This is a genomic window from Rhodococcus globerulus NBRC 14531 (assembly GCF_001894805.1).
Taxonomy (GTDB): Bacteria; Actinomycetota; Actinomycetes; order Mycobacteriales; family Mycobacteriaceae; genus Rhodococcus_F; species Rhodococcus_F globerula.
On the sequence record NZ_BCWX01000001.1, the window covers coordinates 1,545,001 to 1,602,671 of the forward strand.

General features: G+C 63.0%; 53 protein-coding genes and 1 riboswitch (2 of these 54 only partly in view). Of the genes, 38 read left to right on the forward strand and 15 right to left on the reverse strand.

What is annotated here, in order from left to right; genetic code table 11:
* A protein-coding gene (locus tag RG2_RS06965) for a carbohydrate kinase family protein (RefSeq protein WP_033231035.1) crosses the window boundary here: on the forward strand, positions 1-168 show its final stretch. 807 nt of this gene lie to the left of the window's left edge; the window shows 168 of its 975 coding nt (coding positions 808-975); its start codon lies off the left edge, out of view; the stop codon is at positions 166-168.
* Between the two features lie 68 nt (positions 169-236).
* On the opposite strand, the gene asnB is transcribed toward RG2_RS06965, so the two are convergent.
* Positions 237-2,162, reverse strand: coding sequence for an asparagine synthase (glutamine-hydrolyzing) (asnB, locus tag RG2_RS06970; RefSeq protein ID WP_033231034.1), 1,926 nt, complete (start codon positions 2,160-2,162; stop codon positions 237-239).
* Between the two features lie 321 nt (positions 2,163-2,483).
* Between asnB and ctaC the strand changes: the two genes are divergently transcribed.
* The 4 genes from ctaC (at position 2,484) to RG2_RS06990 (ending at position 5,393) form a co-directional block, all read left to right on the forward strand.
* Positions 2,484-3,548, forward strand: a complete 1,065-nt coding sequence (ctaC, locus tag RG2_RS06975; protein ID WP_033231033.1) for an aa3-type cytochrome oxidase subunit II — start codon at positions 2,484-2,486, stop codon at positions 3,546-3,548.
* Positions 3,549-3,587: 39 nt separating this feature from the next.
* Positions 3,588-4,004, forward strand: coding sequence for a cytochrome c oxidase subunit 4 (locus RG2_RS06980; RefSeq protein ID WP_033231032.1), 417 nt, complete (start codon positions 3,588-3,590; stop codon positions 4,002-4,004).
* Positions 4,005-4,113: 109 nt separating this feature from the next.
* A complete protein-coding gene (locus RG2_RS06985; RefSeq protein ID WP_033231031.1) occupies positions 4,114-4,422 on the forward strand; it encodes an antibiotic biosynthesis monooxygenase family protein in 309 nt (102 codons plus the stop codon).
* Entirely contained in the window at positions 4,419-5,393 is a 975-nt protein-coding gene (locus RG2_RS06990; RefSeq protein WP_033231030.1) for a helix-turn-helix transcriptional regulator, read from the forward strand. The genes RG2_RS06985 and RG2_RS06990 overlap by 4 nt, the downstream gene beginning before the upstream one ends.
* Before the next feature lie 83 nt (positions 5,394-5,476).
* Here the strand turns inward: RG2_RS06990 and qcrB are convergent, their stop codons facing one another.
* The 4 genes from qcrB to ctaE all read right to left on the reverse strand — a co-directional run bounded on the left by qcrB (position 5,477) and on the right by ctaE (position 9,827).
* On the reverse strand, positions 5,477-7,099 hold the full coding sequence (qcrB, locus tag RG2_RS06995) for a cytochrome bc1 complex cytochrome b subunit (RefSeq protein WP_204369004.1): 1,623 nt from the start codon (positions 7,097-7,099) through the stop codon (positions 5,477-5,479).
* 59 nt (positions 7,100-7,158) lie between these two features.
* Positions 7,159-8,301, reverse strand: a complete 1,143-nt coding sequence (qcrA, locus tag RG2_RS07000) for a cytochrome bc1 complex Rieske iron-sulfur subunit (RefSeq protein WP_033231028.1) — start codon at positions 8,299-8,301, stop codon at positions 7,159-7,161.
* Positions 8,298-9,149, reverse strand: a complete 852-nt coding sequence (gene qcrC / locus RG2_RS07005; RefSeq protein WP_080711563.1) for a cytochrome bc1 complex diheme cytochrome c subunit — start codon at positions 9,147-9,149, stop codon at positions 8,298-8,300. Before qcrC ends, qcrA begins: the two co-directional genes overlap by 4 nt.
* 63 nt (positions 9,150-9,212) lie before the next feature.
* Positions 9,213-9,827 carry an aa3-type cytochrome oxidase subunit III gene (gene ctaE, locus RG2_RS07010; protein WP_033231027.1) on the reverse strand — a complete coding sequence of 205 codons (615 nt, stop codon included), beginning with the start codon at positions 9,825-9,827 and terminating at the stop codon, positions 9,213-9,215.
* Between the two features lie 128 nt (positions 9,828-9,955).
* Here ctaE and RG2_RS07015 point away from each other — a divergent pair, with 128 nt between their 5' ends.
* Together RG2_RS07015 and trpD are read left to right on the forward strand one after the other, a co-directional pair.
* Positions 9,956-10,444 carry a hypothetical protein gene (locus tag RG2_RS07015; RefSeq protein WP_033231026.1) on the forward strand — a complete coding sequence of 163 codons (489 nt, stop codon included), beginning with the start codon at positions 9,956-9,958 and terminating at the stop codon, positions 10,442-10,444.
* A gap of 109 nt (positions 10,445-10,553) precedes the next feature.
* Complete coding sequence (trpD, locus tag RG2_RS07020; RefSeq protein WP_033231025.1) at positions 10,554-11,645, forward strand: anthranilate phosphoribosyltransferase; 1,092 nt, start codon at positions 10,554-10,556, stop codon at positions 11,643-11,645.
* A 3-nt stretch (positions 11,646-11,648) separates the two neighbouring features.
* Here trpD and RG2_RS07025 read toward each other — a convergent pair whose 3' ends face one another.
* On the reverse strand, positions 11,649-11,924 hold the full coding sequence (locus tag RG2_RS07025; RefSeq protein WP_033231456.1) for an Lrp/AsnC family transcriptional regulator: 276 nt from the start codon (positions 11,922-11,924) through the stop codon (positions 11,649-11,651).
* A 40-nt stretch (positions 11,925-11,964) separates the two neighbouring features.
* The gene (locus tag RG2_RS07030; protein ID WP_072782343.1) at positions 11,965-13,746 is read right to left on the reverse strand and encodes a DEDD exonuclease domain-containing protein; all 1,782 of its coding nucleotides are present in this window, start codon (positions 13,744-13,746) and stop codon (positions 11,965-11,967) included.
* Positions 13,747-14,270: 524 nt separating this feature from the next.
* A riboswitch (cyclic di-AMP (ydaO/yuaA leader) is annotated at positions 14,271-14,448 on the forward strand.
* 14 nt (positions 14,449-14,462) lie between these two features.
* Here RG2_RS07030 and RG2_RS07035 point away from each other — a divergent pair.
* From RG2_RS07035 to RG2_RS07050, 4 genes are all read left to right on the forward strand, one after another.
* Positions 14,463-15,038, forward strand: a complete 576-nt coding sequence (locus RG2_RS07035; RefSeq protein WP_033231024.1) for a C40 family peptidase — start codon at positions 14,463-14,465, stop codon at positions 15,036-15,038.
* A gap of 425 nt (positions 15,039-15,463) precedes the next feature.
* A complete protein-coding gene (locus tag RG2_RS07040; RefSeq protein WP_092800740.1) occupies positions 15,464-16,432 on the forward strand; it encodes a C40 family peptidase in 969 nt (322 codons plus the stop codon).
* A gap of 69 nt (positions 16,433-16,501) precedes the next feature.
* Positions 16,502-17,872 carry a hypothetical protein gene (locus RG2_RS07045; RefSeq protein ID WP_230589956.1) on the forward strand — a complete coding sequence of 457 codons (1,371 nt, stop codon included), beginning with the start codon at positions 16,502-16,504 and terminating at the stop codon, positions 17,870-17,872.
* A 75-nt stretch (positions 17,873-17,947) separates the two neighbouring features.
* Positions 17,948-19,075 (forward strand): glycosyltransferase family 4 protein, encoded by a 1,128-nt coding sequence (locus RG2_RS07050; RefSeq protein WP_033231021.1) that lies wholly within the window; start codon positions 17,948-17,950, stop codon positions 19,073-19,075.
* Between the two features lie 69 nt (positions 19,076-19,144).
* On the opposite strand, the gene RG2_RS07055 is transcribed toward RG2_RS07050, so the two are convergent.
* On the reverse strand, positions 19,145-20,956 hold the full coding sequence (locus RG2_RS07055; protein WP_033231020.1) for an AMP-dependent synthetase/ligase: 1,812 nt from the start codon (positions 20,954-20,956) through the stop codon (positions 19,145-19,147).
* A gap of 161 nt (positions 20,957-21,117) precedes the next feature.
* On the opposite strand from RG2_RS07055, the gene RG2_RS07060 reads away from it, so the two are divergent.
* The 8 genes from RG2_RS07060 to RG2_RS07095 all read left to right on the forward strand — a co-directional run bounded on the left by RG2_RS07060 (position 21,118) and on the right by RG2_RS07095 (position 27,682).
* On the forward strand, positions 21,118-21,510 hold the full coding sequence (locus RG2_RS07060; RefSeq protein ID WP_033231019.1) for a polyketide cyclase / dehydrase and lipid transport: 393 nt from the start codon (positions 21,118-21,120) through the stop codon (positions 21,508-21,510).
* A 79-nt stretch (positions 21,511-21,589) separates the two neighbouring features.
* Entirely contained in the window at positions 21,590-22,027 is a 438-nt protein-coding gene (locus RG2_RS07065; RefSeq protein ID WP_033231018.1) for an SRPBCC family protein, read from the forward strand.
* Positions 22,028-22,056: 29 nt separating this feature from the next.
* Positions 22,057-23,241 carry an ArsA family ATPase gene (locus tag RG2_RS07070; protein ID WP_080711591.1) on the forward strand — a complete coding sequence of 395 codons (1,185 nt, stop codon included), beginning with the start codon at positions 22,057-22,059 and terminating at the stop codon, positions 23,239-23,241.
* Positions 23,238-23,654 (forward strand): hypothetical protein, encoded by a 417-nt coding sequence (locus RG2_RS07075; RefSeq protein ID WP_033231017.1) that lies wholly within the window; start codon positions 23,238-23,240, stop codon positions 23,652-23,654. Before RG2_RS07070 ends, RG2_RS07075 begins: the two co-directional genes overlap by 4 nt.
* Positions 23,655-23,725: 71 nt before the next feature.
* Positions 23,726-24,724 (forward strand): ROK family glucokinase, encoded by a 999-nt coding sequence (locus RG2_RS07080; protein ID WP_033231453.1) that lies wholly within the window; start codon positions 23,726-23,728, stop codon positions 24,722-24,724.
* Positions 24,725-24,832: 108 nt separating this feature from the next.
* Entirely contained in the window at positions 24,833-25,648 is an 816-nt protein-coding gene (locus RG2_RS07085) for a lysophospholipid acyltransferase family protein (protein ID WP_033231016.1), read from the forward strand.
* Positions 25,649-25,714: 66 nt separating this feature from the next.
* Positions 25,715-26,206, forward strand: a complete 492-nt coding sequence (locus RG2_RS07090; protein WP_033231015.1) for a polyadenylate-specific 3'-exoribonuclease AS — start codon at positions 25,715-25,717, stop codon at positions 26,204-26,206.
* Positions 26,207-26,296: 90 nt separating this feature from the next.
* Entirely contained in the window at positions 26,297-27,682 is a 1,386-nt protein-coding gene (locus RG2_RS07095) for a class II 3-deoxy-7-phosphoheptulonate synthase (RefSeq protein WP_033231014.1), read from the forward strand.
* Between the two features lie 94 nt (positions 27,683-27,776).
* Here RG2_RS07095 and pknB read toward each other — a convergent pair whose 3' ends face one another.
* Positions 27,777-29,828 carry a Stk1 family PASTA domain-containing Ser/Thr kinase gene (gene pknB, locus RG2_RS07100; protein WP_080711590.1) on the reverse strand — a complete coding sequence of 684 codons (2,052 nt, stop codon included), beginning with the start codon at positions 29,826-29,828 and terminating at the stop codon, positions 27,777-27,779.
* A 137-nt stretch (positions 29,829-29,965) separates the two neighbouring features.
* On the opposite strand from pknB, the gene RG2_RS07105 reads away from it, so the two are divergent.
* The gene (locus RG2_RS07105; protein WP_033231451.1) at positions 29,966-30,334 is read left to right on the forward strand and encodes an Rv2175c family DNA-binding protein; all 369 of its coding nucleotides are present in this window, start codon (positions 29,966-29,968) and stop codon (positions 30,332-30,334) included.
* A gap of 158 nt (positions 30,335-30,492) precedes the next feature.
* Here RG2_RS07105 and RG2_RS07110 read toward each other — a convergent pair whose 3' ends face one another.
* Both RG2_RS07110 and RG2_RS07115 read right to left on the reverse strand, forming a co-directional pair.
* Positions 30,493-32,049, reverse strand: coding sequence for an alpha-(1->6)-mannopyranosyltransferase A (locus RG2_RS07110; RefSeq protein WP_033231013.1), 1,557 nt, complete (start codon positions 32,047-32,049; stop codon positions 30,493-30,495).
* Positions 32,050-32,237: 188 nt separating this feature from the next.
* Complete coding sequence (locus tag RG2_RS07115; RefSeq protein WP_080711561.1) at positions 32,238-33,350, reverse strand: polyprenyl synthetase family protein; 1,113 nt, start codon at positions 33,348-33,350, stop codon at positions 32,238-32,240.
* 172 nt (positions 33,351-33,522) lie between these two features.
* On the opposite strand from RG2_RS07115, the gene RG2_RS07120 reads away from it, so the two are divergent.
* Positions 33,523-34,512 carry a methylenetetrahydrofolate reductase gene (locus RG2_RS07120; protein ID WP_033231012.1) on the forward strand — a complete coding sequence of 330 codons (990 nt, stop codon included), beginning with the start codon at positions 33,523-33,525 and terminating at the stop codon, positions 34,510-34,512.
* A 9-nt stretch (positions 34,513-34,521) separates the two neighbouring features.
* On the opposite strand, the gene RG2_RS07125 is transcribed toward RG2_RS07120, so the two are convergent.
* Genes RG2_RS07125 through RG2_RS07140 form a run of 4 tightly spaced genes read right to left on the reverse strand, consistent with a single transcriptional unit; the run spans position 34,522 to position 38,331 of the window.
* Positions 34,522-35,259, reverse strand: coding sequence for an LppM family (lipo)protein (locus RG2_RS07125; RefSeq protein WP_033231011.1), 738 nt, complete (start codon positions 35,257-35,259; stop codon positions 34,522-34,524).
* A gap of 23 nt (positions 35,260-35,282) precedes the next feature.
* Positions 35,283-36,104, reverse strand: coding sequence for a carotenoid biosynthesis protein (locus RG2_RS07130; RefSeq protein ID WP_033231449.1), 822 nt, complete (start codon positions 36,102-36,104; stop codon positions 35,283-35,285).
* The gene (locus tag RG2_RS07135) at positions 36,104-37,684 is read right to left on the reverse strand and encodes a phytoene desaturase family protein (protein WP_051730233.1); all 1,581 of its coding nucleotides are present in this window, start codon (positions 37,682-37,684) and stop codon (positions 36,104-36,106) included. The genes RG2_RS07130 and RG2_RS07135 overlap by 1 nt, the downstream gene beginning before the upstream one ends.
* Before the next feature lie 5 nt (positions 37,685-37,689).
* A complete protein-coding gene (locus RG2_RS07140) occupies positions 37,690-38,331 on the reverse strand; it encodes a GNAT family N-acetyltransferase (protein WP_033231009.1) in 642 nt (213 codons plus the stop codon).
* Positions 38,332-38,512: 181 nt separating this feature from the next.
* On the opposite strand from RG2_RS07140, the gene RG2_RS31240 reads away from it, so the two are divergent.
* From RG2_RS31240 to RG2_RS07225, 17 genes are all read left to right on the forward strand, one after another.
* Entirely contained in the window at positions 38,513-39,070 is a 558-nt protein-coding gene (locus RG2_RS31240) for an SAV_6107 family HEPN domain-containing protein (RefSeq protein ID WP_230589955.1), read from the forward strand.
* Between the two features lie 238 nt (positions 39,071-39,308).
* Positions 39,309-39,755 (forward strand): SCO2097 family morphological protein, encoded by a 447-nt coding sequence (locus tag RG2_RS07150; RefSeq protein ID WP_033231008.1) that lies wholly within the window; start codon positions 39,309-39,311, stop codon positions 39,753-39,755.
* Positions 39,756-40,287: 532 nt separating this feature from the next.
* On the forward strand, positions 40,288-40,719 hold the full coding sequence (mraZ, locus tag RG2_RS07155; protein ID WP_033231007.1) for a division/cell wall cluster transcriptional repressor MraZ: 432 nt from the start codon (positions 40,288-40,290) through the stop codon (positions 40,717-40,719).
* Positions 40,720-40,877: 158 nt separating this feature from the next.
* Complete coding sequence (gene rsmH, locus RG2_RS07160; protein WP_033231447.1) at positions 40,878-41,891, forward strand: 16S rRNA (cytosine(1402)-N(4))-methyltransferase RsmH; 1,014 nt, start codon at positions 40,878-40,880, stop codon at positions 41,889-41,891.
* Positions 41,888-42,556: a cell division protein FtsL gene (gene ftsL, locus RG2_RS07165; RefSeq protein ID WP_033231006.1), complete on the forward strand. Its 669-nt coding sequence runs from the start codon at positions 41,888-41,890 to the stop codon at positions 42,554-42,556. Before rsmH ends, ftsL begins: the two co-directional genes overlap by 4 nt.
* Complete coding sequence (locus RG2_RS07170) at positions 42,553-44,496, forward strand: peptidoglycan D,D-transpeptidase FtsI family protein (protein WP_230589954.1); 1,944 nt, start codon at positions 42,553-42,555, stop codon at positions 44,494-44,496. The genes ftsL and RG2_RS07170 overlap by 4 nt, the downstream gene beginning before the upstream one ends.
* A 153-nt stretch (positions 44,497-44,649) precedes the next feature.
* Entirely contained in the window at positions 44,650-46,281 is a 1,632-nt protein-coding gene (locus RG2_RS07175; RefSeq protein ID WP_033231446.1) for a UDP-N-acetylmuramoyl-L-alanyl-D-glutamate--2,6-diaminopimelate ligase, read from the forward strand.
* On the forward strand, positions 46,278-47,777 hold the full coding sequence (locus tag RG2_RS07180) for a UDP-N-acetylmuramoyl-tripeptide--D-alanyl-D-alanine ligase (RefSeq protein ID WP_033231004.1): 1,500 nt from the start codon (positions 46,278-46,280) through the stop codon (positions 47,775-47,777). Before RG2_RS07175 ends, RG2_RS07180 begins: the two co-directional genes overlap by 4 nt.
* The gene (mraY, locus tag RG2_RS07185) at positions 47,774-48,856 is read left to right on the forward strand and encodes a phospho-N-acetylmuramoyl-pentapeptide-transferase (RefSeq protein ID WP_033231003.1); all 1,083 of its coding nucleotides are present in this window, start codon (positions 47,774-47,776) and stop codon (positions 48,854-48,856) included. Before RG2_RS07180 ends, mraY begins: the two co-directional genes overlap by 4 nt.
* 2 nt (positions 48,857-48,858) lie before the next feature.
* The gene (gene murD / locus RG2_RS07190) at positions 48,859-50,376 is read left to right on the forward strand and encodes a UDP-N-acetylmuramoyl-L-alanine--D-glutamate ligase (RefSeq protein WP_371851294.1); all 1,518 of its coding nucleotides are present in this window, start codon (positions 48,859-48,861) and stop codon (positions 50,374-50,376) included.
* The gene (ftsW, locus tag RG2_RS07195; protein WP_033231002.1) at positions 50,373-51,776 is read left to right on the forward strand and encodes a putative lipid II flippase FtsW; all 1,404 of its coding nucleotides are present in this window, start codon (positions 50,373-50,375) and stop codon (positions 51,774-51,776) included. The genes murD and ftsW overlap by 4 nt, the downstream gene beginning before the upstream one ends.
* Positions 51,773-52,963: an undecaprenyldiphospho-muramoylpentapeptide beta-N-acetylglucosaminyltransferase gene (murG, locus tag RG2_RS07200; protein ID WP_033231001.1), complete on the forward strand. Its 1,191-nt coding sequence runs from the start codon at positions 51,773-51,775 to the stop codon at positions 52,961-52,963. Before ftsW ends, murG begins: the two co-directional genes overlap by 4 nt.
* Positions 52,960-54,468, forward strand: coding sequence for a UDP-N-acetylmuramate--L-alanine ligase (murC, locus tag RG2_RS07205; RefSeq protein ID WP_033231000.1), 1,509 nt, complete (start codon positions 52,960-52,962; stop codon positions 54,466-54,468). Before murG ends, murC begins: the two co-directional genes overlap by 4 nt.
* Positions 54,465-55,271 (forward strand): cell division protein FtsQ/DivIB, encoded by an 807-nt coding sequence (locus tag RG2_RS07210; protein ID WP_080711560.1) that lies wholly within the window; start codon positions 54,465-54,467, stop codon positions 55,269-55,271. The genes murC and RG2_RS07210 overlap by 4 nt, the downstream gene beginning before the upstream one ends.
* Before the next feature lie 226 nt (positions 55,272-55,497).
* On the forward strand, positions 55,498-56,685 hold the full coding sequence (ftsZ, locus tag RG2_RS07215; RefSeq protein ID WP_033230999.1) for a cell division protein FtsZ: 1,188 nt from the start codon (positions 55,498-55,500) through the stop codon (positions 56,683-56,685).
* Between the two features lie 144 nt (positions 56,686-56,829).
* Positions 56,830-57,585: a peptidoglycan editing factor PgeF gene (gene pgeF / locus RG2_RS07220; protein ID WP_033230998.1), complete on the forward strand. Its 756-nt coding sequence runs from the start codon at positions 56,830-56,832 to the stop codon at positions 57,583-57,585.
* Positions 57,586-57,594: 9 nt separating this feature from the next.
* On the forward strand, positions 57,595-57,671 hold the 5' end (the start) of the coding sequence (locus RG2_RS07225) for a YggS family pyridoxal phosphate-dependent enzyme (protein ID WP_033230997.1). 682 nt of this gene lie beyond the right edge of the window; the window shows 77 of its 759 coding nt (coding positions 1-77); it begins with the start codon at positions 57,595-57,597; its stop codon lies off the right edge, out of view.

Genomic DNA, 57,671 nt, shown 5'->3' on the forward strand with positions numbered 1-57,671 from the left:
GGTCTGAGCTTCGAGCGCGCCGCGCAGTTGGGTTCACTCGTGGCTGTGCTGGTCCTCGAGACCGTCGGAACGCAGGAGTGGGTCTTCAATCGCGACGAGGCGCTCAAGCGTCTCACCGACGCCTACGGCAGCGCCGCCGCAGACGAGATCGCAACGATTCTTCCCTAGGGGGCTACGCCCCCTGTGCGCCTTTCCGGTAGTGCGAACTACCAGAAAGGCGCACAGGGCCGAAGGCCCTAGATGTTGACCGGGTACACCGGTTCCTGGATCTGCGGAACAATCCGCTTCTCCACGAAGATTCCGTGCCACACCATGAAGGTCAGCACGGTCCACAGACGACGGCTGTGATCGGAAACGCCGTCGCGGTGGTCGTTGAGCATCTTCACGACCGCTGCCTTGTCGAAGATGTGATCGGTGCCGGACTCGGCAATCTGCAGATGTGCCCAGTCGAACAGTTCGGTTCCGCGCAGCCAGTGGCGCAGCGGTACGGGGAATCCGAGCTTCGCGCGATGCAGAACATGATGCGGCACAATGCCTTCGAGGGCCTGACGCAGCGCGTACTTCGTGGTGTCCTTGGTGATCTTCTGATCCAACGGCACCCGCGACGCGACGTCGAACACCTCGTTGTCGAGGAACGGCACTCGCAGTTCGAGTGAGTTCGCCATCGTGACCTTGTCAGCCTTGACGAGGATGTCGCCGCGAAGCCAGGTGAACAGGTCCAGGTGCTGCATACGGGCAACCGGATCCCAATCGCGAGACTGCGCGTAGATCGGCGCTGTGACGTCCTGATGCGTCCACTCCGGGCGGAAATCGCGCAGAACGGCGCGCAACTGGGCGTCGTTGAAGCTGCGCGCGTTGCCGTAGTACCGCTCTTCGAGGGTCAGCGAACCGCGGTTGAGCAGGCTCTTGCCGCGCGTGCCATCCGGGATTCGCTCGGACAACTTGCCGGCCGCCCGGCGCAACCCCTTGGGGAGGTACTCGAAAGGCTTCAGCGACAACGGTTCACGGTAGATCGTGTATCCGCCGAACAGTTCGTCCGCGCCCTCGCCGGACAGTACGACCTTGACGTGCTTGCGCGCTTCCTTCGCGATGAACCACAGGGGGATCAACGCGGGGTCCGCGACGGGGTCGTCGAGATACCAGACGATTTCGGGGATCGCGGCAGCGAACTCGGCGGGGGAGACCACCTTCACGATGTGCTTTGCGCCGATCGCGGCGGCCGACTCGGCCGCCACGTCGACCTCCGAGTAGCCCTCGCGCTCGAAACCGGTGGTGAAGGTGATGAGGTTCGGGTTGTGGCGCATGGCGAGCGCGGCGATCGCGGTGGAGTCGATACCGCCGGACAGGAACGAACCGACGGTCACGTCGGCACGCATGTGCTTGGCGACGGAGTCCTCGAGCGCCTCGGCGATTTCCTGGTAGCGAGCCTTCTCAGTGGCCGGCGCAAACGGCTTGGCCGGGAACTTGGGCGTGAAGTATCGCGTGATCTGCGGCTGCTCACCCGGACGCACCCGCGCGAAACTGCCGGATTCGAGCCGACGAATCTCCTTGTGCAGCGTTTCCGGCTCCGGAACGTACTGCAGGACCGTGTAGTGCTCGATCGCACGCGGATCCAATTCGGTGCCGATTCCGATCAGATCGGTCAACTCGAGCAGGCTCTTCTTCTCACTGCCGAACGCCGTGCCGCCGGTGCCTGTCGCGATGAACAGCGGCTTGATGCCGAAGGGGTCGCGAGCGATGAACAGCTCGCGCGTATCGGTATCCCAGATCGCGAATGCAAACATTCCGCGAAGGCGTCGTACCGCGTCCTCGCCCCAGTAGTGGAACGCGGCGACGATGGCTTCGGAGTCGCCTTCGGTGAAGAACTTCGCGTCGTGATCCCTCGCGAGCTCCGCACGGATCTCGAGGTAGTTGTAGATCTCACCGTTGAACGTCAGGGCATAACGCTCCGGATTCTCCGGCGGGCCCCAGCGCAGCGGCTGATGCGAGTGCGCGATGTCGATGATCGACAACCGATTGAAACCGAACACGAGATGGTCGTCGTGCCACGTCCCCTGTTCGTCGGGTCCGCGGTGACGCAGGCAGTGCAGTGCCTGGTCGACCTGTGCGACGGCGTCGTCGCTGGTTCCGCCAGATGTCAGTAGCCCGAGCAGTCCACACACAGCGTCCGGTTCCTCGATTCAGAATTTTTTATTGCAGAAGGCTCCCGGACGTAAGCATCGGGGAGAGGTCAACGAACTCTTCCTGGAAAGTATGCCGCAGATCCGTCTCTGCGCCGATCACAGACGAACGAATCGCAGTGATGTAGGTCGCTGACGATGCCTGACCTGTTCCTGAGCTGCGCCTGAGAGATTTGTGTGACGTCCGACGCGACACGGTGAAGGACCCGGGGATGGATACCGCCCACCTTTGGTCTACGCTGCGTAGTAATTGGGCCTTCCATTCGAGGTGCCCTAGTTGAATTTTGCGGCGATCAGGAAGGCGTGAACGTGGCGCAAGGTCGGATCCTTCGGCGAGCTGGGCTGGCAGTATCTTTGGGCATTGCTGCCTTGCTGCTGTCGGGTTGCTCCATCGACAATGAAGTGCTTCGTTTCGGGTGGCCCTCGGGCATCACTCCTGAAGCGACGCGCATGCGAGAACTGTGGACGTGGTCGGTTGTCGCCGCCCTCTTCATGGGTGTGCTGGTGTGGGGACTGGTCTTCTGGGCAGTTATCTTCCACCGTAAGAAGAAGGACTCACCGGAGTTCCCGCGTCAGACGGCATACAACGTGCCGCTCGAACTCGGTTACACGGCAGTTCCGTTTGTGATCATCGCGGTTCTGTTCTACTTCACCGTTGTCGTCCAGAACCATGTTCTCGAGCGCACGGAGAACCCGGACGTCGTCGTCGACGTCACTGCGTTCCAGTGGAACTGGAAGTTCGGTTACCGCTCCATCGAGTTCGGTGACGGTACCGCCAAGTACAACGGCATCGATCTCGAAGCCGAAGAGGCAGCCAAGGCCGAGGGCGCGACTGTCGACGCCCACGGCGAAGAGGTTCCCGGCCCGATCCACGGAAACAGCGTCCAGGATCTGAGCTACCTGCACTACGACAAGATCGAGACCGTCGGAACCAGCTCCGAGATCCCGATTCTAGTTCTTCCGACCGGCAAGCGCATCCAGTTCGAACTGGCCTCCTCCGACGTGATTCACGCGTTCTGGGTTCCCGAGTTCCTGTTCAAGCGCGACGTGATGCCGAACCCCAAGGAAAACCACTCCGACAACATCTTCCAGATCAGTGAGATCGAGAAGGAAGGCGCATTTGTCGGGCGCTGCGCCGAAATGTGCGGCACGTTCCACGCGATGATGAACTTCGAGGTCCGTGCGGTTTCGCCCGAGGACTTCGCCAAGTACATCGAACTGCGCAAGGGTGACGATCAGGGCAACGGCGGTCTGAGCACCGCTGAGGCATTGTCGGCAATCGGTCAGTCGCCGGTGGCTACGTCGACCACGCCGTTCAACACCGACCGCGAGTACCGTCAGGCAACAGTCGCCACCGCAGGCAACTGAGCCGGCCAGCCTCCTCACTGAACAAGGACAAGTGCTGATATGAAGATCGAAGCCAAGCTCTTCGAGATCCTGACGCTGTTTTTCATCCTCGTCGCGATCATCTACGGTGTGTTCACCGCTCTGTCCCGTACGGGAATCGAGTGGGCCGGACTCACGGCCATCGTTCTGTCTGCGGGCCTGACGCTCATCGTCGGAACCTACTTCCGCTTTGTCGCCCGTCGTCTGGACACTCGTCCCGAGGACTACGACGACGCTGAAATCTCGGATGGTTCAGGCGAGTTGGGCTTCTTCAGCCCCGGTAGCTTCTGGCCCATGCTGCTGGCTGCTTCGGCTGCCATTGCCGCGGTGTCACTGGCGTACTTCCAGCCCTGGATGATCGTGGTTGGAGTTGTCCTCATCATCGCGACCGCAGCCGGTCTGGTGTTCGAGTACCACGTCGGACCTGAGAAGCACTAGCACAAACGCTCTCGACAAAGAGGCGCCGAACCCTTCGCGGGGTTCGGCGCCTCTTGCGTTGGGGCGGGGGAGCGCAAGAGATCGCGTCGTCCTCTGCGACACTCGACACATGATCCTCGAACATGCACTGCTCCAGGTTGATCCGGCTCTGTCCGAAGAATTCGAGAAGGCGTTCGGTACAGCAAAGTCCATCATCTCCGCGGTGCCCGGCTTTATCCGTCTGCATCTCTCGCACTGCGTGGAATCGCCGCAGCAGTACCTACTGCTCGTGGAGTGGGAGAGCCTCGAAGCGCACACGGTGGGCTTCCGGCAGTCCGACGGCTACCAGCGGTGGCGCGAGCTTCTCCATCACTTCTACGACCCTTTCCCGGTTGTCGAGCACTACGAGACGGTGGTCGAGGAAGGGTCCCCGACATGAACCGAACTACCGAACTGGCAGAATTCCTCGACATCGCCTTACGTGGTCGGATCGAGAGCGTCGCCGAGCTTGCCGAAGTGACGGGCGGTTCGATGGATACGACCGAAAAGACAGTGGCGCGGCTCGAAGAGTTCGGATTCCTTTCTGTCGCAGACGGCGTCATCACCTACCGGCGCCCCGACGCCACCGTCGCCGATGTCACGCAGCACATCCTGGCCGGTGTGGCGCACGACCTCGAGTCCGGTATTGCCAGGACACAAGGGATACTCCAATCGCTTCCCAAGTTGTTGCAGGCCTGGGAGCACGGTGACTCCGATGTCCACGGTCTGCCCATCGACGTGATGCACGGGCCGTTTGCCGCCCCGGACATGTACAAAATTCAGGCTTCACGTTCGAAGCCCGTCGCGTCGTACGCATGTATGCCTGACACAGTGCCTCTGTACACGGTGCTGGCCGAGAAGAAGCCGGGCTCGTACTGGGAGGAAAACGGTGGTCCCAACCACGACATCCGTCTGATCGTCAGCACAGTCGACGCGAACACCGAGTTGGGGCGCAATCAGATCACGCATGAAATCAACGCAGGCTCCCAAGTTCGGATGCACCCGAATCCACCGAGTTTCTTCTGGATACTCGATCACACGAGTGTCGGAATCCCCTTCACTTGGGGAGAAGCGTGGCCGAGCAGCATGATGTCCATCCAGTCCCCGACACTGGCGGGCATCATGACTTGGATCTACCACCGGGTGTGGGAGGAAGCAGTACCGGTCGCTGACCACGGTCATTCGTGGGAGAACCCGTGGGATCCGATATTGAAACTGATGAATTCAGGCTTGACGATGGAATCCGCATCAATTGCCCTGGGATTGACTCCTAGGACGGGCAGGCGTCGGGTCGCCGACGCCATGCGTCATTACGGTGTGTCCAGTCAATTCTCACTCGGCGCTGCCTGGAGCGCCTCGCGCGGACACTAGCGCACGAAAAAGACACGGTCGCCGCAACCTCTCTTTCGAGAGTGTTGCGGCGACCGCGTCTTTTTCGTGTTGCTGCTGACGATCTAGTGGAGTTCTCCAGTGGAATCGTCGGCCTTGCCGTTGCCACTGCCATTGCCGTGGATGCGGTTCTGGTAGTCGAGCAGAATCTGAAGCTGCTCATGCTCACCGGCATGCTGTGCGGCTTCGAGAGCTGCGCTCTCCTCCACCGGGTCTGCCTTGGTGAGGCTGCCGGTGCCGGGCTTGCCGGCCAGGCCGAGCTTGTTCATCTTCTTCGGAACAGCTGCACCCTGGTACTCGAGGGGGATCGGGTGACCGTGATCGTCGACGGGTCCGAGCGGCTGGTGGATTTCGATGTACTGGCCGTTCGGCATCCGCTTGATGATGCCGGTTTCGATACCGTGCTCGAGCACTGCACGGTCACTGCGCTGCAAGCCGATGCAGAAGCGGTACGTCACGAAGTACGCGAGCGGCGGAAGCACGATCATGCCGATGCGGCCGATCCACGTCATTGCGTTCAACGAGATATGCAGGTGGTACGCGATGATGTCGTTGATGCACGAGATCGTCAGGACCGCGTAGAACGCGATAGCCATTGCACCGATTGCGGTACGAACCGGAACGTCGCGGGGACGCTGCAGGATGTTGTGGTGAGCGTCGTCTCCGGTGAGGCGCTTCTCGATCCACGGGTACGCGAACAGCATGGCGAAGACGAGGCCCATGATCAGGGCGACGGCAAACACTGCGGGGATCGTGTACCGGTCGAACAGGTAGATCTCCCAGGCGGGCCACAGTCGTGCGAGTCCGTCCGTCCACATCATGTAAATGTCAGGCTGAGAACCAGCGGAGACCTGAGATGGGTTGTACGGACCGATGTTCCACACGGGGTTGATCTGGAACAGACCACCGAGCAGTGCAAGCACGCCGAACGTGATGGCGAAGAATGCGCCACCCTTCATGGCGAAGACCGGAAGAATGCGAACGCCGACGACGTTCTCTTCGGTACGGCCGGGGCCGGGGAACTGCGTGTGCTTCTGGTACCAGACCAGCGCGAGGTGGCCGGCGATCAGCGCGAGGATGATGCCAGGGAAGAGCAACACGTGAGCGACGTAGAGACGCGGGATGATGAGGTCGCCGGGGAAGTCACCGTCGAAGATCATCCAGTGCATCCAGGTGCCTACCACCGGGATACTCATCGTGATACCACCGAACGCGGCGCGGAGGCCGGTGCCGGAGAGCAGGTCGTCAGGAATGGTGTAACCGAAGAAGCCTTCGAACATCGCCAGGACCAGCAGCAAGCAGCCGATGACCCAGTTAGCTTCACGCGGGCGTCGGAACGCACCGGTGAAGAAGATACGTGCGAGGTGCACGATGATCGACGCGGCGAACATCAATGCGGCCCAGTGGTGAATCTGGCGTACGAAGAGACCGCCGCGAACCTCGAACGAGATGTTCAGGGTGGTCTCGTATGCGCGTGACATCGTCACACCACGAAGAGGCTGGTATGCGCCCTGGTAGGTGACGTGCGCCATCGACGGATCGAAGAACAGCGTCAGGAACACACCTGAGATGAGCAGGATCAGGAAGCTGTACAGCGCGATCTCGCCGAGCATGAAGGACCAGTGCGTCGGGAAGACCTTGTTGATCTGACGACGCATACCCGCTGCGAGGTGGTAGCGCGAGTCCATCGCCTCCGCTTGACCTGCTGCAGCAGCGGCGATCTTTGTCGGTTTTGTGGTGGTTGTGGTCACGGTCGACGCTCCCAAAATGCCGGGCCGAGTGCTTCGATGAAGTCACCGTCGGCGACTAGGAAGCCCTCTTCGTTCACTGTAATAGGCAACTGCGGAAGTGCGCGAGCAGCGGGACCGAAAATCGGCTTGCCGTACTGCAGTGCATCGAACTGCGACTGGTGGCAGGGGCAGAGAATACGGTTGCTCTGCTGTTCGTAGAGCGAGGTGGGGCAACCAAGGTGCGTGCAGATCTTCGAGTAGGCGAAGTAATCGCCGTAGTTGAAGCTCTCCTGGCCCTTGCGCTTGGTGACCCGCTCGGTGTCTTCCGTACGCAGACGGATGAGCATGACCGAGTTGCGGATACCGCGCAGCGCAGCGAGCAACGCGTGCTCGTCACCACGATCGGATTCACGGAACGGGAAGACCGTTTCCATGGAGCCGGCGTCGAGGTCCTCCGGGCGGACGAGAACGATGTCCTCGGGGCGTCCGGTGTCACGACGAAGGTAGATGGTCTCGCCGGGGTAGTTCGGGGTCCAGCCGGACACCCAGAGCGGAGATTCGTCGCCCTTGGCCCACGGGTTCTTGATGAGGCCGCCGAGAGGCATGATCATCATGACGCCGAGTGCGCCACCACCGAACATCAAGCTGCGCTTGATGGCCTTGCGGCGGGGGAAGGTGGACGTCTCCAACGTGTCACTGAGTTCGGCGACGATCGTCCGGCGGTCAACCTCAGCGGATCCACCGTCGTGGCGGTCCTGGATGGACACCTCTTCGGGGATGAACTTCTTGGTGAACTGAACCGCACCGATTCCGACACCGAGGATCGCGAGACCCATGGTCAGACCGATCAACGGTGTGTACAGGCTGTACTTGCCATAGTTCTCGTCACCGGCGCCGGCGTACTGCCAGGGCCAGAACAAGTAGATCGCGATGAATGCGATCGCCGAGACGCCGGCGAGGCCGAACCAGAACGCAACATTCCGCTCGGCGCGCTTCTCTGCCTTGGTGCCTTCGACGGCCCAGCGGTCGCGACGGTAGACAACGTCGACACCGTCGAGATTGGTGCCGAGGGTGACCAACTCGTCGCGAGTCATCGCTTCGAGTTCCTCATCCGTGTACTTCTTTGGCGTATCGCCGCCCTGCTGGCCAGCGTCGCTCATGACCTTGCTCCGATCCACAATGCTGCACCAACGACAGCGACGATTCCGGCGGCCCACATGAAGAGACCTTCAGAGGCCGGACCGATGCCGCCGAGACCGTAACCACCGGGGTTCTTGGCCTCTCCGGACGACTTCACGTAGGCGATGATGTCTTTCTTTTCCTCGATCGAGAGCTGACGATCGGAGAACTTCGGCATGTTCTGGGGGCCGGTGACCATAGCGGCATAGATCTGCTGCTCGTTGGCGGGGTCCAGGACCGGTGCGTACTTGCCCGAGGACAGTGCGCCACCGCGGCCGGTGAAGTTGTGGCAAGACGCGCAGTTCAGGCGGAACAGTTCGCTGCCTCGGCCGATGTCGCCACCGCGAAGCGAGGACTGAGCGATTTCGCCGTTCTCGTCACGAATGAGCGTCGGGCCGCCACCGTTGGCCTGGATGAAAGCACCCAGGGCATCGGTCTGTGCAGCGTCGAACTTGGGGTCCTTGCGCTGAGCCTGTGCCTCGTTGCGTGCTGCAGGCATACGACCGGTCGAAACCTGGAAGTACACTGCCGCCTCGCCGACACCGATCAGGCTGGGACCGCGGTCCGCGACACCCTGAAGGTTGGCTCCGTGGCACGTGATGCACGACGTGTCGTACAACTGCTTGCCTTCACGGATAAGCGCGGCTGAATCGTCGCTTGCAGTAGCGACCTGCGGAGCGGGTGTCAGTGCCGAGGCGAGGAAACCTGCGCTGATCAATCCCATCATCAGTACGAGCGCTCCGGTGACACGCCGGCGGATCTTCCGCTGGCGACGCGTCTTCGCGGCGGTCGCTGTTGTATCGGATGTGGGAGGGGGGGATGAACTCATCTGTATCCCTTTGGTATGTCGGGACGGACTGGACGTCAGGGGCTGCCTGTGGCGTTCAGCTGATTAACGGATGAAATAAATCGTTGCGAACAGCGCGATCCACACGATGTCAACGAAGTGCCAGTAATACGAAACGACGATCGCTGCGGTTGCCTGAGCCGGCGTGAACTTGCTGACTCGGGTGCGTGCGATCAAGAAAACGAAGGCGATGAGACCGCCGATGACGTGCATGCCGTGGAAACCGGTGGTCATGTAGAACACCGAGCCGTAGACACTGCTGGCGATTGTGGTGCCCTCATGCACGAGGTGGTAGTACTCGTAGCCCTGGCCGGCGACGAAGAACGCCCCCATGACCAAAGTGATGGTGTACCAACGTCGAAGTCCGAAGACGTCGCCCCGCTCGGCCGCGAACACGCCCATCTGGCAGGTGAATGAGGATGCGATCAGCACCAACGTCACCGGTACAGCCAAATAAAGGTTCAATTCGGTAGGCTCCGGCGGCCAATTGCCCTCCGGTGCCTGCGCCCGTGCCACGAAGTACATGGCGAAGAGCCCTGCGAAAAACATGAGCTCACTGGACAACCACACGATGGTGCCAACGCTGACCATATTCGGCCGGTTCAGCGAGTGCACGCGTTGGGTGATTGCCGATCCTGAAGTCCCTACTGCGCTCGTCACAGACAGAAGTATGACGCTTCGTCGTAAGAGACGGCCACTCGGGTCCGTCATCGGCGCGTCGTAAGGCTCGAGTTCGCGATTTCGGTCGGCGTACGCGCAGGTGGCGACACTTTGAATATGCTGACGCGATGGCAGCTGCACACCAGAGTAGACGTTGGTACCTGAGAATTTTCAGCAGAAAAGTTTCGCCTCCACTGGATCCGTCGAGAGCCGACCTCGAGATCGTCGCCGAAGGTTTCGACGACGTGGAATCGTGCTCGACCGCTTTGGAGCGAGGGGCCTCCGCGCCGCCTCGCTGGCGACCGGATTCGGAGGCGGTGCTGCGCCACCATCTCGACCTTCCGGAGGCGGCACTGGGAGAGGCCGAGTCGATCGTCGCTCAGGACGGATATCGGCGCTCGGTGACAGCCGCGGATAGCGCGTCGAGCGATGGCAACGGTGTGGTTCGTGTGGTGTTCGAACGCGTCCAGCTTCTGGACGCGCTGCACTGCTCGCAGGAGCGATCGCGGATGGCAGGTTTGGCTCAACGGTTGGGTGGGTCCGTCGCGGGATGGGACGCGCTGCAGCCGGGGGATGCGGCGCAGTCAGGCCCGGGCAAGGGCCGACGATCAGTGTGAGCGGACCGATTCGCGACTGCCGCACGGTGACTGACTACGCTACGTATGTCAGATACATCGCGATTTGATTCGACTGAACATTTCGACTGAACATAGGGGACCGAAGTAGATGGCCGGCACCGACGCAACCAACGCTGTGAACTCCGATTCGAGCGGTGTCGTGCGGTCCTGGCCGATGATTCTCGGTCAGCTCACCGATGGTTCCGATTTGTCGAGCGACGATTCCCGTTGGGCGATGAGCGAAATCATGTCCGACAACGCAAGTTCGGCGCAGATCGCCGCTTTTGGTGTCGGTTTGAAGATGAAGGGCGAGACACCCGCAGAGTTGCAGGGCCTTGCCGACGCGATGCTCGAACACGCTAAAGCGGTGCCGGTCGATTCCGATGTGGTCGACATCGTCGGAACCGGCGGCGACCGCTCCAACACCGTCAACATCTCGACCATGGCTTCGATTGTGGTGGCCGCCTCGGGAATTCGAGTGGTCAAGCACGGCAACCGGGCAGCGTCGTCGAAGAGTGGCGGCGCCGATGTGCTCGAAGCACTGGGTGTTCGGATCAATCTGGGCCCGGAAGACGTGGCTCGGTGCGTAGACGAGGTCGGAATCGGTTTCTGCTTTGCGCCGGTATTTCACCCGGCCCTGCGATTTGCGGCAGTGCCACGGAAGGAAATCGGCATCCCGACGGCCTTCAACGTGCTCGGGCCCTTGACCAATCCAGCTCGGCCGCGTGCCGGATTGATCGGGTGTGCCTTCCCGAAGCTGATCTCCGTTGTTGCGGGAGTTCTTGCGCAGCGCGGTAATTCGGCATTGGTCGTTCGCGGCGACGACGGACTCGACGAACTGACGACATCCACGACGTCGACGGTGTACATCGTTGCCGACGGAGCGGTTCGAACCGTCACACTGGATCCGCGAGATCTGGGCATCGCTCGGGTACCACTGGACGAATTGCGAGGCGGCGACGCGGACGTGAACGCTCAGGTCGCGCGCACCCTGCTGTCCGGTCAGCCTGGCCCCGTCCGGGACGCGGTGCTACTCAACGCGGGCGCGGCGATCGCGGCCTTCAACGGAGTCGGTGACGACCTGGAAGGTGCGATTGCCGCGGGAATGGCCTCGGCCGCTGTCGCAATCGACAGCGGCGCAGCTGCGGAACTGCTGCGGAGGTGGGCGTCGCTCACCACCGCGCTGACCGAAGGCGCCTGAGAGTCATTCGCCGAGCGAGAACCCAGCTTCGACGTCGGCGCTGGAGAAGGACTGGAACGCAATGTGAGTGGCGGTTCGCGTCACTCCGGGAACCTTGTTGATCCGGCCGGTGATGACCTCTGCGATCTGGGCGTGGTCACGGACCCGGACTACCGCGATCAGGTCGACGTCCCCTGCGCAGGAGTACACCTCGCTGACTCCGGGGATGTCGGCGACGGCCTGAGCAGTCTCCGGGATTCGGGCCGATTCGGCGTGAATCATGACGATCGCATTGATCATGTCGCTCCTCTGGTTGCGCGGTGCTGTGCTGTGGTCGAGCTTATGTCCTCGCGTCGCCGCGCCCATTCCAGGCATCACGATGGTTCTCTGCACGCTCGGATTCGTTTCCAGCCTTGGCGAGGTGGCACCAGTCTTCCCACCGCCCCGCGCCGCACGCTGGCTCGGTGTAGCCCGATGTAGCGGAGACGATCCTGATTCCGTCCGATCCGAGCCAGCGGACGACGAGCGCCAGTTCTTCCGGGGGCGCTCCGCGCAGCGGTGTGTTGTCGGGAAGTGCGGTTTCGGCCGATGCCACGAGGGCGTCGACCACGGGCATCGGGTGAGTCCCGGCTCGGGCAAGGCCGGCGGAGGCGAGCCTGCCGGCGCGGATCACGGCTAATTCCCAGCCGCCTTCCGGCGCGGGGCGCGCCAGTACCAACTGATCGATGGCGGCGACGGCGGCGAGCTTTTGAGTGCGTCGTACTGCTACTGCAACTGCGGCAGTTCGGTCGCGCAGTCTGGCCGCGTTCTCGAACAGTGCGGTGGCAGCGAGTTGCTCGATGCGCGCTTTCATTCGTTGAAGCGGCATGTCGTGCACGCCGGCGAAGAACTCCCGAACGTCGGCGACTGACACCGCATAGCGCTCCGCGGTGTCATCTCGGGCTGCCGGGCACGAGCCCAGTTCGCGTGCGGGGCAGGCAGGCCCGTGCACGGCGCCAAGAGGTATCCGCTTGGTGCAGGTACGCAGCCCGGTGAACTCGCACACGGTCTCTGCAATCTCCTGCGCGCTCGCGCGGGACGTGAACGGTCCGATCGAGTGCGGCGTCGGGCTACGCACCACGGATAGCCGGGGGAAGGCCTCGTCTGTGAGAACGATCCACCATCCGCGTTTGGGAAACTTGGAGCGGCGGTTGTACGGCGGAGTGTGTGCCACGAGGAGTCGGAGTTCGCGTACTCCGGCCTCCAGGGCGTGAGCACACTCCACATGATCGACCCGGGTGGCAAGGGCCACCATCTCCTTCATGCGCCCACGCGTCTCGGAACCGGTGAAGTAGCCCCGGACGCGGCGGCGCAGGTCCACTGCCGTCCCTATGTACAGCGCTTCGTCGGACGGGCCGCGAAAGAGGTAGACGCCCGGCCTTCGGGGGAGGTCTGCGGCGAAGGAGCGTTTGGCGCGTTGATGAGCCGAGATGTTGGGGAGATAGTCGATCAGCTCGCTGTAACTGTGTACGCCTTGGTTGCCGACCCGATCTATCAGGCCGTGGAGCACGTCGACGGTGGCTCTGGCGTCGTCGAGCGCTCGGTGCGTCGGTTGGGTGGAGACGCGGAACAGATGCGCGAGCGCAGAGAGCTTGACCGAGGGTGCTTCGTCGCGGGTCAGGACACGCCTGGCGAGTTTGACGGTGCAGAGAACCTGGAACGGTGGCCAAGGCCGGGCCGTGCGGGAAGCTGCCGCCTTGAGGAATCCGATGTCGAAGGGCGCGTTGTGGGCAACGAGTACGGAACCCTTCGCGAACTCGAGGAACGCGGGTAGAACGCGATCGATGCGCGGAGCGTTGATCAGCATGGCATCGGTGATGCCGGTCAGTTCGACTATGTACGGCGGGATCGACCGCCCGGGATCGACCAGAGTTGCCATCTCGCCGAGCACCTGGCCACCGCGAATCTTGACGGCACCGATCTCGGTTATCGAATCGTTGTCCGCGCTTCCGCCGGTGGTCTCGAGGTCGACGACTACAAACGTCGTCTCGCTGAGCGGAGTGTCCAGCTCGTCGAACGACAGTTGACGGCCGATATCCGGATCGGCGTCAACGGCGGCCTTGACAGCGTCGGCTTGACTCACAGCGCAAGACAGTAGAGGGAGGGGCCGACAGGAATCGGTCGCTTCGGCGCAAGGACCAAGAGAAGTTGAATTCGGGACTAACGGGCATCGCACGCACCCCGGCATTTGGTCGCCCGTGACCTAAAAGAGACGAGCGTCACAGTTGGGCGATTTTCGAGGTGTGTCGGCGCCTTCGGTGTCGCACTCGGGTGGAGTGGATCTGGCTGCGTTGCCTGGCGTGTGCCGACTCGTAATCCACCTCGGGTGAAAAGGGGCCTACCGGTACGTAACTGGTGCTGATCTGGGGTAAGTCACGGATTGCCGGGCCGGATCGAATCGGGTCGACTCACGAGAAATGGTTCACGACGTTACGGAAACCGGACGTATCGTTATCCCGCTGTGACCGTTTTGGCGTATCGAGCGCGACTGCGCGGAAATTCGGATGAATCGCACGCGAAATTGGCGATGCGGTCGACATCGCCGCGATCATTTCGTAATCTTCCTGAGACCTAACGAAGTCTTGCCGGGCCACAAAGGACCGGCTTCGTCAGGAACCGCCTAATCGGGATCTCCGCGAGGAACCCGAACCGGGAACCCAAGTTTCACTGGGGTGAATCCCGCCTGGGGCGTAGCAAGCGTCATCGCTACGGACCACGCGGGTAGGGCTGATCTTCCCAGCCCGAACCCGTCAGCTAACTCGGTCGGCGGACGAATGGAAGAAATGGAGCACCCCTTAAGTGGCGTCACAAAGTTTGAAGCGTTCGGCAACACTGGTTGTCGCCGGCGCACTTGCAGCCGGAGCCTTTGCTACAACCGCTGCGCCTGCCTCGGCAGACCCCATCACCATCCCCGGTGTCGGTACGTTCGACATCCCGGGCGTCTCGATCCCCGAACTTCCCGTTATCCCCGGTGTCACGGACAACCCCGCGTTTGCGCCGATTGCACAGGCTGCACCCGCCGCTCCCATCTCCACCCTTGGTGAGCAGGCTGTTCGCGCCGCAGAGAGCAAGCTGGGCGCCCCGTACGTGTACGGCGCGGCAGGCCCGGACGCGTTCGACTGCTCCGGTCTGATCCAGTGGGCTTACAAGCAGGCCGGCCTCAACATCCCCCGCACGAGCTACGACCAGGCTGCAGCCGGTGTCGCAGTTGCGCAGTCCGATCTCCGTGTCGGCGACGTCATCTCCTTCTACGGCGGATCGCACTCGGGTATCTACGCGGGCAACGGAAATGTCATCCATGCTTCGACCGCGGGTCAGCCCGTGAAGCTGGCACCCGTGTCGTCCATGCCGTACGACGGTGCTCGCCGCTTCTGATCCGGTGTCACTGATCGGGTACCTGTGAAGGTCGACCTGATCCACTGGAAAAGGGGCAGTTCCACTCTGTGCAGATGTGGGCCTCGAATCAACTGATTCGAGGCCCACATCTGTTTATCCGGGTGAGTTCCGGGCGTTCCGAGGGGTGCACCCTCGCTTCGCTCCCGTTACACCTACCGGCGAGTAGACACAAACGTATGCCATTCCGTAACCTTATCGAGACATTAGGTGCCGTCGGCAGGTAGTGTGGGTAGTTGACATCCAGCTAACAGATCCTGACGGGCATCGGCAGGTATCACAAAAACTGAGACGGAGAGTCGCGTTCCGTGGTTTCATCTAGATCGTTTTCATCGAGAAAGTACAGCCGGGTCCGCATCGCGCTCACAACAGGCGTATTGGCAGTTGGGCTTGTCGCGTTGCCATCGATGCCGGCGGCCGCCGACCCGGTGATCACGAATCCCACCGAGGCACTCGAGAAGCTCGGCGAACTCGCCCGAGTGTCCGAGCAGACCAACGAGGCTTTGCACAACGCGCAGATCGATCTCGATGCAAAGACGTCCGTGCAGCTCGACGCTGAAGCTCGACTTGTCGAGGATCAGGGACGGTACGACGCGGCAAAGGCCAAGGTCGCCGAGGTTGCGCCGGCTGTGAACCGAATTGCTACGGCCAATTATCAGGGCGCGCGGACCAATCGGCTCTTTGCCTTGATGGTCAGCGATTCACCGCAGCAGCTGCTCGATCAGATGTCTGCACTCGATGTCATCTCCAACGACGCGGCGGTGCAGGTCCGCCAGTTCAACGAAGCGACGCTCGACGCTCGCCAAGCAGCGGACTCGTCGCAACAATCCGCGGATGCTGCACGGGTTGCGGCTGATCAGGCGAAGGCGCTGAGCGACGATCTGCAGCGCAAGCAGAGCGAACTTCAGGCTCAGGTTGCCGAGGTGACCAAGGCGTTCGACGATCTGACCGAAGCCGAACGCGTGCAATTGAGTGGGTCGACATTTCCAGAGGGCGTCGACGCCAGCAAAATACTGGCTAATCTGACTCCAGGGTCGGGCACCGCGGCACTACAGGCTGGTTTGACCCGCATCGGCGACCCGTACGTCTGGGGAGCTACCGGGCCCAACGAGTTCGATTGCTCCGGGCTCGTCGTGTGGTCGTACAAACAAATCGGTAAAACACTGCCGCGGTCCAGCCAGGCGCAGGCAGCGGGTGGTACGCCGATATCCCGTGACCAGTTGCAGCCGGGCGACATCGTCACGTTCTACAGCGACAATTCGCATGTCGGTATCTACGCCGGCGATGGCAACATCCTCCACGCGTCGACGTTCGGCGTACCGGTGAAGGTCGAGTCGATGGCAGGGATGCAGTTCTCGACTGCTCGCCGTTACTGACCAGCGCATCGTCACAAGTGGCTCGGCCGCTGCGACTGGGGGTCCCCTCCGTCTCCTACACTCGGCATCGTGTCGAGTGACCCCATGACGTCCCCCGCAGCCGGGACGAACCGTAAGCGCCGCTGGGAGTACCCAGCTCTCATTGCGCTCGGGTGTGCCGTTGTGGTGATCCTCGGACTGACCGTTGTCCTGACTGACGCTCCGGGCTCGTCCCAGCAGTCCGCTGCGGAAGCGGATGTTGCGCGTGTCAGCGAGGTTCAAGCGCTCCTCGATTCGTGGGCACGCGCTCAGATGTCCGACGATCCGACATCGCTGGCGCAGTTCGTAGATGCTGCCGCCGCCCCGGGGTTGCTCGACGCAGAGATTCGGCGCGCCACGGCTGCCGGTGCACTGAGTTTTTCGGATTGGGCGTACGAGGTCTCGCCGGGAACACTTGTCGAGGCTGCCCGAACGGGGTCGCCCGACGGCGTCACATTGTGGGGCGCTCAGGTGAACCTGCGTTATGCACTCGACGGTGTGGATGCGGCGCCGACGCGTAAGTCTGTCTTGATGACTTTTGCGGAACGTGACGGTTCGTGGTTCGTATTCGCTGACGGTTCGATTGTCGACGTGCTGGGCAGCGGCTCGAGCGGTTCGCAGTTGAGCGTCGACTCGTGGCACGGTCCATGGGATTTCGGTCCACTCGCGGTTTCGACCAACGCGGCCGAGGATTCGATAGTCGTCGGGCACCCGGGCCAGCAGGCATTCGTTGACGCGTTGGCCGCCGACCTCGACGGCGCTGTGAAGAATACGACGCAGTTGTGGGGCGACGGTTGGTCAGAGCGGGCAGTCGTGATGGTCGCCGGTTCGCCCGAGGAATTCACGGCGATGGTCGGTTCGCAGCACGACGGATCGTCCATAGCGGCTGTGTCGGTGGCGGATACGGTGCGCGACGGTGCCAGTGACGTGAGTGGGCAGCGCATCATATTCTCGCCGGCTGCCGCATCACGCTTGACTTCGACGACGCGGCAGGCGGTGCTTCGCCACGAGATGATGCATATCGCGGCGCGATCCCAGACCCGGGACGGGTCGCCCATGTGGGTGCTCGAAGGGTACGCGGAGTATGCCGGCAACCGTGGCTCCGGGCGGGCGGCGCGGGAGATTGCGCCGACACTTGCGGCCGCTGTTCGGTCCGGTGACGTGCCATCGGAGTTTCCCGAGGATTCACAGTTCGGGGGCGTGCCGGTGGTGAGTTCCCTTGCGTACGAATCGGCGTGGTCGATCAATGCTTATATTGCGGATCGTTTCGGCGAGTCCGAGCTGACGGAACTATTCCGCGCCTTGGCTGTGGGGCCGTCGACACCGGAGGAGATCAACCGGCGCATCGTCGACGTACTTGGTGTGAGTATCGACGACCTGCGCGACGGCTGGGTGGATTGGCTGCACCGCACACTGGGTTGATTGGCTGCACCGCACACTGGGTTGATTGGCTGCACCGCAGCGTGGGTTGATCGGCTCGTGCTTTACGGTGGACGAATGCGCCGGACCCTTTTGGTGACCAATGATTTTCCGCCCCGACCGGGCGGAATCCAGTCGTATCTACATACGTTCGCGAAGCATCTTCCGGCCGACAAGTTGGTTGTCTATGCGCCTCGTTGGCGTGGTGATTCGCACAAGAAGTTCGATGCCGCTCAACCTTTCGAGGTCGTGAGGCATCCCACGACATTGATGCTTCCGACTCCGTTTGTCGCCAGACGGGCCGCGAAACTGGTCAAGAAGCATGACTGCGAGTCCGTGTGGTTCGGCGCGGCGGCGCCCCTTGCGTTGTTGGCGCCGGTGGTCCGCCGGGCAGGTGCGTCGCGGGTGATCGCGAGTACTCACGGTCACGAAGTGGGTTGGTCGATGATTCCCGGTGCGCGGCAGTCGTTGCGGACAATCGGTGAAAACACGGATACGGTTACCTTCGTCAGCAAATACACCCGAGGCCGGTTCGCGGCGGCTTTCGGGCCGCAGGCTGCGCTGGAGCATCTGCCGTCGGGAGTGGATACGTCTGTCTTCCATCCTGATTCGGCTGCTCGCGCAGAATTGCGGGCACGGTACGGACTGGGGGAGCGCCCGACAATTCTCTGCCTGTCACGGCTCGTGCCGCGCAAGGGGCAGGACATGCTGATCAAGGCACTGCCGACTATCCGTGCGAGCATCGACGGCGCTGTACTTGTCATCGTGGGGGGTGGGCCGTACGACGAGAAACTGCGTGAGCTCGCCCACAAGACGGGGATGGACGATCACGTCGTGTTCACGGGCACCGTCCCGGCGGCGGAATTGGCCGCCCATCACACCATCGCCGATGTTTTTGCGATGCCATGCCGCACCCGCGGTGCGGGACTCGACGTCGAAGGTCTCGGGATCGTGTACCTCGAGGCGTCGGCAACGGGTGTTCCCGTGATCGCGGGTCGCAGTGGCGGTGCCCCGGAAACGGTGCAGCAGAACAAGACCGGGCTAGTGGTCGACGGTACGTCGGTTGCCGACGTTGCCGCCTCGGTGATCGAGATCCTGTCCGACCGTGATCGAGCTGCCGCAATGGGCGCCGCCGGTCGCGACTGGGTGGCGACCGATTGGAAGTGGGACACGCTCGCGTCGAAGTTGCAGGCGCTGCTCGGCTGAGCCTCGAGCATCAAGCACTGTGGCCGCCACACCTTTTCCAAGGTATGGCGGCCACAGGTGTGCGCGGTGTTACTTCGTGTAGATCATCTCGATCTCCGCGGCAAAGCTGGCGTGGACGACGTTGCGCTTGAGCTTCATCGTCGGGGTGAGTTCGCCTGTGTCCTCGGAGAAGTCGACCGGCAGGATCTTGAACTTCTTGATTGCCTCGGCATGGGAGACCAGCTTGTTGGCCTCGTCGATCGCGTCCTGGATATCGCCGACAAGTTCGCCGTCGCTGACCAGATCAGCCGCGGTGGTGCCGGCTGCCTTGTTGTTGCGCTCGTTCCAGGCGGGCAAAGCTTCGGCGTCGATGGTGATCAGTGCGCCGATGAACGGCTTCTGATCGCCCACGACGATTGCCTGGCTGATGAGCGGATGTGCGCGCAATGCGTCCTCGAGCTGGGCAGGGGAGACGTTCTTTCCGCCTGCCGTGACGATGATTTCCTTCTTGCGTCCGGTGATCGTGATGAACCCGTCCGCGTCGACGGTTCCGAGGTCGCCGGTGTGGAACCAGCCGTTCTCGGTCGACTCGGCGGTTGCCTTCTCGTTGCGCCAGTATCCGGTGAAGACCACGGGTCCGGAGAGAAGGATCTCACCGTCGTCGGCGATGCGAACAGAGTTGCCGGCCAACGGTTTTCCGACGGTTCCGACCTTCTGGGAGCCGATGGTGTTGACGGCAAATGCGGCGGTGGTTTCGGTGAGGCCGTAGCCCTCGTAGATCGTGACACCGATGCCGCGGAAGAAGTGGCCGAGCCGCGCACCGAGCGGGGCGCCACCGGAAATGGCGAGCTGGCACTGTCCGCCGAGGGCTGCCCGCAGCTTGGAGTAGACGAGTTTGTCGAACAACGCGTGCTTGGCCTTGAGGACGATACCGGCGCCACCCTTGTCCTTGGCCTCGCTCCACGCGACAGCGGTCTCCGCGGCCGCGTCGAAGATTTTGCCCTTGCCCTCGCCGTGGGCCTTTGCGCGGGCGCTGTTGTAGACCTTCTCGAACACTCGCGGTACCGACAGGATGAAGTCGGGCTTGAATTCGCCGAAGGTGGGGACGAGGTTCGGAATGTCGCTGGTGTGCCCGAGGGTGGCGCCGGCGTCGAACGAGGCGATGCTGACCGCGCGCGCCAGGACGTGAGCGAGGGGCAGGAACATCAGCGTGCGCACGCCTGGCGTCTTGAGCAGATCGCCGAGGTTGGAGTCGAGGATGCCCTTCGACTCCGCAATGAGGTTGGAGTGTGTCAGTTGGCAGCCCTTGGGGCGGCCCGTAGTGCCGGAGGTGTAGATCAGGGTTGCGGGATCGGAGGCCTTCAGAGCGTTGATACGCGTCTGGACCTCGTCGTCGGAAATGTCGGCGCCCAGGGCAGAGAGTTCCTCGACGGCGCCGCGTCCGCCTGCGGGGGTCTCGATCTGGTAGACGGTGCGCAGCGACGGCGACGCTTCTGCGACGTCCTTGACGGTGGCTGCGTGGACGTCGTTCTCGACAACGAGGTCGATGGCTTCGGAATCCTCGAGAATCCAGCGAACCTGCTCGGCGGCGGATGTTTCGTAGATCGGAACGGTCACGCCGCCTGCGGCCCAGATCGCGTAGTCGATCAGTGGCCACTCGTAGCGAGTCGCGGACATCAGCCCGACGCGATCACCCTGCTTGACGCCGATCGCGATCAGACCCTTGGCAACTGCGGTTACCTGGGCGGCGAACTCGCCGGCAGTGACGTCGACCCATGCGGAGCCGACCTTTCGCTTGTAGACGACGGCCGCAGGCTTCGTCTTCGCGAATGTGAACACCGAGTCGACCGCAGAGGCATCCTCGGGAATCGTGAACGTCTGGGGTGCGCTGTATTCAGGCACAAAATACCTCCGACACTGCGAAATACTGACGAGTAGGGTTTGACGCTATTCACTGTAGTCGCACGTCCGGCATAGTTGTGGCCCGGCTTACAGTCTGTCCGTTTCGCAGTGGTGTGGCACCGTTCGCTCACTCGTCGACGCGATATGTGAAGCTAACTGTCGTGAGCAGCATTCAGGTCGCAGACCAGACTTTCATCGCGGCACCGCCCGAGCGTGTCGCCGAACTGTTGTCTTCGCGTGCGCAGTGGCGCCGGTGGTGGCGAGATCTCCAGCTCGAGGTGCGCGAGGACCGCGGTCCCGCAGGCTTCCGGTGGGGCGTGTCCGGCAGTCTCGTCGGCACCATGGAGGTGTGGCTCGAACCGGTCATGGACGGCGCCATCGTTCACTACTTCCTGCACGCGGAACCAGTGGGTGTGTCGCCGTCAGGCCTGGCTGATCTCGACCTGGCCGCCATGAATCGCGCACGGCGCGTCGACGGCAAGGTCATGTCCTTTGAACTCAAGCGCGAACTGGAAGCGGGGCGCCCGGCAGGTGTGGCGCCCGAATCTGTGTGACGTGGCAGGAAGTTTTCAGGCCCGTGTTCGGGGAGAATTACGGGGACCATGAAGTTTCGAGGGAAGGAAGAGTAGTCGGATGGCCGAGAAAACCAAGGGGTTGATCAGCATCGACGCTCAGCCTGACGCCGTCATGGCCGTGATCGCCGATTTCGAGGAGTACCCCGCGTGGGTTGCGGCGGCCAAGTCCGTCGAGGTTCTGGAAGTTGGCGGCAACGGCCGCGCGAACCGGGTGCGGTTCGTCCTCGATGCCGGGATGGTGAAGGACAAGTACGAGCTGGCGTACACGTGGGCGCCCGACGGAATGTCGGTGAGCTGGGAACTGGTGAGCGGGGAGATTCAGAAGTCCCAATCCGGTTCGTACACTTTGCGTTCCGAGCCGGGCGGCAGTACGTCCGTCACCTACGAGCTGACGGTCGATCTGACTATCCCGATGATCGGGTTGTTCAAACGCAAGGCCGAGAAGATCATCACGGACACGGCTTTGAAGGAACTGAAGAAGCGAGTCGAGGGCTGAACGCCGCGCGGGCCCGTCTTCAACTCTTCATCGGCAGCGGTGGCAGTGGAACGACGACGCTGGCGTCTGCCGCAGCGCTGTCGGCGGCGACTGCCGGTTCCAAGGTTCTGCTGATGTCGATCGATCGGCTTCATTCGCTTGCGGATGTGCTGGCGATTCCGGTTCCGCGTGTAGTGACCCCATTGTTCGACCGGATGGATGTCTGGCAGGTCGATACGCTGACGCTTGTCGAAGACAAGTTCCGTGGTGTGTCGGCGCTACTCGATGCGGCGGGTTCCCATGAACACGGATCGTCGCTCCAGACTTTGGAGCCCGAGGAACTCACGGGTTCGCTTGGCATCGCGGACATTCTGGCGCTTGCCGAGGTCGTCGGGATGGCATCGAGCGGCGAATACGACGTCGTGATCGTGGATTGCCCGCCGTCGCCGGAGGCGTTGCGGATCCTCGGCGCGCCCGCGATGGTGTCCGAGTACCTCGAGCGGCTGTGGCCGCGTCACAGGCGGCTTGCGGCGGTGGCGGCTACCGACGTGCGGTTGATGCTGTTGGTGTCGATAATCGAACGCATTGTCTCGTCGGTCGACGAGATCGCAGCGTGTATCGCCGACACTTCGCACACGGAGATTCATCTCGTGACGTCGGCGCAGGGATCGGCGGCGCTTGCGACTCGGCGCACACTGTCCGGTCTTGCGCTCTCAGTGCTGCCGGTTGCTCGGATAATCGTCAATAGTGTTGTTCCGCAACCCGTTTCGCAGAGTTACGCAGATGAAGATATGTGCTGGTTGTCCAACGTTCGCGCGGCCCAGATGTCGGTGCTCGCGGGAGTTCGCGAGGCCGCCGATGGGATTGCCGTCACGGTTGTCGAACATGTCGGCACCGAACCGGTAGGGTTGGCGGCCCTGGGCGACATTGCAGTTGCGCTGGGCGAGGGGGCCGCTGCGCAGCCGCACCGCCATCCCGACCCGATAGCGGTGACGCTGGAATCGGGGACGGGGTTGGAGTCGGTCTACGCGATGCGGATGTATCTGCCGCTCGTCGATCCGTCGTCACTGACGTTGGGTCGGGTCGAAGACGATGTGCTGGTGGGAGCGGACGGGGTGCGACGGAGAGTGAGACTTGCGTCGGTGTTACGGCGATGCGTCGTGACCGGTGCCGAACTCGACGGTGCCTATCTGATCATTCGATTCTCGCCGGATCCCACGGTGTGGCCTGTATGAACGACGATCACACCAAGCTTCTCGCCGAGTTTCGGGTGTTGGCCGATTCCGTCCTCTCCCGGATCGAGCCGATTGTGGCGCAGATGGCGGAGGGGCGCACGAACGCAGCGGCGGATCTCGAGACCTCGGAGGAATTGCCTGCATTCAGCGGCTGCAGTTGGTGCCCGGTGTGCGCTGTTGCAGCCTTGATGCGGGGTGAACATCACGAGTTACTTGCAATCCTGGCAGGGCATGCTGCCGTCCTCCTGGCGTTGCTGCGTGAGCTGCTGGACGAGTTTCTCGGCGGGCGCGCCCCATCCGACGGGAAGCCGGACGGTGGTCCAGGGGGTGGGGCGCCGACGCCCGACGGTACCTCGTCGCCGAAGCCCCGATCGCCTGCTTTCGTTCCGATTACGGTGACTGTCAAGCGGTAAACGCTGGTACTTCGGTGCCATCGGTGGGCACAATCGTCAAGAACGCATACCGAGTGTGGAGTGTGGACCGGATGATCACCAATCGCAGTGCAAATGCCGACATCCTGACCGTCGGAATAGATGTGGGCGGCACCAGTATTCGAGCGTCGGTGGTCGACGTCGACGGGCAAGTGCTCGATACCATGCAGGCTCCGACGCCCCAGTCCGCGCGGTCGCTCGAGGATGCGCTCGATCGGGTGGTGCGTGAACTGGTCAGTCGGCACAATGTGGCCGCAGTGGGTTTGGCGGTAGCCGGGTTCGTCACCTCGGATCACGGGATCGTGCTTTTTGCTCCGCACCTGCCGTGGGTGAACGCGCCGGTCGGCAAGGACCTGAGCGTACGGCTGGGGTTGCCGGTTGTTCTGGAACACGATGCCAATGCGGCGGCGTACGCGGAGTATCGGTTCGGTGCTGCGGCTGGTGGCCGGAACGTCGTCACGGTGGCGATCGGGACGGGCATCGGTGGCGCGTTGCTGATCGGCGGTGAGCTGTACCGGGGTAGTTACGGTGTTGCGCCGGAGTTCGGCCACGTCCAGGTCGTGCCGGACGGACGCCCGTGCGCGTGTGGCAAGCGCGGCTGCTGGGAGCGGTACTGCAGCGGAACTGCGTTGGTGGACACAGCAATTGAACTTCTGGCCGAAGATCCGGCCGCGTCAACAGTCCTGGCGCGAGAAGTTGCCGTCGACCCGGGCAGCTTGACCGGGCGTCGAATCGCCAATGCCGCGTACGACGGTGACCCACTCGCGCTGGCGACGATGGCTGAGTTCACGCATTGGCTGGCAGTCGGCCTGGCGATGGTCGCCGACGCCTACGACCCGGATGTCGTGGTGATCGCCGGCGGCGTCGCGAGTTCGGCTCCACTGTTTCTCGATGACGCCCGTGAGCAGTACGCAACGTTGTTGACGGGTGCGAAATATCGACCTCTGGCCCGGATTCGCACTGCCCAGTTGGGGGAGGCCGCGGGGATGGTGGGGGCGGCGGCGTTGGCGCGTTCGGCGGTTCCAGGCATCATTTCGCCTGCCAGGCGTTGAGTCGCACTTGTGATCACGAGGTGGCGGTCGGGGCATGTGTAGCGAGGGTAACCGGCGCGCAGTAAGGTCGTGCACAAGGCAATTCGGGTTGTGAATGGGAGGGACGCCGTGTGGTATTGGCTCTTCAAGTATGTGTTGTTGGGGCCGATTCTCCTGCTGCTCGGGCGTCCGACGATCAAGGGGCACGAGAACATTCCCACTGACGGTGCGGCGATTCTCGCCAGCAACCATCAGGCAGTTCTGGATTCGTTCTATCTTCCGCTGCGCTCGAACCGTCGAATCACGTTCCTCGCAAAAAGTGAGTACTTCACTGGCAGCGGACTCAAGGGTGCGTTCCAGCGGTGGTTCTTCACGGCTGTCGGCCAGGTGCCCATCGATCGCACCGGTGCGGACGCAGCCCAGGACGCGCTCAACGCTGGTCTACGGGTCCTTGATGCCGGCAAGCTGCTCGGTATCTACCCCGAGGGCACTCGCTCGCCGGATGGTCGTCTGTACAAGGGCAAGACCGGAATGGCTCGTCTGGCACTCGAATCCGGTGTCAAGGTGATTCCCGTAGCGATGGTCGGCACCGACAAGATGAACCCCATCGGTTCGAGGATGTGGCGTCCGGCCAAGGTCACCGTCATCGTCGGTGAACCTATCGACTTCTCGCGTTTCGAGGGGATGGGCGGCAACCGCTTCGTGGAGCGGGCTGTGACCGACGAGGTCATGTACAAGCTGATGAAGCTGTCTGGCCAGGAATACGTCGACATCTATGCGGCGAGTTTGAAGAACCCGAAGCCGGTCAAGGCGGAGGAGTCCCCGTCCGACGAGACCCACCAGCTCGGGGAGTCCGACGAGGCTGCCGCTCCACTTGCGGCCGTTGTCGACCCCGATGCCGAGCAGACTGATGGGCCGCACGTCCCGGACACGCGCGCCAGTTAGAGATTTCCCACAACTGCCGGGCGTGCATTAGCTCTCGGGACCGGCGGTGCGGCATAGTTTTGAGCCGTGCGCTACTTCTACGACTGTGAATTCATCGAAGACGGTCGAACCATCGACCTCGTGTCCATCGGCGTCGTCTGCGAGGACGGCCGAGAGTACTACGCCGTCTCGACGGAATTCGATCCGGCGCGGGCCGGCAGTTGGGTGCGCAAGAATGTTCTGCCGAAGCTTCCTGCGCCGTCGTCTCCGCTCTGGAAGTCGCGCGACAAGATCCGTGACGACCTCCTGAAGTTCTTCGTACCGCGGCCGATGGTGGTTCCCGAACTGTGGGCATGGGTCGCGGCGTACGACCACGTCGCGTTGTGCCAGCTGTGGGGCGACATGACCGAACTGCCCCAGTCGTTGCCGCGTTACACGCGGGAGTTGCGCCAGTTCTGGGAGGACAACGGCAGCCCGGCTCTGCCGCCTGCACCGTCCGACGCGCATGACGCTTTGGCGGACGCACGACACAATCTGGTGAAGTTCGACGCGATTGCCCGAGTCCGGTCACTTCGTTGACCTGCTGTGACGCCGAACTCGGTTAGACGAGACCGCGCGCTAACGAGAGCCTGTGTGACGCGCGGGTAGGTGAGCGAATATCCTGTACTAGTGAACTGGACTGTCGACGTGCCGATCGACCGCTTGCCCGAACTTCCGCCGCTGCCCGCCGGACTGCGTCAGCAGCTCGACGAGGCCCTTGCGAAACCCGCCGCGCAGCAGCCTTCATGGCCCGCTGACCAGGCGGCTGCGATGCGCACTGTGCTCGAGAGCGTGCCGCCGATCACCGTGGCCAGCGAAGTCGAGGCATTGTCGGATCGCCTTGCGCAGGTAGCGCGCGGCGAAGCCTTCCTGTTGCAGGGCGGCGACTGCGCCGAGACGTTTGCCGACAACACCGAGCCGCACATCAAGGGCAATATCCGCACGCTGCTGCAGATGGCTGTCGTCTTGACGTACGGGTCCTCCATGCCGGTGGTCAAGGTGGCACGTATCGCGGGTCAGTACGCCAAGCCTCGATCAGCCGACATCGACTCGTTGGGCCTCAAGTCCTACCGCGGCGACATGGTCAACTCGATTGTCGCCGACGAGGCTGTCCGCGCCCACGATCCGTCGCGGTTGGTACGGGCGTACGCAAATGCGAGTGCCGCGATGAACCTGGTTCGGGCGCTCACCGGCGCCGGAATGGCCGACCTGCACAAGGTCCACGACTGGAACCGCGAGTTCGTGGCAGCGTCTCCGGCCGGAGCACGCTACGAGCAGCTCGCGTCCGAAATCGATCGTGGCCTGCAGTTCATGAATGCCTGCGGCGTGACCGATCCGAGCCTGCACCAGGCGCAGATCTTCGCGAGCCACGAAGCCTTGGTCCTCGACTACGAGCGTGCGATGCTGCGTCTCGACAACGACAGCGATCACCCCAAGCTCTACGACCTGTCGGCTCACTTCTTGTGGATCGGCGACCGTACTCGTCAGCTCGACGGCGCGCACATCGCCTTTGCCGAGTTGGTGTCCAACCCGATCGGTCTGAAGATCGGTCCCACGACCACTCCGGAGATGGCCGTCGAATACGTCGAGCGTCTCGACCCGACAAACAAGCCAGGTCGCCTGACGCTGATCTCGCGGATGGGCAACGGCAAGGTCCGTGACCTCCTTCCTGCGATCATCGAGAAGGTCCAGGCCACCGGCCATCAGGTCATCTGGCAGTGCGATCCCATGCACGGCAACACGCACGAGGCGTCCACCGGTTACAAGACGCGTCACTTCGATCGCATCGTCGACGAGGTTCAGGGATTCTTCGAGGTCCACAACGGTCTCGGCACCCACCCGGGTGGAATTCACGTCGAATTGACCGGCGAGAACGTCACCGAGTGCCTCGGTGGCGCGCAGGATATTTCGGACGGCGACCTGTCGGGTCGTTACGAGACTGCCTGCGATCCTCGCCTCAACACCCAGCAGTCGTTGGAGCTCGCGTTCCTCGTCGCAGAAATGCTGCGCGGCTGACGCTTAGCTGTTGTATCGAACGCCCTCATTCGCCGTGCGCGGGTGGGGGCGTTTTACGTTGTCAGGCTGTTGGTTCGATCAGGCACTGCTGCGATCAGGGAATGGCAACAACGGTGACGTTGGAGCCTTTCTCCACACGATCGTTCTTATCGCTCTGACTGACGATCAGCGAGCTGTCGTTCTGGGTCAGTTGGCGGACGGTGAGGGTGAGACCGAGGCGGGTCAGTTCCTCGCGAGCGGAGGCGACGCTACGTCCCAGCAGGTTGGGGACCTTCACGGAGCTGGACACGAGAAGGGCAACGGATGTTCCGGCGTTCACAGACGAACCCGCAGCGGGGTCGGTGCCGATGACCTTTCCGCCGTCGACACCGTCGTCGAAGGCAGATCGGGTTTCGCTGACGGTGATGCCCAGTTTGTCGAGGGCAGCCCGGGCCGCGTTCTCCGACATGCCCTTTACGTCGGGAACATCAACGGGCGGTGATCCTTTGGACGTGACAACTTTGACCGAGGAGCCAACAGGCACGGTGGTTCCCGGAGCCGGGTCCAGAGCGGCGACACCGCCGATGGGGATCTTGGAACTGAACGTCTCACCGCCGTCGACGGCAACGAGGGTGCGCGCAGTGAGCTGATCTCGGGTGGCTTCGACGGCGCCGCCCGCTGGTATCGGCGGCACAGTCGGACGCCCGAGCGACGTGAACAGGACAACACTCGATCCGCGCGAAATCCGCGAGCCCGCTTCGGGATCGGTGCCGGTCACGGTGTCGAGAACCTCGGTGTCCGAGTACGTTCCACGCACTTCCGGCGACAGTCCGGCATCCTGAAGTGCCGTGACTGCCGCATCCTTGTTCAGGCCACCGATCTGGGGGACCGCGGTGAATCGGCCAGAGCCCATCCACCAACCGCCGAACCCCAGCGCAAGCGCAAGCAACGCGATGACAAGAAGCCAGACGAGAGTGGTCCGGCGAGAGCGTCGTCGTGCTTGCGAAAAGTGGTCGTGTGGATCGATCTCGGCAGAGTCGTCTTCGTGCTCGTCAGTCTCGGCGACGGGCGGACGCACGGTTTGTGCGGTGACCGCGCGGGTGTGCTGAATGCCGTCCGGTGGTGCGTGCGGCGCCAGCGCGGTTGTAGGCGGCGCCGCAGCTCCGGCCGCAAATGCCGTGGTGGCGGCGCCGACTGGTGCACCGGCGCCACCGATAACGGTGGTGGCGGGCGAACCGGGGGCCGCGGGACGGGGTGTTGCCGGCCGGGGTGTCGGCGCCGGTGCGGCGGCGGCACTGTGATGCTGCGCGGATCGCCGCGGCGCGGGCACCCGATACGCGGGCAGTTCGAGTTGTTCGCACACGATGCGCAGGGCGGCTGCCATTTCGCCGGCATCGGTAAACCGATGTGCAGGTTCACGATTGGTGGCCTGCGTGACGAGGCGGTCGAACTGCGCCGGTACGCCGGCGATTCGTGAACCTGGCGGCGGAACGTCATCGTGAATTCTCTGGTATGCGATCGAGAGAGAGGTGTCCCCGGTGAAAGGTGTTGTACCGGTGAGGAGTTCGAACATGAGAACGCCGGTGGAGTACACGTCGCTGCGCGGATCGGCCACTCCGGAGGTGACCTGCTCCGGGGAGAGGTAGGCGGCGGTGCCGAGAATGACGCTGTTGGACGTTGTTGTCGCGGCAGCAGCGGCGCGCACCAAACCGAAATCGGCGATCTTCACTTCACCGGCGTCGGAAATCAGGATGTTCTCCGGTTTGACGTCGCGGTGCACCAGTCCGGCCCGGTGTGCAACTGCCAACGCGTCGAGTACCGGCCCGACTACCGCGGCGACAGCGTGTGGCGGCATCGGGCCGCGCTCGCGCAGCAATTCGCGCAAGGTGCCGCCGTCGACCAATTCCATGACGAGGAAGGCATGACCGCGATCGCTGCCCTGGTCGTACACGGCAACCAAGGCAGGGTGCTTGAGGCGGGCGACTGCGCGCGCCTCGAACTCGAAGCGGGTGAGAAAAGCGGGATCGGCGGCAAACTGCGGATCCATGACCTTGATAGCGACAGGCCGATCCAACCGCGTATCGAGGCCTCGATACACAGTCGACATTCCGCCGCGTGCGATGGGCGCATCCACGCGATAGCGGCGTTCGAGCATTTCGCCGATCAACCCTTGACCTCCGTTGTGAAAATCTGTGGTGCAGTAATAATCTGTGGTCGCATCCGCCTCGTCCATCGTAGCCAGCGCTGCCGACGGAAAGTTCCACCCACGTGCCGCGTGACAAGCCGACCCGATAAACTTCCGTGGTGAGCGCGATTCCTTATTGTGATGATGTCCTGGATTCTTCGGTATCCCTGTTCCAGTTGGCCGATGTAGCGAAGAGCGTCAGGTTGCCGGTCGCGAAGGTGCACCAGTTGCTCCGCGATCGCAAGATCATCGCAGTCAAGCGCAACGGGGTTCTCGGGGTTCCCGAGGAATTCTTCGACGAAGACGGCCAGATCGTGAAATGGCTTCCCGGTTTGCTGGCAGTTCTGCACGATGGCGGATACAGCGATGTAGCGTCGCTGCGCTGGCTTTTCCAGTCTGACGAGTCCCTCCCCGGACGCCCCGTCGACGCCCTGCATGGGCACCTCGCCCGCGAGGTTATCCGCCGTGCACAGGCAATGGCTTTCTGAGTCTGATTGGTTTTTCCGGCCTGACGTAGCTCGCCGACCGGACTGGAGCCGGTACGGCGAACGTCAGGCGCGTGCGGTGGTGGACGGTCACCCGGCGGTCGAGAATGTGGTCGAGAATGCGATAGCCGACTGACCCCACCCCGTGCGGAGCACCGAATTCATCGTGCCGTCGACGTCGCTTCTGCCGGGACTTTCTCCGGTGCGTGTCCCCGTAGACGCAGTGGGTCTTCCGTCCGGAGTGTCATCGCCGCGACGACGGAGGCAAATGTTGCCAGTACCACGTGCGGGAACGAGTACATGCCGATCGATCCGTCGGGCTGGAATATCAACATGAGCCAGCTGGACAGCCCCACCAGTATGGCCAGGGTCGTCGGGGAGAGTGCAAAGCCGGCAGCTACGGCCAACGGCCACGAGTAGTACCAGGGGAGCGCCGCCGGGGAGAGAATCACGATGGCAACCATGACAATCACGATGCCCATCACGGCGTCGCGTTCGGTGGTGCGGAATCGCCACCAGACAAAAGCGATGATTCCGATGAGCACGACTGCGCTGACAAGCCGGGTCACCTGGAGTATGTCGTCGAAGTGATTGCCGGTGAGCCACGATGTCGCGGCGGTGGACAGTTCGGCGACGAGGGTCGGCAACGACAGCCAGTTGATGATCTTGTTGGAGCCGGAGAGCGCCGTCGTCCAGCCGAGTCCGACACCGGCAATCAACGACGTCGAACCGAGGACAACAACGAACATCGCAAATCCGCTACCGGCGGTCTTGATAAAGGATCGGATCGGATTCGGTGCTTCCGTTCCCTGCGCTGCGGCGTCTTCACGTTCGTGGATCATCCAGATCCAGACGATGAACGGCAGCGCCACCCCGGCAGTGGCCTTGATGGCAACGGCAAAGGCGATGAGACCGATTCCGAACATGTGCTTGCGTTCGAGGGCCAGAGCGATGCCGGCGACCATCAGGCCGACCATCAGCATCTCGTTGTGCACGCCGCCGATCAGATGGATCAGGACGAGTGGATTGAGGACCGCGAGCCACAAGGCGATCGCCGGGTTTCCACCGAGTTTGCGCGCGAGGTGGGGGACACCCCACACCATCAATGCCAGGCCGGGCAGCATGGTGATGCGCAGTAACATCGTGCCCGCGATGACGTTGTCACCGGTCAGGCGAACAATGGCATCAGTGAGCAGGAGATGAACCGGACCGTACGGGGTTGTTGTCGTCGTCCAGACATTGGAGACGTTGTCGAGCAGGATGCCGGGATTGACCACCGGCCCCACTTCGTACGGGTCGAAGCCGTCACGCAGCAGAGCGCCCTGCGCAAGGTAGGAGTAAGCGTCACGGCTGAACATCGGAACGGCAAAGAGCAGGGGGAACGTCCACAGCGGCACGATGAATCGCAGCCCGCGCAAACCGACGTCACCGCGCAGCGCCGAGCGACCCAGTCGCGCCCACGCGCCGATCATGCACAACACGCCGATCCACACGATCGCCGCCGACAGTATCGACCCGTGCCCGAATCGGAGCCAGGACAGATGCATCGACTCGAGCAACGGGTCCTCGCGCCGGACGCTACCTGCGCCGAATCCGCCGAACATGATCATGGCGGCGCCCAGGAATCCGAGCAGCGCGCTGTGTCCTTCGGGAGTGCGAAGGAAATCAGCGGCCCTTCGATGCCACGCTGGTGTGGTGGCTGCGGCAGAGGGCGTCATGAGTGCAGTTTCCTCCCCCGAGATGTTCGGATGCGGTAGCGCGTACGTGGTGAATTGCTGGCGAATAGTCGGTTACGAGGGGACAGTTTAGTTGCTCCGGAGACCGAACCCTGCCGTCGACTCGTTTGCGCGCGCCGGCGACAGCCGGTTCGGTGCCCAATAGTGACGGATCACTCATGAACAGTCTGTCAGTACGTGCGCGACGTGGCTGCGAGGGCCATCTCGCGCAGCCGTGTCTTGGCCTCCGCGGTGGCGCTGCTCGATTCCAGTGCGGCCGCGGCAGATTCGACCAGGGTGGCGATGCGTGCTTCCGCGTCGTCCACTGCCCCGAGGTCGGTGATCAGGGTGCGTAGCGTATCGACGTCGTTGTCGGTCAGTTCTGCGCCGATTCCGGATCGGAGTTGTTGTGCCGCAGCAGGATCAGTGTCATCGGCGCGCGCAAGTGCGGCAGCGAACAGTGTTGTCCGCTTACCGGTGCGGAGGTCGTCGCCGGACGGCTTGCCGGTCACCGACGGATCGCCGAAGACGCCGAGCAGGTCGTCCCGGAGCTGGAATGCGATACCGATGTCGGTGCCGAACTTCCGGTACGCGTCGATCAGTGGCGCGTCTGCTCCGAAAAGGGCAGCACCGAGGTGCAGGGGGCGCTCGATCGTATACGCCGCAGTCTTGAACCGGTTGACGCGCATAGCTGCCTCGACGCTCTCGTCGCCGCGAGCTTCGTTGCTGATATCGAGGAACTGACCGCCAAGCACTTCGGTGCGCATCGCCGACCACACGGGGCTGATCCGAGCGGCGGCGTCGGCGCCGATTCCGGATTCGCGGATCATGTCGTCTGCCCATGCGAGCGCAAGATCGCCGAGCAGAATTGCGACAGCCTCACCGAAGTGGGCGCCGTCGCCGTTCCAGTTGTCAGCTCGGTGCAGGTTCTCGAACTCGACGTGCACGGTGGGAAATCCGCGACGCGTCGTGGAGGCGTCGATGATGTCGTCGTGGACCAGCGCGCATGCCTGGACCAGTTCGAGTGCCGTGCAGGCGCGCATGACGCTGTCGGCGTCGTCGCCGTGAGGGTCGCCGCCGGCGCCGAGCCAGCCCGTCCACGCAAAGGCCGGCCGCACGCGCTTGCCGCCGCGCAGAACAAAGCTCTCGAGAGTGTCGACGGCGGTTTCGTATCCGCCGCCGATGGTTTCCACCGCTTCGCGCCTGGAGGCAAAGAAGTCACGCAAGCTCTGTTCGAACAAAGCCGGCAACTCGAGCGAGGACGGATAGGCGGCGTCGGTTCGAGCAGACAGGATGGCCTCCAAGGTCGGTAACTTCTCATACCGGCGAACAGGGCCAGGCAGTGAGCGTAGAGTCCAGCTTAGTGGGGTCCCTACCGATGTCCGGTGTGGGCCGTGAACTGCACGATCCTGGCATCCGGGACGTATTCACGGACGCGATGCTCCGTTCTGCGTTGACAAAACATATGCTTACCTCGTGACATTCGATGCAGTCAGGGGACGCTCCAGCGATGGCTGGGCCAGCCGAACACCATCGATCGTCGATCGGATCACATCTTCCACAGGGAGTCGGATTCCGTTCTCGGTCGAGTTCTCACCGCCGCGCGACGCAGAAGCCGAGGCGCGTCTGTGGCGTGCCGTGCGCACATTCGAGAGGCTCGGTCCGGCTTTTGTCTCCATGACGTACGGCGCCGGCGGTTCGACTCGTGACCGCACCGTTCGGGTCACAGGAGAATTGGCCGAAGAGACCACGTTGCTGCCGGTTGCACACCTCACTGCGGTGTCCCACAGCATCGACGAACTCCGATCCATGGTCGGCGCCTATGCCGATCGCGGAATCAGCAACATCCTCGTTCTGCGCGGCGACCCCCCTGGCGACCCCCTCGGCGAATGGAAGAAACACCCCGATGGCGTCGAGTACGCCGAAGAGCTTGTCCGGATGGTCCGCGATCTCGGTGACTTCCACGTCGGCGTGGCGTCGTTCCCGGAAGGACATTACCGAGCACCTGACCTGGCCCACGACACGAAGTACCTCGTCTCGAAGTTGCGCGCCGGAGCCGAGTACTCCATCACGCAGATGTTCTTCGACGTCGACGACTACCTGCGTCTGCGTGATCGCGTGAGCGCGTTCGACCCCGAGCAGGGCGCCAAGCCGATCATCCCCGAAATCATGCCGGTCACCTCACTGCGGTCGGTGCGGCGCATGCTCGAACTGTCCGGATCGTCGTTGCCGCCCGCCCTCGAGCGCCGGTTCGACGCCGCCGCCGGTTCGGGTTCTCAGGAGAATCGGGCAGCGGTGCGTGAACTCGGGATCGACCTCGCTACCGAAATGGGCGAGCGATTGATCGCTGAAGGCGCTCCGTGCCTGCACTTCATCACGTTGAACTTCGCACGGGCCACGAGCGAGGTTCTTGAACGTCTGGGGCTGACGTCGGATGTGTCGACCGATTCGCAGGCGAGCGTCTAGCACTCCCGCTCAGTGCGTGTCACTCTTTGCCGATTGTGGACTCTTCGGTGCCTGCGAGACGGGTGCGCGATTGCGCACCATCCAGGCCATCGCACCGACGATAATCGCGACACCGAGTGTGAGGCCGGCCATGATGCCTGCCCATCCCGCAAAGCTGCGGGTACTCGGATCGGCGTAGTTCACTTCTGCGCGCACAGTCGATACCTCGCCGGCCGGCAGAGTCCACGAGACCCGGGAATCGCCGTCTCGGTTGCCGTTCGTCGTGGAGATGCGTGCCGGGAAGGCGATGCTGAATTGGATGTCGGAGCCCTGGGCGGGCAGGGCTTTGAGGTCGGCCTTTCCATCCAACGCGACGGTGTCGCCACTGCGCTGAAGGGTGAGCTGGAACGAACCGGCGCCTTCGTCCGTCATGGCAGCCAGTTGCGAGACGTCACCGAAGCTGAGATCCCAGAAGAACACCTGTGATCCGACGTAGCCGTCCTTCTTGTATTCCTGAACCCGGATGTTCTCCGCGAGCGACGTCGGCGGTACCAGTTGTGGCCCGGGATCGGCTTCGTTCTCCGGAATCACGGCCGCGACGATCTGCCCTGACACGCGATCATCGGCCGAGACACCCATCGAGACCTGGACCCGTAGGCAGCCGGCGAGCAGCGGCACCAGCATCAGTACGAGAGCCGTCGTGGCAAGGAGTTGCTTGCGACGTCGCGGCCGCGTGGTGTCATCCGTGGACTGTTGCACAGTCGTCATCGTGCCAGCCGCTGCATCGGTAGTCAGCTACGAGGGGGTGTGTCGGCGTGGGAAGTCCGAGACCGGGCGAACGCAACGCCGAAGGTGGCAAGAAGCCAGACCCCGAGAATTCCCATCACGACAAACCCGTACATCGCCGAGTAGCGCAGCTCGGGTGCACTGAGGAACACGGCGTGCGCCAGGGCAGAACCGAGCCACGTCCACAGAAACAGGCCGTAGGGAACGGCGTCGGAGACCGTCGGCTTTTCGTATCGACTCGCGATCGCTTCCATGATCGATGCCATGATCAGACCGATCGCGATCCACCCCGCGTAGTTTGTCAGGGGAATGTGAGCGATGCCGGAAAGTCCCGCGTTGTCGACACACCATGCCCATTGATCGTCGGCCACCATCTGTGGATCGAGATACAGATCCCAGCCGACCAGCCCTGTGACTGTGAGCGCGACGCGGCCGATTCGCCGTGAGGCCGGCGTGAACCGCCGAACCAGGCGAGTGGCCACACACCAGATCGGATAGAAGCCAGCAGTCCAGGCGAACGGCACGATCAGCGGCACACCGGACAACGCCGGACCGAGTCCGTCGACGCTGTACCCGTAACAGCCGTACGGCATTCCTGTGGCGGTACCCACTATCTCCGACGTTAGCCCGATCCCCGCGGTGACTGCGATCAGCGCGGCGGTCCACACAACGCCACGGTTGATCGCCGCGTGGCTGATTGACGCGGCGGCCAGTAAACCCACCACGGCGATCGTCACGGCATCGCGAGAGCTGCCGTCCACCAACGGATACACGATCTGCGCGCCGATCGCTGCTAACGCCAGAATCAGCGGAACACGTTGGCGGATCACGTCCTTCGACGTATCCGGCGCAGCAACGACGTGCCGCGCCGCTCGGACAGTGCAATGCGCGCAGCGCTGCGCCCACTCGCTCCGGACACACCACCGCCGGGGTGCGTCGACGCGCCGGTGAGGTAGAGGCCCTCTGCGCCGGGGACGCGGTGCGCTGACAACTCGGGCAGTGGGCGCCACATCATCATCTGATCGAGGGACATCTCGACGTGCATGACGTTGCCGCCGATCAACCCCATCTCGGACTCGATGTCGCGCGGAGTCTGGATGTGCCGGTGGCGGATGCTGTCGGTGAAGCCGGGCGCCGACGCCTCCATCTCGGCGACCACGCGATCGGCTTCGGACTCGGCGAGCGACGCCCAGTCCCGGTCCGCGCTCAGTCGATACGGCTGCCACTGTGACCACAAAGTCACTTGATGCTCGTTCGGGGGAGCGATACTCGGATCGATCCCACTGAAACTCATGCCGAGAACCGCGGGGCGCGGGGGAAGTTCGCCGCCGAGAGCTGCTCCGTGAGCAGTCCGTAGGTGTGCGCGATCGGACACCAGAAGTTGCAGGCCGGACGTGCTCTCGGCAATCGACGCAGACGGGTACCGCGGAAGCGCCGATGTTGCCAATCGCAGGACCATGCCGATTCCCGGGCCGACGCGGATCCGCCGACGCCACCGATCCAGTGTGGCTGCGTCGAAGCCTCCGTTGCCCAGTAGATCCAACGTCGTCAAGATGTGGCAGCCGGCGATGACGGTGCGAGCCCGAACCTGGTGTCCACCGGCAGTTCTCACGGTCCAGTGATCGCCGTCGCGGGTCAGCGACGTCACGGCGTCGCCGAGGTCGACGGTGGCTCCGTCCATCTTCAGCCTCGAGATGAGGGCGGCGCTGAGTGCGCCGCTGCCCCCAACGGCGCGCCCCGGCGGCAGAACGTGCATGAGCGCGGCAAAACCAACCATCGGCGCGGTGCCCGGCTCCGACATCGGTGGTCCTGATTGCGCTCCGAACCAGGCGAGTGCGGCTTTGAGTGGTTCGCTGTCGAAGTACTCGTCCAGGAGCGCGTCACCGGTCGCGAGGAACTGGCGCGCGAGATCGCTCCCGCCGCTCCCGGTGTCGAGGCCCCAGAACGACGACAGCAGATTGGGTCCGGTGGGTGGGGTGGAAAATGCCCGCATCACCCGCGCGCTGCGCTCCGACCAGATATTCACGAACCTGCGGTAGGCGTCGGCATCACGTGTGCCACATGCTTGTTCGATCGATCGGCAGGTCGCGTCGAGGTCGCGGTGGAACACGATTCCCGGGCAATCCGAACCTGCGGGAGGTGGTGCGTACGCCCAGGGATCGCAATCGATGTACCGAAGTCCGTGGGCCGCAAGCCCGAGTTCCTCGATGATTCCGGTGTGCCGAATCATGATGTGCGCGGACGAACCACGATCGACTTTGTGTCCCGGAAATCGTTCGATCGTCGAGACGGCCCCGCCGGGGACGGTGTCTTTCTCGAGCACCTGGACCGACCAGCCTTCGCGTGCGAGGTAGGCCGCCGAGACCAGCGCGTTGTGCCCGGCGCCGACAACTACTGCGTCGAGAATCGCGGTCACAGCGGCAATCCTCGTCCGAGCACGGCAAACGGTCGACTGTCTCCGGCAAAGCGGAATCGCCTGAGCACGTCCTGAAATCCCAGTCGCCGATACAACCGCCACGCGCGGTTGTCCTCGTCGTACACCTCGGGAGTGGACAGGAGGACGGAGCGCTCCGTCCGATCTCGCAAGAGATGCCGAAGCAGGGATTCACCCAGGCGATGTCCCTGGCCACTGGGATGGACGTGGAGTTCGGTCAGTTCGAAGTAATCGTCGAGAATGGCCGAGATCTCGGACTGCGGCCGACCGCTGCGACGTAATCCGTGCAGCACCTGTTGGTGCCACCACTGGTCCGAACTTCCGCGATAGCCGTAGGCGATTCCGATCAGTGGAGCAGAAGTGTCTACAGGAGCAACAGAGTTTTCCGGAGCAACAGAGTTCGCAGTGGGTTCTCGTCCGGCACAGGCGCCGACGGCTTTCCATCCCGGCCTGGTCGAGTGCTCCGTCCACATCGGCGCGCGGTGGAACTCGGTGCCACGTGGATAGTCCATCGCGGTGACGTACACGGACAGTGCCTCGTGCAGTCGATTCGCGAATTCCTCGCGGTCGAGGTCGACCGTGTACGGAGTCCAGGCGATCTGCGGGTCGACTGGTCTCACCTCTTCTCTTGACTACTTGTCGGTGGGTGCAGTTATATTGAATAGGTCGAACGAATGTTCGATAAGGGTGATCTGGAAATGACACCCGAGGTGGGGATGCCCGAAGGGAAGCGGGCATCCCCGCCGCACCAGATTTCGATCCTTGTGAATGCAATCCCCTTTGGCGCGGGAGGTGCCCCGGATGTCCGATCGAGCGAAGTCCGAAAGAACACCGAAGTCCGAAAGGGCGCTGCCGGCGGAACTGGCGTGCCCCTCGCGGTCGGCGCTGTCACGGCTCCCGAAGTCAGCGAAAATGCCGGGGCGAGTGGCGCGATCGTCCCCCGCCGAGTTCTCCGGAAGTGGGTCCGCAGGCGGACTCGCGTGGAATCTGTTGGGGAAGGCCGATTCATTGTTGGCGGAGTCCGTCGGAGCAGGAGACGCGTCAGAACGCTTTCGATGCGCCTATCTGGCAGCGTTGCGCGGCGCTGGAGCAGTTCTGGCTGTGGGTGCGACGGGAAGTGGACGGCGTAAGAAGAGCGGGAACGCATGGACCCGGTTGGACGCGGACGCACCCACTTTCGGCGCGTGGTCGAGTTACTTCGCCGGCTGGTCGAACACCCGGGCGGCGGTGGAAACAGGCATGCAGGTGGATCTCAGCGACGCTGATGCCGATGGATTTTCTGTCGAAGTAGGCCGATTTCTGACTGCGGTCGAAGATTTTGTCGGTCAGGCTCGTCGAATCGACCTGAGAGCATCCTGAAATTTTTGATGTCTGAGATGGCCGAATTCAGAGAAAATGCAGGTTCTGTGGCCTGATGGGGCCTGATTTACGGTTCGGCCGGGCAAATACGTACGCTTGTGGCATAACTCGTACCCAGAGTTGGTGGTCCGCGACCTAAACTGCTCGTAGTATAAAAAGCAGGTAGTCGTTCACGTTGACTACCCGCCACCTCACACCGTGGGGTGGTTGCCTAACTTCCAGTGCCGGGGGAGGTACCGTGCCACTCTCCGAGCACGAGCAGCGCATGCTCGATCAGATCGAGAGCGCTCTCTATGCCGAAGACCCCAAGTTCGCCTCCAATGTGAGGGGCGGCCGTATGAGGGCGCCGTCGAGTAGACGGCGTTTTCAAGCTGCGGCGCTCTTTGTTGTGGGCTTGATCCTGTTGATTGCAGGCCTTCAAGTCCTCAAACTGGGCTCATTTCCGATTCTCAGCTTGGTCGGGTTCCTGTGTATGTTCGGCGCCGGCGTCATGCTCTTGTGGGGCGGCGGTCGACGGACTGGGACACCAACTGCGGACGGCGCTCAGGCCGGTGAACACCAGTCCGGGCCTCCAGGCGCGGGTGGGTCGAGCGGCGGCCGAGGGCATTCACGCGGTCGACGATCAGGTGGGGGATTCTCTTCCCGAATGGAAGATCGATTCCGTCGCCGGTTCGAGCAGGACTAGCTCTGACGCAAGCTGATGATCCCGTCGGCCAGTTCGGCGGGAGAGTCACGGTGGTCAATTTCACCTGAATTGTTCCACCTGTGCGGGTGGCGCGTGCGCCCTCGCAAGCGACATAACTCATAACAAAACATGACGGTCGGCAACCACTGGTTGCCGGCCGTCTGTCGCGTTACCGGGGGACCATGGTCCCCTCCACTTTCCTCCCCTGCTATGGGTAGTTCCGGCGTAAAGATGGGCGCATGGGGCTGCGGCAATCCGCCGTACTCGTTGAGCTGGACTTATAGGTCGAATGTGGGCATGTGTGACGTAGGGCGGAGCACGTCGGTGATGTGCGTGGGGACACTGCTGACGAAAATTCCCCAACTTTCCCCACCTGCTTTGAGCTGCTAATACTCAGCAAATCAGCCCGGTTAGTGCCCGGTAGCTCCTTGTGTGTGGGGGAAAGTGGGGTACTGTGGGTGCGGGCGGAGAGCTTGAAGCCGTATTTCGCCCAAACGGGAGGGTTTCGGCGAAAGCTCGCAGGAGGTGTCGAGTGTTCCTCGGAACCTTCACGCCGAAGCTCGACGACAAAGGCCGGCTCACCTTGCCGGCCAAGTTCCGAGAAGAGTTGTCAGGAGGGTTGATGATCACCAAGAGTCAGGATCACAGCCTTGCTGTCTATCCCCGGGACGAGTTCGTCAAGCTGGCTCGTAAAGCAGCGGCAGCTCCACGTAATGATCCGGCCGCACGAGCGTATGTTCGCGCTCTGGCAGCCGGCACGGATGAACAGCACGCCGATGCCCAGGGGCGAATCACCCTCTCGGCTGATCATCGGCGTTACGCAAACCTCTCCAAGGAATGCGTAGTGACCGGGTCTGTCGACTACCTCGAAATCTGGGATCTCGAAGCCTGGGAGAGGTATCTCGGAGACAACGAAGAGGACTATTCCCAAGCAATTGGCGAATCTCTCAGCGAGATCGTCTAGGCGGATAGTTTGTGGCGAATGCCACGAGGCCTCTGCCCGGAAAGACCCTGACGCACTTCCCCAGCGCCAGGTTCTCCTTCGGGCAGGGACCTCGGAGCATTCGCCCGTTCGAGCAGTCATTCTTCATCGGAATCATGAAAGTAGGAGCCGGAGCACACATGGTTGATCGCGAGGTGAACGAACCCTCGGACACCGACGGCTTCGCGCACGTTCCTGTTCTTCTGCACCGCGCAGACGACCTCCTCGGTCCCGCTATCACTGCGGTCGGTGACGGCGGCGCCGGCGCTGTCATGATCGACGCGACACTCGGCCTGGGTGGGCATTCCGAGTTCTTCCTCGGAAAGTACCCGGGACTGCACCTCATCGGTCTCGATCGCGACACCAATGCGCTGGCAATCGCGTCGGAGCGTCTTGCTCCCTTCGCCGACCGAACGACGTTCGTACACACCACCTATGACGGCATCGAAGACGCGCTCGAGCAGGCTGACCTGCCGACGACGGAGTCGGTTCATGCGATTCTCTTCGACCTCGGTGTTTCCTCGATGCAGTTGGACGAAGCTGATCGTGGTTTTGCGTATTCGATAGACGCACCGTTGGACATGCGGATGGACCAGACCGTCGGGCTCACCGCGGCCGAGGTTCTCAATACCTACAGTCACGGCGATCTCGCCCGAATTCTGAGTACGTACGGCGAAGAGCGTTTTGCGGGAAAGATTGCGTCCGAGATACTTCGGCAGCGCGAGAAGGAGCCGTTCACCACCAGCGCCGCTCTGGTCGAACTGTTATATCGGACCATCCCTGCGGCCACCCGTCGCACCGGCGGGCATCCGGCAAAGCGCACGTTCCAAGCTCTGCGGATCGAGGTAAACGCCGAATTGGATTCCTTGCGTGCCGCAGTACCGGCAGGACTGGACGCCCTCGCAGTTGGCGGCCGAGTTGTCTTCATGTCGTACCAGTCGCTCGAGGATCGAGTTGTCAAGGCAGAGTTGGTTCCTCGCTCCAAGTCGACCAGCCCTGAGGGGCTTCCGGTCGAGCTACCCGGCATGGGCCCGGAGTTCAAGATCCTCACCCGGGGTGCCGAGCGAGCTTCGGAGCAGGAAATCGAGGAGAACCCACGAGCAGCTCCGGTGCGCTTGCGTGCCGCTGAACGCATTGCCAGGAGGCGGGCATGACGAAGCAGAGCACCACCGGGGACGAATCTTCACGTAAGCGCCGTTCGGGTGCGGCGCAGCGTGCGTACGAAAAGCGAACGGCTCGGGCACTCGGGCACAGCGGGGTGGGTGCCAGTGGCACCGCACTCTCTCGAGGCGGCGAGTTCAAGGCCCGAATTCCGTTTGTAGTCTCCATCATCGGGCTGTTCTCCATCGGACTTGCCGTGACGTTGCTCCTGACGACCCGGTCCGCCGAGGACTCGTATCAACTCAGCGATGCCCGTGAGTTCAATCAGTCTTTGGTGGAGCAGAAGGCTGCTCTCGAGCGCGATTTCCAGTCGCGTAACTCCGCACCGGAGCTTGCCAATCAGGCGAGCGCGCTCGGCATGGTTCCGGCCAAGGATCCGGCCCGCCTTGTTGTCCACCCGGACGGTAGCGTCGAGGTGGTCGGTACACCGGCGCCGGCGAGTGCCGAACCGTTGCCGCCGCTCGACGCACCTGTCGTGGCGTCGCCGCCCCGGGTGGCAACCACCGCACCTTCGGCGCCCCCGGCTGCGCGGACGACTGCGCCGGCTCCACTCAACCCGCAAAACCTCGCTCAGAGTGAGCAATTGATCCCCGTCACGTCCGCTCCTCCGTCCCCGACCACGACGGTGGTGCCGTCTCCGACTGAGGACCGTCGGTGAATCGGGACCCACACTACGACGCGCGCCGACGAGATCCCCAGTACGACGCGCCTCGACGAGATCCACGTCGTAGACCTGAGGGGCAGCGAAATCCTCGGGGTTCTCGCGGATCGAAGTCTGCGACCTTCCCGTTTCGTCAGCGTGTAGGTCGGTGGACGATGTGTGGGGCGCTTGCCGTTGCAGCGCTGCAGCTGTTGTGGATTCAAGGCGTCGACGCTCCGAGCCTCGCTGCGGAGTCGGCCAATCAGCGCACGACGACTCAGATCGATCCGGCGGTTCGAGGATCGATCACGGATCGGAACGGCACGACGCTCGCATTCACGATGGAAGCGAAGGCGCTGACGTTCCAGCCGAAAGCCGTTCGCAAAGAACTGGAAGAAGCCCGGACCAAGAGCATCGAAGCGGGTGTCGAACCAGATCAGCAGGCACCCGAAGTGTCGACCCGGCTGGCCGAGATCGCGGCGGGGGTCCACGCCAAATTGGGTGATGCAGCCCCGGAAAAGGACATTCTTGCGAAGTTGAACAGCGAGGAGACGTTTGTCTATCTGGCGCGGAGCGTCGATCCGGCTGTGGCAGCGGAGATTTCGGACAGCTTCCGTGAGGTCGGCCTCGAACGCCAGGATATTCGCGAGTATCCGGGCGGGTCACTCGCGGCCAATATGGTCGGTGCAACCGGGTGGGATGGGCACGGACTACTCGGCCTCGAGGATTCAATGGACTCGACCCTTGCCGGTATAGACGGTTCCCAGACCTACGACCGCGGTAGTGACGGCGCTGTGATTCCGGGCAGTTGGCGCGACAAGCAGCCTGCCGTCAACGGCTCCGGAGTTCAGCTTACGATCGATTCCGACCTCCAGTTCTTCGTTCAGCAACAGGTGCAGATTGCGAAGGACAAATCAGGTGCGAAGAACGCGTCGGTTGTCGTCCAGGACGTTGCGACCGGTCAGGTTCTGGCAATGGCCAATGACAACACGTTCAACCCTGGGATCGGTCTGGAAAATAATCTGCGGTCGGTCGAGACCGGCAATCTGTCGGTCACGAGCCCGTTCGAACCTGGTTCGGTGAACAAGATCATCACCGCGGCGGCGGCCGTCGAGGACGGATTGACCACACCGGACGAGGTTCTGCAGGTTCCGGGAAGCATCACGATGTCGGGGGCGACGGTCAAGGACGCGTGGGATCACGGTGTGGTTCCGTACACCTCTACCGGTGTGTTCGGGAAGTCGTCCAATGTCGGAACGCTCATGCTCGCCGAGCGGATCGGCGAGGATAGGTTTGCCGAGATGCTCGACAAGTTCGGTTTGGGACAGCGCACCGAGGTCGGGCTTCCCGACGAGAGTGCCGGCTTGGTCCCCAGCCGCGACCAGTGGTCCGGTGGCACGTTTGCCAACTTGCCGATCGGTCAGGGCTTGTCCATGACTTTGCTGCAGATGACTGGCATGTACCAGGCGATTGCCAATGACGGCGTTCGTATTCCGCCGCGCATCGTCAAGTCCACCGAGAACTCGTCAGGGGAGCGAACCGAAGCGCCGCAGCCTGACGGTATCGAGGTGGTGAGCCCGGAAACAGCGGCGACAGTTCGGGACATGTTCCGATCGGTCACGCAGGACGACACCGGAAATCAGCGCGGCACGGGTGTGGCTGCGGGCGTAGAGGGCTATCAGGTCAGCGGCAAGACCGGCACCGCACAGCAGATCGATCCGGCGTGCAAGTGCTACTCCAACTCCAACTACTGGATCACGTTTGCGGGCATCGCACCGGCAGACAACCCGCGGTTCGTGATCGGAATCATGTTGGATGCTCCCGTGCGGGGTGTCGACGGCGGCGGCGGACAATCGGCCGCACCGTTGTTCCACAACATCGCGTCGTGGATGCTGCAGCGTGACAGCGTGCCGATGTCCCCGGATCCGGGTCGTAAGTTGGTGCTGCAGGCGGACTGATCGAGCGGATCACGATCCACAGTTTCGTCAGGGATCACGATCCACGCGGTCTTCGGGGTGTTCCTGCACGCGGTAATCTCATACGTCGCAGTTTTCGGTTGTCCGAATCTGCGACTGCCATGACCAACGACAATCGCCAGGAGTCGAGTGACAGTGCCGAATCGTTCGCAATCGTCAGAGCCGGGTGTAGCGGTGAACGCACGACCGGCGAATCCGATTGAGACGGCGATCACGGCCTTGGCGGAGTTGTCCGGAGCCCGACTCGACTGGCTGCACGCGGAATGGTCGGGTGCCGGGAAGGCCGCCACCGTCGTATCGGGTGTCGACCTGCGTGCGCAGGACATCGTCGCCGGCGATTTGTTTGCCGCGCTGCCGGGCGCACGCTCGCACGGCGCGCAGTTCGCCGGTGACGCATTGGCCAGTGGAGCTGCCGCGATCTTGACCGACGACGACGGGTTGGCGTTGTTGCGCGCGTCGAACCCGAGCGTCGACCGGCCGGTGATGGTTCTCGTTCACCCGAAGCCTCGGGATGTCCTCGGCGAGATCTCGGCTGAGATTTACAGCCGACCGTCGGAGAAGATGCAGGTCATCGGCATCACCGGTACATCGGGGAAGACCACAACGTCCTACCTGTTGGAAGCGGCGTTGGTCGGTGCCGGACGAAACCCCGGTCTGGTCGGCACCATCGAGACCAGAATCCATGGGCGTCGGGTTCCGAGCGCTCTCACCACGCCTGAGGCCCCACACCTCCATGCCTTGTTTGCCGTGATGGCAGAGCAGGGTATCGATACCGTTGTGATGGAAGTGTCGAGTCACGCGCTTTCCCTCGGCCGCGTCGACGGCATCCGATTCGACATCGGAGCGTTCACCAACCTTTCGCAGGATCACCTGGACTTTCACCGAGATTTCGAAGAGTACTTCGCTGCGAAGGCCCGTTTGTTCGATCCGGCGTCCACAGTTCACGCCGAAAGTTCCGTTATCTGCGTCGACGACGGGTGGGGACGTCGGATGGCAGAAGTGGCGTCCGCAGGCGACGTGACAACGGTGGCGACCACGGAAGCCGAGTCCGACTGGAAGGTCGGTTCGGTCGAGGTTGCAGCCGACGGTTCCCAGTTGTTCGACCTTTCCGGACCGAATGAGCAGTCATGGCCGGTGTCCTTGCGACTGCCGGGTCGATACAACGTGGCAAACGCCGCGCTGGCTCTGACGGTGAGCGCGAAGGCCGGTATCGATGTGCAATCGGCGGTGGCGGCGGTGGGATCGGTAGACGTTCCAGGCCGCGTGCAGCGAATCGACCGCGGTCAAGATTTCCTCGCCGTGGTCGACTACGCGCACAAACCCGCCGCGCTCGAGGCTGTCATCGCGACGCTGCGTAATCAGGTTTCCGGACGCGTCGGGGTTGTTGTCGGTGCCGGCGGTGATCGTGATGCGGGTAAACGCGCTTTGATGGGGGAGGCCGGCGCGAGAGGCAGCGATCTGCTGATCGTCACCGACGACAACCCTCGGACCGAAGTACCTTCCACGATTCGCGCAGCAGTGATGGCCGGGGCGCTCGCGGTCCCGGAATCCGAGCGTGGGGTTGTGCTCGAAGTCGGGGACCGAGCGGAAGCGATCGAACAAGCCGTTCGTTGGGCACAGCCCGGCGACGTAGTACTGGTGGCCGGCAAGGGCCACGAAACAGGTCAGGAAATCGACGGGGTCAAGCACCCGTTCGACGACCGCGAGGTGCTGGGAGACGCGATCGACCGGATCGCGATCAACACAGCGCATGGAGGCACGAAATGATCCCGATGACGCTCTCTCGGATTGCCGAGATCGTCGGAGGAACTCTGCACGACGTCGACGATCCGTCGGCAATGGTGACAGGGACCGTCGAATTCGATTCTCGCAGAGTAGGTCCGGGTGGACTGTTCCTGGCGCTGCCAGGCGCTCGCGTCGACGGTCACGAGCACGCCGAAGCAGCGGTTGCGGCCGGTGCGGTAGCTGTGCTCGCCGCGCGGCCGGTGGGAGTACCCGCCATCGTGGTGTCGCCCGCGCAGACGACCGGTCCGAGTTCGGTCATGGCGCTCGAGCACGACGCCGACGGTTCCGGTGCGGCAGTACTGAACGCGTTGGGGCTGTTGGCGCGCGCGGTAGTCGATACGTTGTCGGCGCAAAGCGGTCTCACTGTTGTCGGGATCACCGGATCGGCCGGCAAGACGTCCACCAAGGATCTTGTTGCTGCGGTACTGCGTGGTTCCGGCGAGGTTGTTGCTCCGCCCGGTTCGTTCAACAACGAATTGGGTCACCCGTGGACCGCGCTTCGTGCGGACGAGCAGACCAAATTCCTGGTATTGGAAATGTCGGCCCGCGGCCTCGGTCACATCGCGGAGTTGGCGCGGATCGCTCCGCCCAAGATCGGCGTTGTGCTGAACGTGGGTACTGCGCACCTCGGTGAGTTCGGCTCCCGTGAGGCGATCGCAGCCACCAAAGGTGAACTGGTCGAAGCACTTCCGTCGGCGGCTGATGGCGGCGTCGCCATCCTCAACGCCGATGATCGTATGGTCGCGGCCATGGCGTCGCGGACCGCAGCACGGGTGGTGTTGGTTGGTCAGTCCGAAGGTGCGCACGTGCGCGCGACGGACGTGACCGTCGATGATCAGGCTCGTGCGAGTTTCACTCTGAACTCGGAGAAGGGTTCTGCGCGAATCCGTCTCGCGGTTCACGGTGAACATCAGGTCGGCAACGCGCTTGCCGCGGCCGCAGTTGCACTCGAGAACGGCGTGGAGGTCGCCGAGATCGCCCGCATCCTCGAAGACACCAAGGCCGCGTCGGCCCGGCGCATGGACGTCAGCGACCGCAGCGACGGCGTCACCGTGATCAACGACAGTTACAACGCCAATCCGGACTCGATGCGCGCAGCGCTCAAGGCGTTGGTGTCGATGGCCAGATCGGACCGTCATTTCGGCCGTCGCAGCTGGGCTGTGCTCGGTGAGATGGCGGAACTCGGTCCCGAGTCGGTAGTCGAGCACGATGCGATCGGCCGACTGGCCGTGCGGCTCGACGTCACGAAGCTCATTGTTGTCGGCACCGGTCGTCCGGCCCGCGCGATGCACCAGGGCGCAGTGATGGAGGGCTCATGGGGTGACGAGTCGATGGTTGTCCCGGACGCTGCCGCGGCCTTGAAGGTGCTCGAGGCGGAACTGGAGCCAGGTGATCTGGTGCTGGTCAAGGCTTCACAGTCGATCGGACTCTGGACGGTCGCCGAGGCGGTCCTGGCGCAGAAGCAGGTGTCGGAGTGATCCAGATTCTGCTGGCCGCGGGCATCGCTCTCGCGGTCTCGATCATGCTCACGCCGATTCTGATCAAGGCGTTTGCAAAACAGGGATTCGGCCAGGAGATCCGCACCGAAGGCCCGGCCAGTCACCAGGCGAAGCGTGGAACACCCACGATGGGTGGCGTCGCTATCCTTGCCGGAATCTGGGCGGGGTACTTCGGAACGCATCTCATCGGAATGGGCATCGACGGGGCGGAGGGTCCGACCGCGTCCGGGTTGCTGGTTCTCGGTCTGACAACGGCGCTCGGCGGCGTCGGCTTCCTCGACGACTTCATCAAGATCCGCAAGCAGCGCAATCTCGGTCTGAACAAGACGGCAAAACTGGTGGGGCAGTTTGTCGCGGCCGTGATCTTCGGAATCCTCGCGTTGCAGTTCCGCGGCGCCGACGGTCTGACGCCGGGCAGCGTCCACCTGTCCTACGTGCGTGACATCGCCACGGTGTCGCTCGGTTCGGTCGTCTTCATCGCGTTCTGCTACTTGCTGGTCAGTGCGTGGTCGAATGCCGTCAACCTCACCGACGGCCTCGACGGACTTGCGGCGGGCGCAATGAGCTTCGTTCTCGGCGCCTACGTCATCATCACGTTCTGGCAGTTCCGCAACTCGTGCGAAACCAGTCCGGTCAAGGGTTGCTACGACGTGCGTGACCCGCTCGATCTGGCCTTGATCTGCGCTGCCGGCGCCGGTGCGTGTATCGGATTCCTGTGGTGGAACGCCGCTCCCGCAAAGATATTCATGGGTGATACCGGTTCGCTGGCCCTCGGCGGCATGCTTGCCGGACTCTCGATCACCACCAACACCGAACTCTTGATGGTTGTCATCGGCGCACTGTTCGTCGCTGAGGCTGCGTCGGTGGTGATCCAGGTAGCAGTATTCAAGTCCAGCCGTCGACGGGTATTCCGAATGGCACCGTTCCACCATCACTTCGAACTTGCCGGGTGGGCGGAAACCACGGTCATCATCAGATTCTGGCTGCTCGCCGCGATTGCGTCGGCGATCGGGCTTGCACTCTTCTACAGCGAATTCCTCGCAGCTATCGGAGGCTGACCGTGACCGAAGCTGGAGCGAACGACCTGAGTTGGCTACGCGGACAACGCGTTCTGGTGGCCGGTGGCCGGGTATCCGGCCAGGCCACGATCGAACCTCTGGTCGCACTTGGTGCTTCGGTGACCGTCGCCGATTCCACCCTGGATTTTGCCGATCGATGCGCCGAACTCGGTGCAGAGACCACCGTCACGACCAGTTCGATCGAGGAAGATCGTGGTTTGATCACGCAGTTCGCGCTGGTTGTCACGAGTCCCGGGTTCCGGCCGGACGCCCCGATTCTGGCGGCCGCCGCCGGACACGGGATTCCTATCTGGGGCGACGTCGAACTGTCCTGGCGCATCGACCACTGCGGTCTCTACGGTCCGCCGCGAAAGTGGTTGGTGGTCACGGGCACGAACGGTAAGACGACCACTACGTCGATGCTCGCGTCCATCCTCGACGCTGCGGGTCTCGAAGGGCGGGCGTGCGGCAACATCGGACTTCCAGTGCTGTCTGCGCTGTCGGACACGTCGCCGCGAGTCGATTACCTGGCCGTCGAACTGTCGTCGTTCCAGTTGCACTGGGCGCCGTCGGTGCGCCCGGACGCCGGTGTTGTCCTCAACGTGGCCGAGGATCATCTCGATTGGCACGGCGGGATGGCCGCGTATGCGGAGGCCAAGGCTCGGGCCCTCAGTGGCAAGGTCGCGGTAGTCGGACTCGACGATGCGATTGCCGCAGAGCTCGGTGCCGGCGCCGAGGCCGACATCGTGGTGGGGTTCCGGTTGGGCGCTCCGGCGCCCGGCGAGTTGGGTGTGTCGGACGGCCATCTGGTCGACAACGCATTCGGCGACGGCCTGCAGTTGGCCGAGGCCGCGGACATCGATCCGCCTGGCCCCGCCGGTGTCATGGATGCGCTTGCCGCAGCGGCCCTCGCGCGGGCTGTGGGAATCGAACCTGACTCTGTGCGGGCCGGATTGACGGCTCACAAGGTCGGACCGCACCGGGGCGCAGTTGTCGGTGATGTCGGGTCGGTGCTGTACGTCGACGATTCCAAGGCAACCAACCCGCATGCTGCTCGCCCGTCGATCCTGGCTCACGATCGAGTCGTGTGGGTGGCCGGTGGTCTGCTCAAAGGGGCCAGTGTCGACGAGTTGGTGACAGAGGTCCGCAGCCGACTTGCCGGCGCGGTGTTACTCGGACGCGACGCGGGCGACATCGAGCAGGCATTGACGCGACACGCGCCCGAGGTCCCCGTAGTCCGCGTGATGACGGGGGACGATGCAGACGTGAGTGAAAATCTCAGCTCGTCGACGCAGGTGATTCGGCTGCCATCCGGGTCCGATGCGGACGCCGTGATGGCGGCGGTGGTGAATCAAGCCGCTGCGCTGGCGTCGCCGGGTAGCGCGGTGGTTCTTGCTCCCGCCGCGGCGTCGTTGGACATGTTCGTCAGTTACGGCCACCGCGGCGACAGTTTTGCCGCGGCTGTCGGTGCACTGCCGGATCCGCCGGAACGCGCGAACAAGGCTGGGATCGCGGAATGACCAAGGGTCCCAAGACCCGAATCGGTGCCTGGCTTGCGCGGCCGTTGGCGTCATTTCATCTGGTGGTAACCGTCGCAGTGATGTTGACGGTCTTGGGACTTGTGATGGTTCTCTCGGCGTCGAGCGTCGAGGCTTATGCCGAAAACAAGTCGGCGTACTCGATGTTCTTGAAGCAGGCGATGTTCGCCGTTGTGGGATTTGTGTTGTTCTACGTCGCGTTGCGGTTGCCGATTCGTTCGATGCGCGCGATGTCGTTCCCGGTGTTCGTCACCACGGTTGTGCTGCTTGTCCTTGTTCTCATCCCGGGTATCGGGACCGAGGCGCAGGGCACCCGCGGTTGGTTTGTCATCGGTCCGCTGTCGGTGCAGCCGTCCGAGTTGGCCAAGATTGCGTTTGCGATCTGGGGAGCACACGTGTTGGCGTCGCGCCGCGGCGAGATCACAACCATCAAGGAACTACTCGTACCGCTGGTTCCGGCAGCGCTGGTGGTCTTCGTGTTGATCATCCTGCAGCCCGACCTCGGCACAACCGTCTCGCTCATCATCATTCTTTTTGCGCTGCTCTGGTACGGCGGATTGCCCGTCAAACTGTTCCTCGCGATTCTCGGAACCGGCGTGGTGTCGGTGGCGATTCTCGCGTTGACAGCGGGTTACCGCTCAGACCGAGTGCGCGCCTTCTTCGATTCGGATGCAGATCCGCAGGGCACCGGCTACCAAGCGCGTCAGGCTATGTACTCGCTGGCCGACGGGGGAATATTCGGTCGTGGACTCGGCCAGAGCGTGGCCAAGTGGAGTTACCTGCCCAACTCGCACAACGACTTCATCTTCGCGATCATCGGTGAGGAACTCGGATTTGTCGGCGGCGCTGCCGTCATCGGTCTCTTTGCTCTGTTCGTCTACACCGGCCTACGGATTGCGGCGCGGTCCTCGGATCCGTTCCTGCGAATCCTGACCGCGACGGTGACGACCTGGATCACCGGGCAGGCGTTCATCAACATCGGATACGTCGTGGGGCTACTGCCCGTCACGGGTCTGCAGCTGCCTCTCGTGTCGGCAGGCGGAACGTCGACGGCAACCACGTTGTTCATGTTCGGCGTCGTCGCCAATGCCGCACGTCACGAGCCTGAAGCGATCGCCGCCCTGCACTCCGGTCAGGACGGTAGGATTTCCAAGCTGCTGCGGCTACCGATGCCGGTGCCGTTTCAGTCGGTCAGGCCGAGCCGGCCTCGCGGCAGCGTGGAATCGAGCCGCTCGCGCGGCAGCGCGGAATCGAGCCGCTCGCGCGGCAGTGCGGAATCGAGCCGCAAGGCCCCAGCAGGGCAGAATGGACGACGTCGGCAGGCGCCGACGCGCAAGACACACGATGCACATGAAGTTCGAGAGCGAGGAATTCGTAGGTGAGCGGCATTAATTCAGCTCTGTCGGTAGTGGTGGCAGGTGGAGGAACCGCTGGTCATATCGAGCCTGCTCTGGCAGTTGCGGACGCCGTGAAGGCGCTGGCACCCGACACCATCGTCACCGCGTTGGGAACCGCCCGCGGGCTCGAGACGACACTTGTTCCCGCCAGGGGATACACACTCGAACTGATTCCGCCGGTCCCGTTGCCGCGTAAGCCGACGATGGACCTGGTGAAACTCCCACTACGCATTCGAGCATCGGTGCGTAAGACACGTGAGGTGCTCGACGCAGTCGACGCCGATGTCATCGTGGGTTTTGGTGGGTATGTGGCACTGCCCGCGTACCTCGCCGCTCGCGGTGGGGTCTTGCGCCGCCGTCGCACCATTCCCATTGTCATCCACGAGGCCAACGCCAGCGCCGGCATCGCGAACAAGATCGGTGCGCGGCTGGCAACGCGTGTCCTGGCTGCAGTCCCCGGGTCCGGGGTGAAGAATCGCGGCGCGAGCGACGCGGACATCGTGGGTATTCCGGTGCGGGCATCCATCGCGAACTTCGACCGGGCCGGTTTACGGGCACAGGCGCGTGAATATTTCGGCCTTCCGCTCGATGGTCCGGTTCTGCTCGTATTCGGCGGATCGCAGGGGGCCAAGTCGCTCAACGACGCGGTGTCAGGCGCTGCCCGGGAATTGGCAGACGCGGGAATCTCGGTGTTGCACGCACACGGACCCAAGAACACGCTCGACGCCGCGCAGTTCTCGGAGGCTGCGCCGTACGTTGCCGTGCCGTATCTCTCGCGCATGGATCTTGCGTATGCCGCGGCCGACGCCGCAATCTGTCGCTCCGGCGCGATGACTGTGGCTGAGGTGTCCTCCGTCGGACTGCCGGCCGTCTACGTTCCGTTGCCACATGGAAACGGTGAGCAGGAGTTGAACGCAAAGCCAGTCGTCGCAGCAGGTGGTGCTGTGATCGTCAGCGACGCCGACCTGACTCCGGCATTTGTCGCCGACACCGTGGTGCCGTTGCTCACCGATTCGCCGCGACTGCAGGCGATGAGCGCGGCGGCTGCCGGTGTCGGGCACCGGACCGCGGCGACCGAGATCGCGCGGATCGTTCTGGACACTGCCCGGAAAAGCAACACAGATGCACGAAACAACACCGCAGTACGCAACACAAATAGGGGAAACCGATGACCGCGCTGCCCGCCCACCTCGAGCGAGTACACATGGTGGGTATAGGTGGTGCCGGCATGTCCGGCATCGCACGAATTCTGTTGTCCCGCGGCGGACTTGTATCAGGATCCGACGCCAAGGAAAGTCGCGGCGTGTTGGCTTTGCGGGCACGTGGAGCGCAGGTCCGGATCGGCCATGACGCCGACGCGTTGGATCTCCTTCCCGGCGGCCCCACTGTTGTCGTCACCACGCACGCGGCCATTCCCAAGGACAATCCGGAACTGGTCGAAGCAGCGCGTCGTGGGATTCCGGTGATTCTCCGGCCGGCGGTTCTCGCGTCGTTGATGGAGGGAAACCGCACGTTCCTGGTGTCGGGAACCCACGGCAAGACGTCGACCACGTCGATGTTGGTAGTCGCTCTGCAGCATTGCGGATTCGATCCGTCGTTTGCGGTGGGGGGCGAACTCAACGAGGCCGGAACCAACGCGCATCACGGTAGCGGCGACGTCTTCGTGGCGGAAGCCGACGAGAGTGACGGCTCGCTGCTGCAGTACGACCCCGACGTGATCGTCGTGACCAACATCGAAGCCGATCACCTGGACTACTTCGGAAGCGTCGAGAACTACGTGCAGGTCTTCGATGATTTTGTGGGCAAACTGGCTCCCGGTGGTCTCCTGATCGCCTGCCTCGACGACGCGGGTTCGGCGGATCTGGCCAAGCGGATCGTAGCTTCCGGCCGGGGCGATATTCGAGTCATCGGCTACGGCAGTGCAGATGCGGGAGATGCGGCGTTCGAGCCGGTCGACGGGGTCGAGGTGGGTGTGCGACTGCTCGATTTCCGGGCGCACGACGTCGGCGGAGTCCTGCAGTTCCAGTTGGCGGGGGAAAAGGCTGCGCGGACGGTTCGGATGGCTGTTCCCGGTCGTCACATGGCGTTGAACGCTCTGGCTGCGCTGTTGGCTGCGCGTGATGCCGGTGCGGAGATCGACGAGATCGTCGAAGGGCTCGCCGGATTCGGGGGAGTGCACAGGCGGTTCCAGTTCACGGGTCGTGAGCGCGGTGTGCGTGTGTTCGACGATTACGCCCACCATCCCACCGAGGTGCGAGCAGTTCTCGGCGCAGCCGCGGATCTTGTTCGGCCACAAGATGTTTCATCGGTTGCGAACTCTGCTGCCGGTCGCGTGATCGTGGTTTTCCAGCCGCACCTGTACTCACGTACGGCGACGTTTGCCGACGAGTTCGCGGCAGCGCTGGACCTTGCAGACGAGGTAGTCGTTCTCGACGTCTACGGTGCGCGTGAAGAACCGTTGCCCGGTGTCAGTGGGGCATTGGTTGCACAGGCTGTCACGAAACCCGTTCACTACCAGCCTGATCTGTCGCTCGCGCCGCGTCAGGTAGCCGGCCTGGCCGGTCCCGGTGACATCGTCATCACGATGGGTGCCGGTGACGTGACGATGTTGGGCAAACAGATCCTCGACGCGTTGCGCGCAGTTCCTCATCAGGCTTCGCGCACGCAGACGCGATGAGTTCGGACGCACGTAGCCGCCGCGGTCGTCGTGATCCGGCGGCCCGGCGTACCGCAGGCGCCAGAGCGCGAAGTACCCGCACAGAATCGCGATACTCGACCCGCGCTACTGCGCCGAAGCCGCCGCCGACACCGAAATCGCCTTGGTACAAGCGGCCGGTGGTGGTGGCGCCGCTGGCGGTCGTTGTTGTTGTCGGACTCGTTCTGACAGCGTGGTTGTCACCTGTTCTCTCGGTTCGTGGTACCGAAGTCAGGGGAGCGTCGACGGTATCCGAGGAGCAGATCCTGGAATTGCTGGCAATCCCTGCCGGTACGCCGTTGATGCGCGTCGATGCAGGTTCGGCAGCGGCACGTGTCGCGGCTATTCCGAAGGTTGCATCTGCGCGGGTGCAGCGGATGTATCCGTCGACAATTCGGGTGACGGTAACCGAGCGAGTCCCCATGGTGTTCGTGGATTCGCCGGAAGGCACCCATCTGCTGGACGAGAAGGGCGTCGACTTCGAGATCGGCGTCCCGCCGCCCGGCGTGCCCCGACTGGTGACGGCGACACCCGGATGGAACGACCCGCCGACCTTGGCTGCGCTCGAGGTGCTCGCGGCATTGCCGCCGGAGTTACGGATGCAGGTGGGAGAGGTTGCTGCCCGGTCCATTTCGGATGTCTCGATGACGTTGGTCGACGGGCGTGTCGTCAACTGGGGTGGCGTCGAGAAGTCGGATCGCAAGGCCGCGGTGACGCTGCCGCTGTTGACGCAGCCGGGCCAGACGTACGACGTGTCGAGTCCCGACCTTCCGACGGTGCGTTAGTTCAGGCGCGGAATGTGCGAACTCACGTCAAATACTTCCCGAAGTTTCGGCGCGCCTAATGGCGGATCGTGATGTCGATGCATAGCGTTTGGTTTCAGATCGAATACTTGACATAACTCTAACCCTGTGGTTGAGGTTGAGAGTTGAGATTCACCCGCTTTACCCAGTACCTGCTTTACCCAGCAATAGACAACAGCGCGTAATACGACACGGAAGGCGAGAGCCGATGACGCCCCCGCACAACTACCTCGCCGTAATCAAGGTCGTCGGCATCGGCGGCGGCGGCGTGAACGCAGTCAACCGCATGATCGAACAAGGACTCAAGGGAGTCGAGTTCATCGCGGTCAACACGGACGCGCAAGCCCTCCTGATGAGCGACGCCGACGTCAAACTCGATGTCGGTCGTGAACTGACCCGAGGCCTCGGCGCCGGTGCAGATCCCGAGGTCGGCCGCAAGGCCGCCGAGGATCACAAGGACGAAATCGAAGAGGTCATCAAGGGCGCTGACATGGTGTTCGTGACCGCCGGTGAGGGTGGTGGAACCGGAACCGGTGGTGCCCCTGTCGTCGCCAGCATCGCCCGGAAGTTGGGCGCCCTCACCGTTGGTGTCGTAACCCGGCCGTTCTCCTTCGAAGGCAAGCGTCGTGGTGGCCAGGCCGACACGGGCATCCAGGCGTTGCGTGAGTCGTGTGACACGCTCATCGTCATCCCCAACGATCGGCTCCTTCAGCTCGGGGACGCGGCTGTCAGTTTGATGGACGCATTCCGTAGCGCCGACGAGGTTCTGCTCAACGGCGTTCAGGGCATCACCGACCTGATCACCACCCCCGGACTGATCAACGTCGACTTCGCGGATGTGAAGGGCGTCATGTCCGGTGCCGGTAGTGCACTCATGGGCATCGGCTCCTCGCGAGGCGAAGGTCGGGCGATCAAAGCTGCTGAGTCCGCTATCAACTCACCGCTTCTCGAGGCGTCGATGGAAGGCGCCCGCGGCGTTCTGCTGTCGATCGCCGGTGGCAGCGATCTTGGTCTGTTCGAGATCAACGAAGCGGCTTCCCTCGTGCAGGAAGCCGCGCACATCGATGCCAACATCATCTTCGGAACGGTGATCGACGATTCACTCGGAGACGAAGTTCGTGTGACGGTCATCGCTGCCGGTTTCGACGGGGGAGCGCCTGCGCGTCGCCCCGTCGAGTCCGCGGCACCCGGCCGAGGAGCTATCGGAGCAGGGCGCGCCGGCGAGGTCGGACGTTCGCCGGTAGCTGCGGAACCGCCTGTGGAGCAGCAGGTTCCGGTTGCGCGCGAGCCGATTGGTTCGGGCTCGCTGCCGCCGATTGCTCCGCCGCGCCATGTTGCGCCACAGGAGGACGACGGCGATGACGACGTCGACGTTCCCGTCTTCATGCGTCGCTGAGTAGAGCGCCGCGCACGCTTTCGAGAGCAGGGTATCCAGATTTTCTGGGTACCCTGTTCTTGATTGATCCCTTATCTCTGTCCGGAAGCTGCCTCGGGATCATGTCCCGTGCAGCAGTGAACATTCGACGTTTGTGAGCACAAAATTTTGAGTACCGAGAACTCGACCGCCAATTTCCGAGTCCGCCGTGTCGTGACCAGTCGCGCTGGCGGTGTTTCGGAAGCGCCGTACGACTCGTTCAATCTCGGTGATCACGTCGGCGACAACGCCGAAGCCGTCGACGCAAACCGTCGACGCCTCGCACGCGAAATCGGAGTCGAGCCGAATCATCTTGTCTGGATGGAACAAATCCACTCGCGCAACGTAACCGTCGTTACCGAGCCGACGGACGAGGTCATCGAGGTGACCGACGCCTTGGTCACTACTGTCCCCGGGTTGGCACTGGCCACGCTCAGTGCCGACTGCGTTCCGGTGCTGCTGTCCGACGAGCAGGCCGGCGTCATCGCCGCCGTGCATGCCGGCCGGATCGGTGCGCGCCTCGGAATCGTGCCGCGGGTTCTGGCCGAGATGGTTCGCCAAGGCGCTGACGTCTCTCGGATCGGCGCCTTCCTCGGTCCGGCAGCCAGTGGCCGGCAGTACGAAGTGCCTGCCGAGATGCGTGCCGACGTCGAGAAGCATCTGCCTGGCAGTGCAACTCGTACCGCGAAGGGCACTCCCGGTCTGGACCTGCGGGCCGGAATCCGCAAACAACTCCTTGATGCCGGTGTTACGGGTGTCGCCGAGGATCCTCGTTGCACGATCGAGGACCGCGCACTGTTCAGTCACCGCCGCGATTCCCTCACCGGGCGTCAGGCTGCGGTGATCTGGATGGATCCGATCGTCGCTGTGGAAGACAACTAGGCCGATTGCATGAACGCCGACAATTCTGGACGCGTGGCCGAGATCTCGGCGGCACTCGATTCGGTGCGGTCCCGCCTCACTGCGGC

Bases quoted from the DNA above. Each gene is read 5' to 3' on its own strand.
- RG2_RS06980 (WP_033231032.1), top strand. From the start codon at position 3,588: ATGAAGATCGAAGCCAAGCTCTTCGAGATCCTGACGCTGTTTTTCATC.
- RG2_RS06985 (WP_033231031.1), top strand. From the start codon at position 4,114: ATGATCCTCGAACATGCACTGCTCCAGGTTGATCCGGCTCTGTCCGAA.
- RG2_RS06990 (WP_033231030.1), top strand. From the start codon at position 4,419: ATGAACCGAACTACCGAACTGGCAGAATTCCTCGACATCGCCTTACGT.
- qcrB (WP_204369004.1), bottom strand. From the start codon at position 7,099: ATGGACTCGCGCTACCACCTCGCAGCGGGTATGCGTCGTCAGATCAAC.
- qcrA (WP_033231028.1), bottom strand. From the start codon at position 8,301: ATGAGCGACGCTGGCCAGCAGGGCGGCGATACGCCAAAGAAGTACACG.
- qcrC (WP_080711563.1), bottom strand. From the start codon at position 9,149: ATGAGTTCATCCCCCCCTCCCACATCCGATACAACAGCGACCGCCGCG.
- RG2_RS07015 (WP_033231026.1), top strand. From the start codon at position 9,956: ATGGCAGCTGCACACCAGAGTAGACGTTGGTACCTGAGAATTTTCAGC.
- trpD (WP_033231025.1), top strand. From the start codon at position 10,554: ATGGCCGGCACCGACGCAACCAACGCTGTGAACTCCGATTCGAGCGGT.
- RG2_RS07025 (WP_033231456.1), bottom strand. From the start codon at position 11,924: ATGATCAATGCGATCGTCATGATTCACGCCGAATCGGCCCGAATCCCG.
- RG2_RS07040 (WP_092800740.1), top strand. From the start codon at position 15,464: ATGCCGGCGGCCGCCGACCCGGTGATCACGAATCCCACCGAGGCACTC.
- RG2_RS07050 (WP_033231021.1), top strand. From the start codon at position 17,948: ATGCGCCGGACCCTTTTGGTGACCAATGATTTTCCGCCCCGACCGGGC.
- RG2_RS07065 (WP_033231018.1), top strand. From the start codon at position 21,590: ATGGCCGAGAAAACCAAGGGGTTGATCAGCATCGACGCTCAGCCTGAC.
- RG2_RS07075 (WP_033231017.1), top strand. From the start codon at position 23,238: ATGAACGACGATCACACCAAGCTTCTCGCCGAGTTTCGGGTGTTGGCC.
- RG2_RS07080 (WP_033231453.1), top strand. From the start codon at position 23,726: ATGATCACCAATCGCAGTGCAAATGCCGACATCCTGACCGTCGGAATA.
- RG2_RS07110 (WP_033231013.1), bottom strand. From the start codon at position 32,049: ATGACGCCCTCTGCCGCAGCCACCACACCAGCGTGGCATCGAAGGGCC.
- RG2_RS07125 (WP_033231011.1), bottom strand. From the start codon at position 35,259: ATGACGACTGTGCAACAGTCCACGGATGACACCACGCGGCCGCGACGT.
- RG2_RS31240 (WP_230589955.1), top strand. From the start codon at position 38,513: ATGTCCGATCGAGCGAAGTCCGAAAGAACACCGAAGTCCGAAAGGGCG.
- rsmH (WP_033231447.1), top strand. From the start codon at position 40,878: ATGGTTGATCGCGAGGTGAACGAACCCTCGGACACCGACGGCTTCGCG.
- ftsL (WP_033231006.1), top strand. From the start codon at position 41,888: ATGACGAAGCAGAGCACCACCGGGGACGAATCTTCACGTAAGCGCCGT.
- RG2_RS07180 (WP_033231004.1), top strand. From the start codon at position 46,278: ATGATCCCGATGACGCTCTCTCGGATTGCCGAGATCGTCGGAGGAACT.
- ftsW (WP_033231002.1), top strand. From the start codon at position 50,373: ATGACCAAGGGTCCCAAGACCCGAATCGGTGCCTGGCTTGCGCGGCCG.
- murC (WP_033231000.1), top strand. From the start codon at position 52,960: ATGACCGCGCTGCCCGCCCACCTCGAGCGAGTACACATGGTGGGTATA.
- RG2_RS07210 (WP_080711560.1), top strand. From the start codon at position 54,465: ATGAGTTCGGACGCACGTAGCCGCCGCGGTCGTCGTGATCCGGCGGCC.
- ftsZ (WP_033230999.1), top strand. From the start codon at position 55,498: ATGACGCCCCCGCACAACTACCTCGCCGTAATCAAGGTCGTCGGCATC.